Raw genomic sequence first — 41149 nt, 5'->3', positions numbered from 1 at the left:
GGGATGGACGTACCGCTGGTGTACCAGTTGTCTCGCCAGAGGCATCGCTGGGTAGCTATGTACGGAGGGGATAAGCGCTGAAAGCATCTAAGCGCGAAGCCCCCCTCAAGATGAGATTTCCCAGTATGTAAGACCCCTTGTAGACGACGAGGTTGATAGGTTCGAGGTGGAAGTGCGGCAACGTATGCAGCTGACGAATACTAATCGGTCGAGGGCTTAACCAAAATTCCTAAGAATATTACTTTACGTTGAAGTTTCGTATCTAGTTTTCAAGGCGCAAACAAACGCTTTGACTGTTTGGTGATGATGGCGGAGGGGACCCACGCGTTCCCATCTCGAACACGACCGTTAAGCCCTCCAGCGTCGATGGTACTTGAACCGCAGGGTTCTGGGAGAGTAGAACGTTGCCAAACAACTGAAAGAGCCTCACTTGGAGTATTCCAGGTAAGGCTCTTTTTTCGCATTTATCCTACTACTCACCGGACTAAGGGTTAGCCTCTTTAACCATTAACTGCATTAACTACAGTTATTTTCTGTGATTTGTCCCGAAAAATTGATTTTAATGGAAAACCTACATCTAATGTCTGCAGAAGTCTCCATTTGAACCCCATCGGGTAAAGGGCTTCAAGCCAAGTCCCAAGATTTCTAAAAAACTTTGTTATTTTCACAAAAATATATGAAGAATCCTAATAATGGCTTCATTTTATAATACAATAAAGCTTAGTTGACTTCTTAAGTGAAACAACAATGGATTGGGAGTGATACATAGTGGAGAACGCCTATGTTCAGATAGGGACGGCGATGTTTCGGACGGGGATTTTGGGATATGGCGGCGGGCCATCGATCGTGCCATTAATTCGATATGAAGCGGTGACGCGTTTTAAGTGGATGAAGGATGAAGAGTTCATGGAGGTGCTCGCGATCGCAAATACTCTGCCTGGACCGATCGCGACGAAGCTGGCGGGTTATTTGGGGTACCGGCTCAAAGGGAGCCGGGGAGCGCTAATTGGTCTTTTGGCTCATATTTTGCCTACGTGTGTAGCGATGGTGGGGTTGTATTCGTTTATCACGTTTTTTAGTACGTCGCATGTGATCAAGGGGATGATAGCAGCGGTTGTGCCGATTGTCGCGGTCATGTTAGGCGTGATGGCGTATGAGTTCGGCGAAAAGGCAATCAAAGGACTAGGCTGGCCGGCAGGGGTAACTTGTTTCATCATAGCGTTTCTGTTACTACAGCCTTTATCGGTGCATCCTGCTATCGTGATATTCATGTTCCTCCTGTATGGAGCTTTCCATCACAAGCTAAAGGACAAGTGGACGAAGAGCAAGAAAGCGCTTGGTGAAGGTGATGGCGTATGATGGAGTGGTGGCAATTATTTGTTAGTTTTTTTCTTGCCAATGTGTTTGGCTATGGCGGTGGGCCCTCTTCCATTCCGCTGATGTTTCAAGAGATTGTGACGAATCACAGCTGGATGAACAGCAGTGAGTTCTCGAATATGTTAGCGCTGGGGAACGCATTGCCAGGACCGATTGCGACCAAGATCGCCGCTTATGTCGGCTACCAAATCGGCGGCTGGGTCGGTGTCCTTATTGCCGTGGCGGCAACGGTCATTCCGTCCATTATTGCGCTGATCATTTTGCTGAACATATTACAGAAATACAAGCAATCCCCTGTGATTAAAGGCATGACGCTGCTGGTGCAGCCCGTTATTGCGATTATGATGGTGCTGGTCACGTGGAGCAGCTTGGTGGAATCGACGAAAGCGATCGGATATTTGCAGTTTTTTGGGATCGCAGCGGCGGCCTTTTATTTGATTCAAATGCGGAAGATTCACCCTGCTTTTGTGATTCTTGCAGGGTTCGTGTATGGCGGCATTTTCTTATCAACGTAATCTAATCTCACACTTTTTTGGCGCTAAGCACAAAGCTTGCGCCTCTTTTCGTGAGCTGGAGCAATTGATGGTGGGCAAGGAGAGACTGGATAGCCGCGGACCTTTGAAATCGCGCAAGACGGGTAAGCCGATGCTCACGGTTCAGGGTTTCGATGTCTATGCGGACCATGGAGGCAAGGTGCTGGATGGGCTTCATTTTCAGGTTAATGAAGGTGAGATTGTTGGTGTTGCAGGCGTGTATTTTGTGCAACAAGGGGGAGTGAAGAGCGCAATTGAGCCCCACAGATCCCCTCTTTTAGCAAAAATACAAAAAAAGTTAACGATGTTATGAAAGATTACAAACTTCTTTCATATAAATTGACCCATAGGGATGTCGCATTTACAATGGAACAAATCTTGGAAAAGAATGTGTGGAATTTCAGGCTTAAAGCGAGGTGACGAAGCTATGAAGCATTCACGGAAGCAAATCAATGAAATGAATCTAGAAGCGTTTATTCTGGCGTTTGGACCGCTTTTTGAACACTCGCCTTGGGTGGCAGAGCGGGCAGAGGGATCTCGGCCGTTCGCCAAAATTAAAGACATGATTAGTGCCCTTGAGCAAGAGGTGGAACGAGCTAGTCGAGAGGAGCAGCTGGCATTGCTTCGAGCACATCCCGATCTAGGTACACGTGTGCGAATGACCGACCATTCTGTTCAGGAACAGTCGGGCGCCGGTCTGAACCAGCTAACCCCTGAAGAATATGCACAGTTTCTTTCTTTAAATATACAGTACACAGACCGATTCCAATTCCCTTTTATCATGGCGGTGAAGGGACAGACCAAAGACACGATACGTGAGGCGCTACGCCTTCGGATCGAGGGAGAACCGGAAGTGGAGCTGCGTACGGCACTGCAAGAGGTTCGTAAGATTGGGCGTTTTCGCCTGGCAGATATTGTGATGAATGAGACGGAGGAGAAAGCGATGGAACAAGCAAAAGGTGCAGAGAGAATCATGTACTACGGAAAAGGGGATGTTTGGGTCTATCGTTCCTACGCCAAGCCGTTGACGAATATCACGCTGATTCCGGAATCGGGTTTCACAGGGCGAGATAATGTGCTGTTCGGCATGAACATCAAGGTGGCGGTGAGCGGCGAGAAGCTGTTTTCATCGTTTAGCGAGGGAGATAACACGCATGTTGTGGCAACGGACTCCATGAAAAACTTCATCCTACGCAAAGCAGGCGAGTATGAAGGAGCTACGGCAGAAGGGTTTTTGGCTTTTGCGAGCCGGCTCTTCCTAGAGAAGTATCCCTGGATGACGGGGATCAAAATGAGTGCAGATCAGGTGGCATTCGAAACATTGCCGGTACCAGGTTCAAATGGCTTCCAAGCAGGAGATCTCGTGTATCGCTATTCACAAAATGAACACCCAACCGCTTTCGTTGAGCTTGTTCGCATCGAAGATGATATCGTCGTCGCCGACCACTCCGCTGGCATAGCAGATCTCAAACTGATCAAAGTTAAAGGAAGCTCTTTCGCCGGTTTCGTTCGTGATGAATACACGACGCTTCCGGAATCGTCGGATCGGCCGCTCTTTATTTTTCTGGATATTACATGGACGTATGAATCGGGTGAGGATGCCTTCGATGCGGATCTAGGTCACTATGTAGCCGCTGAGCAAATCCGTGACATTGCACATACCGTATTCCATGAGCAGCATTCACCGTCGATTCAAAATCTCATCTATCGCATTGGTCAACGCTCCTTGCTGCGCTTCCCGCAACTGAAAGAAATTCGCTTCGAGTCGAACAACCGGACGTGGGAAACGATTCTTGAGGAAGTTTCTGTTGGGGAGGGCAAGGTATTTACAGAGCCTAGGCCGCCATATGGTTTCCAAGGCTTTTCGATGACAAAGCGTGATCTGGAGGTCCTATGAGCGTAGGGATCACATCGCACGTTCTGGATATTAGCAGCGGACGGCCTGCCGTCGGTGTGAGAATTGACTTGTTTCGGCTGGAAGGTGGCGTGGCAGAACTGCTTCGCACTGACGTTACGAATACAGATGGCAGATTGTCAGGGCCGATGCTGAGTGGGGAAGATTTTAAAGTTGGGATGTATGAGCTCATCTTCCATGTTGGTGATTACTTCAGAGAGAGGGACGTGGAGTTGCCAGAGCCAGCATTTCTAGATCAGGTGCCTATTCGTTTCGGTGTTGCGAGTAACGCTTCCCATTATCACGTTCCATTATTAATTGCGCCATGGGGGTATAACACCTATCGCGGAAGTTAGTTCAAGTAGTTAGTTCGATTAGCTAGCATCAAGATAATAAACAGAGAGCTTCGGGGGAGGGTTTCGTAGGATGAATCGATGGGATCTTATCGTTCGCAAGGGGACTGTAGTCCTGCAAGATGAGTGTCGACAGCTAGACATTGGGATACGGGACGGCAAAATTGCAGCATTAGGCGAAAACCTCGTGTTCTCGGAGCAGACTCCTGTTTACGATGCAGAAGGCTTAACGATTCTTCCTGGTATGATCGATGCGCATGTTCATTTCAATGAACCGGCACTAGGCCATTGGGAAGGGTTCGTTACCGGCTCTGCCTCTCTAGCAGCTGGCGGATGCACAACGTATATCGATATGCCGCTAAATGGGGTCCCGCCTACAGTTCGGCTCAGTGCGTTAGCGATGAAGCTCGGAGCAGCCGAAGGAAACTCCTACGTAGATTATGCGCTGTGGGGCGGACTTGTCCCCGGTAATATCGGGGAGCTAGAGGCGCTTGCGGGGGCTGGTGTCATTGGCTTCAAAGCCTTCATGTCCTGCCCGGGTGGAGAGGGGGATGACATATTCACGGAAGTGGATGATGAGACGCTCTTCAAAGGCATGAAAGAAATTGCTCGCTTAGGTTTGGTGCTGGCGCTTCATGCGGAGAGCGAGGAGATCGTCTCCAAGCTGGCTGCGGAGGCTATGCAAGCAGGTAAACACAGAGCATTGGATTTCATAGCAACACGGCCGATTGCTGCCGAAGTGGAAGCTGTGAACCGCGCACTGGGCTATGCGAAACAGACAGGCTGTAAGGTGCACTTCGTACATATCTCTTCCGCAGAAGCGGTGCAGGTCATTACCGAGGCGAAGGCACATGGACTCGACGTTACCGTGGAAACGTGCCCGCATTATTTGGCGCTAACGGATGTGGAGGTTGAACGGCTCGGGCCTGTTGCCAAATGCGCGCCGCCGATACGCACGGCGGAAGATCAAGCTCGTTTGTGGGAAGAGCTGAAGGCAGGGCGGTTCGATATCATCGCCTCAGATCACTCCCCTTCACCCAAACACATGAAGCAGGGTGATTTTTTCGCAGCATGGGGCGGCATCTCGGGGGCGCAAAGCTCGCTGGAGCTAATGCTGCACGCAGGTCATCTCCGCAGAGAGATTCCTCTAACGGAGCTTGCACGGATGCTAGCACTAGAGCCAGCTAAGCGCTTCGGGTTATATCCCCGCAAAGGGGAAATAGCAATAGGCGCTGACGCGGATCTAGCTTTGGTAGATTTGGCAGCGAGCTACACGCTGCAAGAGAGTGACTTACTATATCGCCATAAGCAAAGTCCCTATGTGGGCAAAATGTTCGACTGCAGTGTGAAGGCTACCTTTCTGCGTGGAGTTAAGGTGTATGAAAAAGGCGTAGGTGTTGGTACGGATGTAGTTGGAGCTTGGTTGCGTCACAGTGCAGCGATCGGAGGCGGGCTAGATGGCTAAAATGCAATGGCACCCACAGGAAGAAATGCTAGCTCAATATGGAGAGCGTATGCTGCTAGCATTGGAGTGGCTGGCGACCTTCGGTGCCGATCCAGAAGGCGGGGTGACTCGGCTATTATATGCGGAGCCCTGGCTCAAAGCGCAACTAGCACTGATCGACAACATGCAGAGCATGGGACTAAAGGCAGATTTTGATGAAATCGGCAATGTGTACGGCAAATTACAAGGGTCGGACTCTTCGTTAAAGCCGATTCTCACAGGTTCACATATTGATACTGTCAAAAACGGAGGGAAATACGATGGGGCCTATGGTGTCATCGCCTCCATGATGGCGCTAGGCTATTTAAAGGCTGTCTACGGGACGCCGAAACGGACATTGGAGATGGTCTCCTTTTGCGAGGAAGAGGGTAGCCGTTTCCCTTTAGCTTATTGGGGCTCTGGTCATGTGACAGGGGAAATATCGTTAGCTGAAGGCGCAGGACTTGCCGATCCGGACGGGGTAACATTGCTTGAGGCGATGGATCAGGCGGGCTTTGAAACTTCACAGAGCCAACTCTACCCAGCGAAACGTGATGATATAGGCGCATATATTGAAATTCATATCGAGCAAGGCGCAGTCCTTGAGTTTAAAGAGAAGCGAATCGGAGTCGTGACGGCTATTGTCGGGCAAATTCGAATGACGGTCGTTGTGACGGGTACACCCAATCATGCAGGAACAACACCGATGACGATGCGCAAAGATGCATTGGCCGCCACAGCCGAAATGGTCGCGTTAACCGAGCAGATGGCACTTGCGGAGGGTGAACCTTTGGTAGCTACCGTAGGACGCTTAGAAGTGAAGCGTGGAACATCGAACGTGGTACCCGGCGAAGTTGAATTTACGTTAGATATTAGACATACTGACGAGCGGAAGATAGAGGCTTTTCGTGCGGAATTGCTGGCGAAGTTCATGGAAATCGCGGTACGAAGAGATCTTCATATAGATACGGTTGAACATTTAAATGCCTTACCAGTGGCCATGGATAGCGGGATATCGGCAGAAATTGAGGCTGCCTGTGACTACTATGGCTACGAGCATATCCGGATGCCAAGCGGAGCTGGACATGACGCTCAGCTATTCGGGTTGATTTGTCCGGCTGCCATGATTTTCGTGCCGAGTCGGGCTGGCATCAGCCATAGTCCCAAAGAGTTCACGAAGCCGGAGGATCTCATTGTCGGCTTCCAGACACTCGTTCATGTGTTATATCAATACGGCTACGGGGGAAAAGCAGATGAAAACCTATAAAGATTTATCACCCTCACTTCGAACGATTATGACCCCAGGACCCGTCGAGGTTGACCCTAGGGTGCTGCGCGCGATGTCCTATCCCATTCTGGGGCAGTTCGATCCAGAGTTCACTGAACTGATGAATGAAACGATGGAGATGCTTCGCGAGGTTTTTCAAACGAGTAATCAATGGGCGTTTCCCATCGACGGGACTTCTCGTTCTGGTATAGAAGCTGTACTGGTAAGCATCATCGAGCCCGGAGATAAAGTACTCGTTCCGATTTACGGACGATTTGGAAATTTACTGGTAGAGATTGCGGAGCGTTGCGGGGCAGAAGTGATCATCATCGAGAAGGAATGGGGCTCTGTGTTTGAACCTGAGGAGATTATTGCAGCTATTGAACGTGAAAAGCCTGCAATTGTAGCTATGGTTCACGGAGAAACGTCAACAGGTTGTATCCAGCCTTTTGATGGTATAGGAGCTGTTTGTCGCCTAGTGGATGCACTTCTGGTGGTGGATGCCGTAGCTACGATTGGTGGAGTTCCTGTGAAAACAGACGAATGGCTGCTGGATGCCGTGATTGGCGGCACGCAAAAGTGTTTATCTGTTCCATCGGGCATGTCACCGATTACGTACAACCATCGTGTCGAAGCAAAGGTGCTGCGCCGCAAAACAATCGAGCGTGGTCTGCGTGAGAAGGGTTCACCTGTATCCACGGTTAAAGCCGTGGCAAGTAATTATTTCGATCTTGGACAGCTGCAGGACTATTGGAGTCCGAAGCGACTGAATCATCATACAGAGGCGACGACAATGATATATGCCCTGCGTGAAGGCTTGCGCATCGTGCTGCAAGAGGGATTGGAAGAGCGATTCGAGCGGCATAAACGTCACGAGGAAGCTTTGGTTGCTGGGCTGCAAGCGATGGGATTGACGCTGTATGGTGATCCCCTGTGTAAGCTGCCGGTAGTAACTTGTATACGCATTCCTAGCTCAGTCGATGGGGAAGCTGTACGCACAATGCTGTTGAACAGCTTCGGTATTGAAATCGCTTCCTCCTTCGGTCCATTGAAAGGACAAATTTGGCGCATCGGTACGATGGGTTTTAGCTGTAATCAGAAGAATGTGCTTCATGTCCTTGGGGCGCTGGAAGCAACACTGCATTGGTATGGTGTGGATATCTCTGTAGGAAAGGCGCTGCAAGCTGGGCTAGCGGTATACGCACATAAACGGGAGGAATCATCATGCTAAACATCATGCCACGAGCAGAGCGAGCCATGGTTGCTACGCCGCATTATTTGGCTAGTTCCGTGGGGAGCGCGATCTTACAGCAGGGCGGTAACGCCTTCGATGCAGCAATTGCCATTAGTGCGACCCTCGGTGTCGTTTACCCGCATATGACGGGGCTCGGCGGAGATGCTTTTTTCCTCATGCATGATGCCGCCACAGGCGCTTATACCGGGTTTAATGGAAGCGGGAAGTCAGCTGCGAAGGCGACGCCTGATTTTTATACAGCGCAAGGGATGGATAAGATTCCGCAACGCGGCATTTTAAGCGTGATCACGGTTCCGGGTGTGGTGGATGCTTGGTGGCAGGTGTGGGAGAAACATGGCAAGCTCCCGTGGGCGAAGCTATTGGATGCAGCCATCGGCTATGCGGATAAGGGGTTTCCGATCTCACGCAATCTGCTGTTTTGGATGCGAAAGGATGAGGCGTACATTCAAGCTTCCGCGCAGCTAAGCGCTTTGTATATGCGGGACGGCGAGCTTAAGAAGGAAGGCGATCGGCTTATTCAGCCCGACATGGCAAGAACGCTGCGACTGATTCAGCAAGAAGGGCGAGATGTTTTCTACACGGGCTCGTTGATGCAGACGATTATTAATAGCGTTAAGCAAGATGGCGGATTGCTGGAGGAGGACGATTTCCGCAGTTTCGCAGGCGAGTGGGTAGAACTGCTTTCAACGACATATCGTGGCTATGAAATTTATCAAATGCCGCCAAACTCACAAGGGTTCACAGCGCTCATGATGATGAATATGTTAGAACATATTGATATGGCAGCTGTGCCTAGAGCATCGGCTAATTTCTATCATCTGATGTCGGAAGTGATCAAAAAGGCGTTCAAAGATCGCGACCGATATTTAACGGACCCGCATTTCAGAGACATACCGCTCGAAAGGCTGTTATCAAAATCGTATGCGCAGGAGCTTTGGCATGAGATTCAGGCGAATCCCCTTCAGGTCAGTGAGCATCTCTCGCCGGCGATTGGCCAGGATACCGCCTATGCAGCCGTTGTGGATGAAGAGGGGAATTCGGTATCTTTTATCCAAAGTCTATATTTCGATTTCGGGGCAGCTTACGTACCTGGTGATACAGGCATTATTATGCAAAATCGCGGCTCGTTCTTCTCGCTTGATCCTGCATGCGCTAACGTACTGGAGCCACGCAAAAGATCGTTCCATACCTTGATGCCCGCGATGGTAAGTAAGGCAGGGAAGCCTTATATGCTGTTCGGCACACAAGGAGGAGAGGGTCAACCCCAGACACAGCTTTCGATACTCACGGGGGTACTGGATTATGGTTTATCGATTCAAGAAGCCATTTCACTTCCGCGTTGGGTATATGGCCGTACTTGGGGGGAAGATGGTGACGCGCTGAAGCTCGAACATCGACTCGAACCTGAGGTATATACACGACTCAAGCAATGGGGACATCGCGTGGAGCCCGTGAAGTCATGGGATGGCATTATGGGGCAGGCGCAGGGTATTGTCATTGATGAGCAAGGCTTTATGAGCGGTGCGGCGGATCCGCGTGGCGATGGGTCGGCGATTGGCTGGTAGCGGGTAGGAGGTTACGAATCGGGGTAAGGCAGTTGTAAAAAGAAGGAGCGATGAGCGATGGAGGCCGTAATGCGAAGAAGTGGATTATAAGACCGGACGGGAAAGAGAAAGTGACAGGTGAACTGCGTTATCTCACCGCATACCAAGATTCACCGGCAAGTATTCAAGCGGCTGCTGAGCGTAAAGTATGGGGCATCGGGAATGATTCCGATATGGGCAGATTCGCACCGGATACGTACATATCGAAAGGAGCTGCTGCCACTAGATTTGCAAACGGAGCTGCATTTGAAGTGTGATCGCTTGAGTATCGCGTATCGTAGACGGCTTCGGGAGCTAGGTGTCACATTCGGGACGGCATAGCGAGAAAAGTCGAATAGGGGAAGAGTAGTGCAAATGACATGCATACGAAATAAAAAAAGGATTGTATAATTAGCTGAAGCTAATATGCAATCCTTTTTTATATTTGGTAAAATAAGACTACTAGATTACCACCAGTAGATAGATTGAGCGTCTGCATCTTTTTGTCTCAAGTCCCCAGGTGTTGTAAAAGTTTTGATTAGCGCAGCTGTTTCTTTTGTTGACAGCGGCTGAGTTACCATGAAGGAGTCAGATTGCTTACGCAATTCTGCACGCTTGGCTGCATGTACGGAGGATTGTAATTCTGGATTTAATTGAATAATAGTCATGGATTCAGCTCCTCTTTTAGGGTATTGGCTTACAAAAAATAGTATAGCAAAATATTGGAATATAGGGGAGAGCTATTTGAAAATAGTGAAGAAATTTTTTGTCGTTTCGTGCGTTATGCTCATCGTAGCTTTGCAGATTTGGTGTACATATATTACCTTTCACTTTCCATATAACGGTATTTATTTGGAATCGACTCGTGAGGGGGAGTGGGTAGTCAGTAGGTTTGAGGAAAACAGCATGAGTATTGGCATTCAGCGTGGTGATAAAGTTATAGCCATCGATGGAAAGCCGACTGAGGAATCATCTACCGTTAAAAGTTGGAATGTTGTAGGGAAGGCGAATACGGTTGTGATTTGGCGAGCTGGCGTGGTGGAAACCATAGATTTGAGAGCTAGTGAATCATCGGTCTTCGATATCATTTCTCTCATAGAAGAAGCTGTGTGTCTATTCATGTGCGTACTCTTGCTAGTGAAGGAAAGTCGATCGCCTTCTGCAAGATTACTAGCTTTCTCTTTCCTCAGTGCCGCCATGATCTTCATGAGCTTGGGTGCTTCTACACGAGGCGACTCGATAGGGAAGGTAATCATTACCAGCTCGATGATGGTGCTGCCGATTGTTTTTCTACATTTTCTTGTGGTGTTCTTCAAAGAAAAAGGGGATATGGCGTTACCCAAACGACACTTTAAATACTTGTACACGATTGCTTTATTGGCTTTTATTTCCAGAATCTTGTATGCCTTTCCGTCGATGGCCTTCGTGTATCGCTTTGATGGCACGTTCACGATCGGATTCTTCATCATCGTTATTTCATTAAATTTAGTCCTCTTATCAACTCTTTTCATTAAAATAAGGAAGTTGCAATCACCGCTTACCAGTATTGTCAAAAGCGTGTTCTACTCTTTGCTCATTTCCTTTCTGCCGATTATTTGTCTATCCTTTCTTCCGCAGTTAATTATCGGGGCGTGGATCTTGGATCCGATTTATACGAGCGGGTTGCTGCTCATTTTTCCGATTTCGTTTTCCTACTTGATCGCTTCAGATCAGTTATACGATATTGGGCTCGTTGTACGCCGTATTGTTTTTTCTTGCCTGTTGGCGATTGTGCCAGTGACTTTGTTTACGGGTGCTTTTCTTGTTGTTTTTCATGGGGAGACCAATCCCAAGCAACTCTTATTTATTTTCGCGGGTTCGCTCTTCTTGGTCTCTACCATGCTGTATGCAGCCGAATATTGGACGACGAGATTAGAGCCCTATTTGTTCCCGAGAAAGTATATATTGAAGTCTGCTTTGAAAAAGATTTCCAAAAATCTGGGTACGATATCCAGCTTTCGTGATTTGAAGGATATCATCCTTGTGGATATTGTAGGGACGCTGCAAGTGACAGGTGGGGCCATTGTTTTTCGGCATAAAAACGATATTGAAATCATCTGCGAAGGTGAAGTTGATACGGCTGAAATTCAGCGTTTGGTTAATTCATCTGCGATGCTGGAACATCCAAACTATACATTTATGGAAATGAACTGCCATGAGGAGTACACGAGCTATCTCATCGTGACACGAAAGAAGACGAATATACGGATCGCGAAGGAGGAGTTGCAGTGGTTGCAGCTGATTACCTCCTATTTGGAAGTAGGGATGGAAAATGTGTATCTGATTCGTAAGCTAACAGGCAGGCTTCAACAAATGGTTTCCCATCTCCCGCAAGAAGAACATCTTTGGTTACGGAAGGTGATGTTCGAGCTTCAGGAGGAGGAACGGATTCGAATTGCAACCGATCTTCATGATACAACGATGCAGGACTTATTTTTCCTCAAACGAAGATTAACGACCCTGGCAGAGAAACCGTCCATGCGGCAAGAGGATCGTGAACAGCTGAACAGCATGAACAACTTTGTAGAAATGATCAATGCCAGCTTGCGCCAAAGCTGTTTTGAGTTGAATCCTCACCTGCTGAAAGAGGTAGGCTTGAAGCAAACCCTGAAGTTGTACGTGGAGAAGGAATCGTATTCGATGCCATTCGAGGTTTCCTTTCGAGCAGAGCAGATTTCCGCGATTGAAGGCAAGGATTTATCGACCAAACGGCATATCTTTCGGATCGTGCAAGAATTACTTAACAACGCTAACAAGCATTCACAGGCTTCTCATGTCAGCTTTCATATGTGGGAAGAAGGCCAATTCTTATACCTAAGCTATCGGGACGATGGCGTAGGCTTTCATGTGAAGGAAGAGGTTGCTGTTGAAATCGCCGCATCGGGTATGGGGCTTGCCTATATGAGAAGCCGTGTGCTGCATGTGGGCGGGAGCTTTGAACTGGAGACCGCAGTGGGTGAAGGGACCCAAATCTTAATCACAATACCAACTGAGGAAGTGATGTCAGCATGAGTGAAATCGTCAAAACATTAGTGGTCGATGACCATCCCTTATTTGCGCGGGCGACGAAGACGTTGCTGGATGAAATAGATCGTATCGAGGTTATTGGCGTTGTTAGTAATGCGAAGGAATGCTTGGAGCACGTGAAGCTGCATCAGCCAGGGCTCGTATTTCTAGATTATCAGCTTCCCGATCAGACAGGAACAGAGGTTGCCGCACAGCTCAAGCAGCTATATCCGCACATCCATATTGTTATATTCACAGGTATCGAGCTGGCAGGCATTTATAATAAATTGATTGAAATGAAAGTAAGCGGCGTACTCTCGAAGGAGTCGAGTGAGCGGACGATTAAGAATATGGTCTATTGCATTTTAGATGGATATACGATGATTCCGCTGTCCTTTTTCAACCAGATGCAATTAAATGAGACGGATGCAGGAGAAGAGTGTGAGCTGCAAGAGGAAGAAGTACTTATGATGAATATGCTTGTTAAAGGGGCCACGCACGAACAAATTGCTGAGCGGATCTTCATGAGCAAACGAACGGTAGATAATTATTTGCGGAAGATTTATGACAAGTGGGGTGCCAAATCAAGGACAGAGGCTTTGGAGAAGTTTATCAAAAGTAAATACTACACCTGAAAGTAGGCGCTTCGCATGCAGGACATTCAGCAGCATATGGCACAGATGATGGATGATTATATGTTCGATGAGGATTTGAAAGAGCTGCTGAGGTCATGTATGTCGGATAAGGAGACGTCTTTACTATCATGGGCGAAAATTACTTTGTGCGTACACGCCATGTTTGGCGGTAATTCACCCGATATAGGGCGTCGTGCCGCAATCACAGAGTTGGTTATTCTCATTTTGGATATCGTCGACGATTTGCAGGATCAAGATAGTGAGAGTAAACCGTGGATGAAGGTAGAGCTAGCGAGTGCATTGAATGCTGTGCTTGCGCTGATTGTCGGGGTGATCGGAGAGCTTGGAAAGCTGAATGCAAGCGGAAGTATGCTCGCCCAAATCAGTAAAATTATCGCGAGATCGATCAATGGTCAGCATAAAGATGTGACGAATGCCGCTGCGACTGTTGATTCGTATCTGTGGATGACGCAAGAGAAATCCGGCTCGTTGTTCCGGTTGGCGTGCTACATGGGATACGCGGGGACGGATTGTTCGGAGGAAACCACTGAACAACTTCACCAAATAGCTGATTGCGTAGGACTGCTTCATCAGATTCAAAATGATATGCGTGATCTCGTTCGCTACGATGAGAAAAGTGATTTGATGGCAAGGAAGCGGACATTGCCGATTTTGTATTTGCTTTCTGTGGAAGACGAAGCCTTTTCACCTGTCAAAGCGTACTATGAGGGACAGATTACCGCTGCGTTGCTGTTGGAGAATCAAGAGAAAGTAAAAGAATTGATTCAGGACTCGGGCTGCTTGGAATATGCACGAATCGTACAAACAGTGTGTGTGCAGAAGGTTGAAGAGATTTACGGTGAGCTGCAGGCGCAGTCGCCGTGGAAGGAAGAGTTTAGAACGCTCACGGTTGGCGATTTCATAAAGCTGGGTGTGGGAGTAGAAGCGGGCAGCTTGGTGATAGAATAAGTAAGTATTAGCTATTACATGAATGAACCTTTTGGCGAAGAAGAGCAAGTAGTAGTCATGTTTACTAAAATACATTAGCAGGGTATAATTGCATTAGCGGAAGCACCGCCAAACGTAGGTTTTCTACGGATTGGTTGGTGCTTTTTTTATTTTCAAAATTATGGAGAAGTGTGGGGTGCAGGCTGTTAATGGCTATTGATCATGATCGATTATTCAAGGAATTGATTCAGACGTATCTCGAGGAGTTTATGTTGCTGTTTTTTCCGCAGTTGCATGAGGCGATAGATTTCGGGTTAATTTCTTTCTTATCGGAGGAGGTGTATACCGATGTTGTAGTGGGGGAGAAGCGAAAGGTCGATCTCCTCATCGAAACGAGGTTGAAGGGGGAAACGGCACTAATTATTGTACATATCGAATCGCAAGCGCAGTGGCAGAGCTTCTTTCCAGAGCGAATGTTTGTTTATTTTAGCCGATTATATGAGAAGCACCGATGTCGCATTATACCGATTGCTATTTTTAGCTACGATGAGGTAAAGGATGAACCGGATTCATTCCGTTTGCAATTTCCATTTAAGGATGTGCTGAATTTTCAGTATTACACGGTTGAACTGCGTAAGAAAGATTGGCGTCAATATATGAAGCAGGACAATCCAATCGCTGCTGCGCTGTTAAGTAAAATGGGGTATACTAAAGAAGAAAGAGTACAAGTAAAGCGAGAGTTTTTGCGGATGCTCGTTCGATTAGAGCTTGATCCGGCGCGGATGCATTTGATTACAGGATTTTTCGATACGTATTTGGTGTTGGATGACATAGAGAAGCAAGAGCTGCAGATAGAAATTCATAGGTTGGAGCCGATGGAGGAGGAGAAGATTATGGAGTTGAAAACACAATGGGAAAAGGATGCGGAATTGAAGGGCAAGATTGAAGGAAAGATCGAAGGCGAAATTGAAGGTGAACGTAAAATTCTTGGTAAGTTCATCAAATCCCAGTTCGGTGAAGCAAGTCGTGGAATGATCGAACAGTTAGCCTGTTTGACCGATCTTGATGTACTGGATCGTTTGACGGATCGGTTGTTCCAAGTCACTCTGTTAGAAGAAGCGCTAAAATTAGTAGACGAGGCTTATAAGGAACAGCAAACGATAAACTGAATTATTTGATAGATGAACCTCCTCCCTAATAAAGGGGTCCAGACCGTAAAGGCAGCTGCAATTGCGCAATGTGTTGATTTGGATATCTATTCAGAATGTAATTCGTAAGAGACTGGCTTTGGGCCTGTCTCTTTTCTTTACCACATTAGAAAGTATAAGTTTTCGGTTTCCGAAAACATCTTTCTAATTGGCGATAAAAACAACCTTTAAAACGCGGTCGCTCATCCTCGAAGGACTTCGAGAGAAGTTTTTCTCATGGCTTCATTTTGTCGAAAAATATAAGGTTCGATCACGTAAGCGCTTTCCGAGTCCGAAAACATGGGATGAACTCATATCGCCATGTTGAGAAACGTATCTTTGTTCTGAAACAGGTAAAAGATAGAAAAATACACCTAAAAAGCGAACTATTTAAAAGAACAAAGTAATAATCGTTCGTTTTTTCAAATTGACATGGCACGTTAGTTGGTAGTAAACTAGGTAAGCGGGAAATGATGCCGCACTAATTGAAAATGTCGAATCAACTCGTATAAAATCAGGAATAAGGCCTGGAAGTATCTACCCAAGAACCATGAATTTTTGGACTACGAGGAAGCGAATGAGGGGAACCATAGGAAATGATGGTCTTTTTGCATTCGGTTCTTTTGCTGTCCAGCGTATAGAATCGTGAATTCTAACTCTGGGCATTTTTATTTATATGAAGATTTTAAAAGTCGGCTTTCAGAAAGAGGTTTGTGATGACGGTACGTGTTGGTGTTATTATGGGAAGCCAGTCGGATTGGGAAACGATGAAGCATGCTTGTGATATGTTGGACGAACTGGGCGTAGCCTATGAGAAAAAGGTCGTTTCCGCGCATAGAACGCCGGATCTGATGTTCGACTATGCAGCATCGGCCATCGAACGAGGCCTACAAGTCATTATTGCCGGAGCAGGCGGTGCGGCGCATTTACCAGGAATGGTAGCAGCCAAAACAGAGCTTCCGGTTATTGGTGTTCCAGTCAAAACGTCTACGTTGAACGGTATGGACTCTTTGCTCTCTATTGTACAAATGCCAGGTGGCATTCCTGTTGCAACAGTGGCAATCGGTCATGCAGGTGCAACGAATGCAGGCTTGCTTGCAGCGCAAATTCTAGGCGCTTTCGATCCTGAGATCCAAGCGAGAGTGAAGGCTCGTCGTGCGCGCATTACGCAAACGGTCTTAGAAAGCAGTGACAATCTATGAGTGAAGCATCCAGCGGTAAAGTGATCCAGCCAGGCGGTACCATCGGTATTCTTGGCGGTGGGCAACTAGGGCGTATGCTCACGCTAGCAGGACGCAACATGGGGTACCGCTTCGTAACGCTTGATCCGACCGAAGACGCGCCATGCGGCCAAGTCGCGGATCAAATTCAAGCGAACTTCGATGATGTGGAGGCAGCCAGAAGGCTTGCCGCACGTTCGGACGTAATCACGTACGAATTCGAAAACGTCGATGCACACGTCACCAACATCTTGATGGAAGAGTCCTATGTTCCACAAGGCAGTCACCTTTTATACACGACACAGCACCGTCTTCGTGAGAAGAGAGCGATTCAAGCGGCGGGCGTACCTGTTGCGCCATACGCGGAAATCACGAGCGAGGCGGACCTAAGAGAAGCCGCTGAACGCTTCGGTACGCCGTGCGTACTCAAAACCGCTACTGGCGGTTATGACGGCAAAGGGCAATGGGTGCTACATTCGCTTGACGAAGTGGCAGAAGCCTATGAAACCCTCAGCCGCGCCAAAACCGAGCTGGTGCTCGAACAATTCATTCATTTTGACAAGGAATTATCCGTTATTGCAGCTAGAAGTCCACGCGGCGAGGTCAAAGCATTTCCTGCTGCTGAAAATATACATGTACATAATATTCTGCACGAATCCATCGTGCCGGCACGCATTCCTGTGCCCGTGCAGAAGGCAGCCGAAGAGCTAGCGATTCGTATTGCTGAGTCTCTCGGTGTGATCGGGCTCATTGCGGTTGAGCTATTCCTGACCAAGGATGGCCAACTGTACGTCAATGAGCTTGCGCCACGCCCGCATAATTCTGGGCATTACACGATGGAAGCTTGCCGGACATCACAGTTCGAGCAGCACGTACGCGCGATTTGCAACTTGCCACTTGGCTCAACGGAATTGCTAACGCCGGTTGTGATGGTCAATTTGTTAGGTGAGCATATCGCTCCTTTGCATGATCGTCTGGCTGAGCCAGGCTTTCTGGAGAATGAAGCTTTAGGCGTCTCTGCTAAGGTTCATCTGTACGGCAAGAAGGAAGCGAAAGAAAAACGTAAAATGGGCCACATCAATCTTTTAACAAGTGATGTTGAGAAAGCTCTGACTTGGATAGAACAGACAGGCATTTGGGAAAGTAAGTAAATGAAACTTATTGGAGGCACGGAATTATGATTGAACGTTATACACGCCCTGAGATGGCACGCATTTGGACGGAAGAAAATAAGTTTAACGCATGGCTTGAAGTTGAAATTCTTTCCTGCGAGGCTTGGTCCGAGCTTGGTGTAATCCCTAAGGAAGATGTAAAGGTATTGCGCGAGAAAGCAAGCTTCAACATCGATCGCATTTATGAAATCGAGCAAGAGACGCGTCACGACGTGATCGCCTTCACAAGAGCGGTATCCGAAACACTCGGACCTGAGCGTAAATGGGTTCACTACGGCCTAACGTCTACAGACGTTGTCGATACAGCACTGGGTTACTTGCTTCGCCAAGCGAACGAGATTTTGGACAAAGACATCCAGAACTTCATCGAAATCCTACGTAATAAAGCGATTGAACATAGAGATACAGCAATGATGGGCAGAACGCATGGTGTTCACGCAGAGCCAACGACGTTTGGTTTGAAGATGGCACTATGGTACGAGGAAATGAAGCGTAACCTGGAGCGTTTCCGTTTTGCCGCTGATGGCGTACAATTCGGTAAAATCTCAGGAGCAGTTGGCACGTACGCGAACATCGATCCTTTCGTTGAAGAATATGTATGTGGCAAGCTTGGTACGAAAGCAGCGCCAATTTCCACACAAACCTTGCAACGTGACCGTCACGCAGAATACATGGCTACACTTGCATTGGTAGCGACATCCCTAGACAAATTTGCAACGGAAATTCGCGCACTTCAGAAGAGTGAGTTCCGCGAAGTTGAAGAGCCATTTGCAAAAGGTCAAAAAGGCTCCTCCGCAATGCCGCACAAACGTAACCCAATCGGTTGCGAGAGCATTTCCGGTCTGTCCCGCGTTATTCGTGGACACATGGTGTCCGCTTACGAGAACGTAACGCTTTGGCATGAGCGCGACATTTCGCACTCCTCCGTTGAGCGTATTATTTTACCAGACGCAACACAGTTGCTGAACTACATGTTGAACCGTCTTGGTAACATCATCAAGAACCTGACGGTGTTCCCTGAGAACATGAAACGCAACATGCGCAGCACGTATGATGTTCCTTTCTCCGGCCGCGTCATGACGAAGCTGATCGACAAAGGCTTTGCGCGTGAGCAAGCGTACGATACGGTACAACCGAGAGCGATGCAAGCATGGGAAGAGCAACGCTCATTCCGTGAAATTGTAGAGAACGCATCCGTGATTACAGAAGTGTTAAGCCCTGAAGAAATCGCAGATTGCTTCGATCCAAGCTGGCATTTGAAGCATGTAAGCACGATATTTGACCGTTTAGGTTTGAAATAGAAGATCTATTTAAGCAGGAAGGGGTGTGTGGTTCGTGGCAAATGCAATCTTGGATACAGCAGAAGAAATGATTAATGCGCCTCTGGTTCACAAAGGGAAAGTGCGTGAGCTGTATGATCTGGGCGATAGCTTTTTGATCGTGGTAACGGATCGGATTTCGGCTTTTGATTATATTCTTAAGCCTGGCGTTCCGGATAAAGGGTATGTCTTGAATGCATTGAGCAAGTACTGGTTCGGGATTACCAGCGGTTATATGAATAATCACATCATCCACACGGACGTAGAGAAGCTTCAAGCCATTATTCCAAGTGCGGAAGATCGCGAACTGTTGAAGGAACGTATTATTGTGGCGAAAAAGGCAGAGCGCATCTCCATCGAGTGCGTGGTTCGCGGCTATATCACAGGGAATGGCTGGAGACAGTACGAGAAAACTGGCGAAATTAACGGCCTTAAATTGCCTGAAGGCTTGCGCAAAAACGAGCGTTTGAGTGATCCGATTTTCACACCTGCAGCGAAAAATGATGTTGGTCACGATGAGGACATCTCCATTGCCCAAATGATCGAGCTTGTCGGCGAAGAGTTGACTTACGCACTGCAAGAGCGCAGCATCATGTTGTACACGCTGGCGCATAGCATCTGTGAGCAAAAAGGCATCATTTTAGCAGATACGAAGTTTGAATTCGGTTTCTATGCGGGTGAACTTATTATCATTGATGAAATTTTTACACCGGATTCTTCCCGTTACTGGTCACAAGATAAATATGCTTTGGATATCGAGATCGATTCCATGGACAAAGAGCCTGTTCGCACGTACTTAGCGGGATCAGGTTGGGATAAAAACAGTGAACCGGATGAGCTTCCAGCAGCAGTTGTGGAAGAGACTTCGAACCGATATAAAGGGATTTTGCACCGTTTGGTTGACTAAAAATGTGGGTTCAAAAAGTCGAGTTTTCAGCACCGAGAAGATTGCGAGAACCTGAAGAAGGAGGAGCGGAGTGTAGGCAAAACCTACATGAGCACCGGACTTCGAAGGTGAACGCAAGATTCGATGTCGAATAGGCTTCTCGGATTGCTTCGTGATCAAAAGACGACTTTTTGAACTACCTCTAAAATAACGCTGAGGAGAGATTTTATATGAAAGCAACAGTCTATGTAACAATTAAACAGAACGTATTGGACGTGCAAGGAACGGCAGTACAAGGAGCACTTCACTCCATGGGTTTCGAAGAAGTGGGCAAAGTGCGCATCGGTAAATATTTGGAGCTTGAGCTAGGTACAACAGACAGAGCAGAAGCGGAAGCACGCGTTAAAGCGATGTGCGAGAAGTTGCTTGCAAACACAGTAATCGAAGACTACCGTTACGAATTGGTGTAATAGACACAAGTTAATCAAAGCGAATGCTTACGAAGCTAGTTTTGCTAAAGCAAAACTTTTAGGAGGAAGAAGTCATGAATTTTGCGGTTCTTGTGTTCCCGGGATCGAATTGCGATATCGACTTGTACAAAGCGATTGAAGACACGATTGGTCAACCTGTTGACTATGTATGGCATACGGACGGCGACTTGTCCAAATACGATTGTATCCTAGTACCAGGAGGATTCTCTTATGGGGATTACCTGCGTTGCGGAGCGATCGCTCAGTTTACGAACGTCATGAAGGCTGTTGTTAAGGCTGCGGAAGAAGGCAAGTACGTTCTAGGTATTTGTAACGGATTCCAAGTGTTGACGGAAGCTCGTTTGCTGCCAGGTGCTTTGCTGCGCAATAACAGCATGAAATTCCGCTGTCACCAAGCAGTTCTGAAGGTTGAGAACAACACAACGGCGTTCACACGTGATTATGCCGAAGGTGAATTGATCAACATTCCGATCGCACACGGTGAAGGCAACTACTATTGTGATGACGCAACACTGAAAGAATTGCAAGAAAACAACCAAATCGTTTTCCGTTATGAAGCGGGTAACAACCCGAACGGATCACTTGATGATATCGCAGGAATCAGCAATAAAGCAGGGAACGTCGTGGGTATGATGCCCCATCCAGAGCGCGCCATTCATGAGATTCTAGGCTCCGCCGACGGTAAGAAAATGTTCACATCAATTCTAAGTGCTTGGAGGGAAAAACATGACGCAGCAGCTATCCGCTAAGGAACCATCTCCGGAACAAATCGCGGAACAGAAGATTTACAAGCAAATGGGTGTAACCGACGAAGAGTTTGCTAAGATTTGTGGCTTCCTTGGACGTACGCCTAACTATGTAGAGATCGGCGTATTCAGCGTAATGTGGTCCGAGCATTGTTCTTACAAAAATTCCAAACCCGTGCTTCGCAAATTCCCAGTAACAGGACCTCGCGTTCTAATGGGACCTGGTGAAGGTGCAGGGATTGTAGATATCGGAGACAACCAAGCGGTTGTTTTCAAAATTGAAAGTCATAACCACCCTTCCGCAATCGAGCCTTACCAAGGCGCGGCGACAGGTGTGGGCGGTATTATTCGTGATATTTTCTCCATGGGCGCACGCCCAGTGGCGTTGCTGAATTCCTTGCGTTTCGGTAAGCTGCAAAACGATCGTGTGAAGTACTTGTTCGAGCACGTTGTCTCCGGTATCGCTGGATACGGTAACTGTATCGGGATCCCGACCGTTGGCGGCGAAGTGATGTTCGACGAGAGCTACGAGGGGAACCCGCTCGTTAACGCAATGTGCGTGGGTCTCATCGACCACGATATGATCCAACGCGGTGTTGCCAAAGGTGTTGGCAACCCAGTCTTCTACGTAGGCCCAGCAACTGGCCGCGACGGTATCCACGGTGCGACATTCGCATCCGAGGAGCTGACAGCTGAATCCGAAGCGAAGCGTCCAGCGGTTCAAGTTGGCGATCCGTTCATGGAAAAGCTAGTTCTAGAAGCTTGCTTAGAGTTAATCGATTCCGGCATCGTGCTCGGAATTCAAGATATGGGCGCAGCGGGGCTTACGTGTTCCAGCGCTGAGATGGCAAGTAAAGCAGGTAACGGCATGGAGCTGTACCTGGATGAAGTTCCACAACGCGAAGAAGGCATGACAGCTTATGAAATGATGCTGTCTGAGTCCCAAGAGCGTATGCTTTTCGTCGTTGAGCCGAAGGATGAGGCGCAAGCTAAGGGCATTTTCGAGCGCTGGGGCTTGCACTGCGCGAAAGTCGGTAAGGTAACCGACGACGGTTTCCTCAAGCTGATTCACCACGGTGAAGTCGTGGCGAACATGCCTGTAGGCGCACTCGTTGACGAGTGCCCAGTTTACAATAAGCCAAGCAAGGTGCCGGCTTATTACGAAGAGAGCGCATCGATCGATACAACACGTTACCCAGAGGTAACGAAGTTGACGGAAGCGCTGAAATCCGTACTCGCGTCCCCAACGGTAGCGAGCAAAGAATGGGTTTACAACCAGTATGACTACATGGTTCGTACGGAAACGGCTGTGCGTCCAGGTTCGGACGCAGCAGTAATCACAATCCGCGGTACGCGCAAAGGTCTTGCGATGACAACGGATTGTAACGGACGCTACGTGTATCTAGACCCAGAAGTGGGCGGGCGTATCGCGGTTTCGGAAGCAGCACGTAACGTAGTTTGTTCCGGTGCTGAGCCGCTTGCAGTTACGGATAACCTGAACTTCGGTTCCCCGGACAAGCCTGAGATCTTCTGGCAGCTGGAGAAATCCACTGACGGTATGGCAGAAGCTTGCCGCTTCTTGGATACGCCGGTTATCGGCGGTAACGTCTCGCTTTACAACGAGAATGCCAAGGGCGCAATCTACCCTACACCAGTTATCGGGATGGTTGGTCTTATCCATGATATCGACCACATCACAACACAAGGCTTCAAAAACGAAGGCGACATCATCATCCTGCTAGGCGAGACGAAAGCTGAGCTCGGCGGCAGTGAATTTCAATATGTGATTCACGGTGTTACGGAAGGCCGTCCTCCTGAGTTGGACTTGGCAACAGAGAAACGCCTGCAAAACGCTGTGCTCAAAGCGATTCAAGAAGGTCTTGTTGCTTCTGCGCATGACTTGTCTGAAGGCGGCTTGGCTGTAGCAATTGCAGAAAGCTGTATCAGTGGAAACGTAGGCGCATCGGTGAATGTAACGTCTGATCTTCGTCCTGATTTTGCACTGTTCAGTGAAACGCAATCCCGTATCGTATTGAGTGCTACGCCTGCGAAGGCTGATGCGCTTAAACATTGGATCGCTTCCCAAGGCGTACCATATCAAGAAATCGGCACAGTAACAGGTTCAGACTTGACTGTCAAAATCAATAACGAACAGCGTCTCCAGTCTCCGGTAAGTGAGCTGGCGAAAGTCTGGAAGGATGCGATTCCATGTCTAATGGCGTGAAACAATCCAAGGCCCTGAAGCTTCCTGCAGCTCCACTTGTACAACTTGATAATGGACAGCATGAGCTTTGGACAGGCGAATATTACAACGAAGGTATCGGCGGCCAAGGCGGATTGTTCGATAAGCTGAATGAGGAGTGCGGGGTGTTCGGGGTGTATGGTCATCCCGACGCGTCCTCGCTGTGCTATTACGGGCTGCATGCCCTTCAGCATCGTGGACAGGAAAGTGCCGGCATCTGTACGGTCGATGAAGGCAAATTTAATTATTATCGTGGCATGGGACTTGCCAAAGAGGTTTTTACAAATGATATCCTAGCACCTCTGACAGGTCCAACTGCGATTGCCCATGTTCGTTATTCGACAGCAGGCGAAAGCAAGCTGGCGAATGCACAGCCGCTCGTGTTCAAATACCGTGAGGGTGATCTAGCGATTGCCACGAACGGTAACCTAGATAATGCCAACATTATCAAGCGTGAGCTGGAGCGTAAGGGTTCCATTTTCCAAACTACAAGTGATACTGAGGTTATGGCGCATCTAATTGCTCGTTCGGAGCATGATGATATCGTTGATGCCGTGAAAGATGCGATGAATCAAGTCATCGGCGGCTTCGCATTCCTCATTATCACCAAGGATAAACTGATTGCAGCGCTCGATCCGAATGGCTTACGTCCGTTCATGATCGGCCGTCTCGGGGATGCTTACTTGTTTGCGTCGGAGACATGTGCTTTCGATGCTGTAGGAGCTACGTATTTCCGTGATGTGCAACCAGGCGAGATTATCGTTCTTGATCGTGATGGATTCCGTTCTGAACGGTTTACAGAGAGCGGCAGGCGCGCCATCTGTGCCATGGAATACATCTACTTCGCTCGTCCTGACAGCGACATCGACACCGTTAATATTCACTCCGCTCGTAAACGGATGGGTAAACGATTAGCGATGGAAGCTTTCGTGGATGCGGATATTGTAACAGGCGTGCCGGATTCAAGTATTTCCGCTGCGATTGGCTTTGCAGAACAAACCGGGATTCCTTATGAGCTGGGTCTGATCAAGAACCGCTACACGGGCCGGACGTTCATCATTCCAAGCCAAGAGCTTCGTGAGCAAGGTGTCAAAATGAAGCTGAGCGCCGTTCGCAAGGTGGTCGAAGGCAAGCGTGTCGTGATGATCGATGACTCCATCGTTCGTGGGACAACGTCCCTACGCATCGTCAACCTGCTTCGTGAAGCAGGGGCAACGGAGGTTCATGTGCGGATTTCTTCGCCGCCTTTTATGAACCCTTGTTATTACGGAATTGATACACCGGACCGCAAAGAGCTGATCGCGGCGATGAACACGATTGAAGAAATTCGCAAGGCGATCAACGCGGATTCGCTTCATTTTCTAACGAAGGATGGGCTGTTAGACTCGATCGGTCAAGGTTCCGCTGGCAAAGAGAGCGGCTACTGTACGGCTTGCTTCGATAATAGCTATCCAACTGAAATTGTTGATGTGACGAAGGTTGGCTGTGCTTGTGATTAATAAGTAGTAGAGAAAGAGGGGGTCTAGCGACCTCCTCATACATAGACAAACTAAGGAGTGTTGGTCAGTGTCGGATGCTTACAAAAAGGCTGGCGTCGATATCGCGGCGGGGAACGAAGCAGTAGAACGGATGAAAAAGCACGTAAAACGGACATTCCGTCCTGAAGTGTTAACAGATCTCGGAGGCTTCGGCGGGCTGTTCAGCTTGAACAAAGACAAGTATGAGGAGCCTGTTCTCGTATCCGGTACGGACGGCGTAGGCACGAAGCTGAAGATCGCTTTTGCCATGGATAAGCATGATACGATTGGGATCGACGCGGTTGCAATGTGTGTGAACGATATTATCGTTCAAGGCGCAGAGCCATTGTTCTTCCTCGACTACCTTGCTTGTGACAAAGTCATTCCAGAAAAAATTGAAGCGATCATTAAAGGGATCGCCGACGGTTGTGCGCAGTCTGGCTGCTCATTGATCGGTGGCGAAACGGCGGAAATGCCGGGCATGTATGCACAAGGGGAGTATGACATTGCCGGCTTTACGGTTGGAATCGTCGACAAGAAAAAGATCATCGACGGAACAACGATCCGTCCTGGAGATGTCGTGCTAGGACTAGCTTCAAGCGGTGTGCACAGTAACGGGTTCTCGCTTGTGCGTAAGCTTTTGCTAGAAGATAACGGATATACGCTTCAAGGGCATGTGGAAGAGCTTGGTGACAAGCTGGGTAACGTGCTTCTGGAGCCAACGAAGCTTTATGTGAAGCCAGTTCTGGCTATGTTGGAAGACGTAGCGATCAAAGGCATGGCGCATATTACAGGCGGCGGCTTCATCGAAAATATTCCGCGCGTTCTGCCTGATGGCGTGAACGTCGATATTCAATATGGATCATGGCCGATCCTTCCGATTTTCTCCTTGATGCAGCGTGTGGGTAACATCACGAACAATGATATGTTCCGCACGTTCAACATGGGAATCGGGATGGTTGTGATCGTGGCAGCTGACGATGCAGAGAAAGCTATTGCTGCAGCCGAAGCGCAAGGTGAGAAAGCTTACCGTTTAGGCGTTGTAACACATGGTAAGAGCGTGGTTACGTTCCAAGGAGCTGACGTATAATGCAGCCTTATCGCATTGCGATTATGGCTTCGGGCAGCGGCTCTAATTTCCAGGCCATTGTGGATCAGGTACAGAAGGGGAAGCTTGATGTCAGCATCGAGCTTCTTGTCTGTGATCGCCCACAGGCATTCGTTGTTGAGCGTGCGAAGGAAGCGAAGGTGCCTGTGTTTGCCTTCAACCCGAAGGAGTACGAAAGCCGTGAGGCGTATGAGACGCTTATCTTAAAAGAGCTGCAGGATCGCCAGGTTGATCTGGTCGTAATGGCAGGCTACATGCGGATTATTACGAATGTGCTGGTTGAGCCGTTCTTCGGGCGGATGATTAACATCCACCCATCGCTCTTGCCTTCGTTCCCCGGCGTACGCGCTGTAGAGCAGGCTGTTGAGTATGGCGTGAAGCAGACAGGCGTCACGGTGCACTTCGTCGATGGCGGGCTGGACTCCGGCCCGATTATTGCTCAGCGTGCCGTGGAGATCCACGAGCACGAGACGGCAGATTCGCTCACGGAGCGAATCCATGCGGCTGAGCACGTGCTGCTGCCGCAGGTTGTGCGGTGGCTGCGCGAGGGCCGCGTGAGCTTGGACGGCCGCAGGGTTAGCGTGCGGAAGTAGGTTTTGAGGTTCGATGCATGACTGCAAGCGTAGCGTGAATCATGCGAAAATACATTATTTTATTTCGGAAGCCCATCCAAACTAGTGGATTGATGCGAAAATGCATCATTTTCTGGCTCAATGTATGAGAAATCAGCTGAATAGGAACAAATTCCTGCATTTTCGCAACATTTTACGGCAATTTGACTGATTTGCGATAAGAAACCTGCACTTTTGCATCTTTTTTTGGCTGGTAGTGAGCCGGATGCGTCTGGCTACATGGTATTTATATAAATCATCATTTCATTTACCCATTCACATACAATTCCATTCCCTAAGGAGGAAGCATAGTGGCAATCAAAAGAGCACTGATCAGCGTTTTCGATAAAACGGGCATCGTTGAATTCGCGAGCGAGCTGTCGAAGCTGGGCGTTGAGATCATTTCCACAGGCGGTACGCTTAGTTTGTTGAAGGATAAAGGGGTACCGGTTATCGGTATTTCCGAGGTTACAGGATTCCCGGAGATCATGGATGGACGCGTGAAGACACTTCACCCGAATGTTCATGGTGGACTTCTGGCTGTTCGTGACAACGAAGAGCACCAAGCAAGCATGAAAGAGCTTGGCTTAGAGTACATTGATCTGGTTGTCGTGAATTTGTATCCTTTTGCAGAGACAATTGCGAAGCCTGATGTGACTTACGAAGATGCGATCGAGAACATCGATATCGGTGGACCGACTATGCTTCGTTCCGCAGCGAAAAACCATGCTTTCGTTTCCGTAATCGTCGACACGACGGATTATGCGAAAGTGTTGGAAGAAGTACAAGAGACTGGTGACACTACGTTGGAAACACGTAAACGTCTGGCGGCAAAAGTGTTCCGTCACACGGGTGCTTACGATGCTTTGATCGGCGACTATTTGACTGGCCTGCAAGGCGAGCCTTACCCAGAGCGTTACACAGTAACGTATGAGAAAATGCAAGAGCTTCGCTACGGCGAGAACCCGCACCAAAGTGCAGCGTTCTACCGCAAGCCGAATGCAGCTGCTGGCAATATCACAACGGCTGAACAATTACACGGTAAGGAATTATCGTACAACAATATCAATGACGCGAACACGGCTCTTCAAATTGTAAAAGAGTTCAGCGAGCCTGCGGTTGTAGCAGTGAAGCACATGAACCCTTGCGGCGTGGGTATCGGTACGAACGTACTTGAAGCCTACACGAAAGCGTACAATGCTGACCCGACGTCCATTTTCGGTGGAATCGTGGCTGCTAACCGTGCGATCGACGAAGCGACAGCACAATTGCTGCATGAGATTTTCTTGGAAATCGTCATCGCGCCAGATTTTACACCAGAAGCGCTTGAGATTCTGGCTAAAAAGAAAAACATCCGCCTACTCAAAGTAGCCGGTTTGGATACGATTGCTGGTCGCCAATCAGAGCCAGTGGTTACATCAGTTGAGGGCGGTATGCTTGTACAAGCTAGCGATGCTTACCAACTGACAGAAGCCGATCTAAAAGTCGTTTCCGAGCGTCAACCGACAGCGGAAGAGATGAAGCAATTGCTTTTCGCATGGAAAGTAGTTAAGCACGTTAAATCTAACGCCATCGTACTCGTGGCTGACGATATGACAGTCGGCGTAGGCGCTGGTCAAATGAACCGTGTCGGCGCAGCGAAAATCGCGATCGAGCAAGCTGGCGACAAGGCGAAAGGTTCCGTTCTTTCATCCGATGCGTTCTTCCCGATGGGCGATACACTTGAAATGGCAGCAAAAGCAGGCATCACTGCGGTGATTCAGCCAGGCGGCTCCATCAAAGACGAAGAATCCATTCGCGTTGCCAACGAAAATGGCATTGCGATGGTCATGACAGGCGTTCGTCACTTTAAACACTAAAACAATTGAGAATGCTCACGATTCGTAAGTGGACCGTGGGCATTCCCCATGAGAGGGGTTCCATCATATGCGTGTATTAGTTATTGGACGTGGCGGACGTGAGCATGCGATTGTATGGGCACTGAGCAAAAGCCCAAAAATCAGCAAACTGTTTTGCGCACCAGGGAACGGCGGAATTGCCGGATTAGCAGAGTGCGTGCCGATCACGGAGCTTCAGTTCGAAGAGATCAGTACGTTTGCTAAGGAGCAAGCGATTGATTTGGTTATGGTCGCGCCTGATGATCCGTTAGCGGCAGGTTTGGTCGATCATTTGGAGTCAAAAGGGATTGCAGCCTTCGGCCCGCGCGCCAACGCTGCGATCATTGAAGGCAGCAAAGTGTTCATGAAGCAGCTGCTTAAAAAATATAGCATCCCTACGGCGGCTTATGAGTCTTTTGATGCGTATGAGCCGGCACTTGCTTACTTGCGCTCGCAGACAGCGCCTATCGTAATCAAAGCAGACGGCTTAGCCGCTGGTAAAGGTGTTACGGTTGCTCAAACGATGGAAGAAGCGGAAGCAGCGCTGAAAGACATCATGGTGGGTCAGGTGTTTGGTAAGTCAGCAGGCGCAAGCGTCGTGATCGAGGAGTTCCTGACAGGCCAAGAAATGTCCTTGTTGGCATTCGTGGATGGTTCGACTGTGCGTTTGATGGTGCCTTCGCAAGATCATAAGCCAGTCTTCGATAATGATAAAGGGCCGAATACAGGCGGAATGGGGACGTACTCCCCACTGCCGCATATTCCTGAGTCCATCGTGCAAGAAGCACTTGTGAACATCGTTCAACCAACGGCGGATGCGATGGTGGCAGAAGGCCGTCCGTTCAAAGGCGTGCTGTATGCGGGTCTGATTTTGACTCCTAACGGTGTAAAAACGATTGAGTTCAACGCGCGATTCGGTGATCCAGAGACGCAGGTGATTTTGCCGCGATTGAAAACGGATTTGCTGGATATTTTCCTAGCGATCAACAACGGCACGTTGGCTGAGCAGCCGATTGAGTGGAGTGAGCAAGCCGCAGTATGCGTGATCGTGGCTTCGCCAGGCTACCCAGGTCCATATCCGAAAGGATTGCCGATTACGGGCCTCGATCAAGTGCAGGATTCCCTTGTGTTCCACGCAGGTACAGCCGTTGAAAACGGGCAAATCGTCACCAATGGTGGACGCGTGCTCGGTATCACTGGCCTTGGCAAAGATATTGTAGAAGCTCGTCAGAAGGCTTATGCGGATGCGGATCGGATCCATTTTGAAGGCAAGCACTACCGAACAGACATCGCGATGAAAGCATTGAAATAGCTTGTAAGAACAACAAAAAAACACAGTCCTCTTAGAAGCGATTACCCGATTGGGGGCGTGCGCAAGGGGGCTGTGTTTTTTACGTGTGACGGGGCGTGCTGGAATGGTGTAGTGGACGGTGCTTTGCCCAGCTACTTTTTATCCCAGCCTCTAATATATTTACTTCTGTTCTTGTAGACGAAAAAACACGCCAGTAAGGCTAGAACGACTAATGAAATGGACAGCCAGTGATCAGTGATGTAATCCCAAAGTGCCTGCATAGCGGGACCTCCCAAATGTGGAGAAGCATGGTAATGTTATTTTCGTGAATGTTGGCTGTTTTTATACAGAACATAGAGAAAAGGGGGGATTGCCGATGTGTTATAAAAGAATGCTGCACCTCGCTGCGGTCATATCGCTTATAGGTTTTTTGGCTGCTTGTGGGGATAACCAGCCGCCGTCATCAGCGGCTTCGCCTACGACAGGGGCGGTGCAGAGTGTGCAGCCTGCTAAGCAGGAAGCGTCAGCTACGGTTAATGTGACGGCTACCGCTTCGACGTCTGGGGTACAGGCTGCACCTACAAATACGCCGTCGCCAATAGTGGCTCCAACACCAGTTGCAACACCAACAACGAAGCCAACACCATCGAAGGCGGCTTCTCCAACCACGGTACCGAACATCCCTAAGAGCAATAAGCTCGTGATGATCGATCCTGGGCATCAACGGCTGGGCAACAATGAGCCTGAACAGGTCGGGCCAGATACACGAGAAACGAAGGCCAAGGTCAGCTCAGGAACCGTTGGTGTACGCACGAAGAAACCGGAGTATGTGCTCAATCTGGAGGTATCCCTGCTGCTTAAAGCTGAACTGGTTCAACGGGGGATCATTGTTACGATGACGCGTGAGACGCATGACGTGGATATCAGCAACAAGCAGCGTGCGGATATGGCGAATGAGGCGGGCGCGGTGTTGGTTGTACGGATTCACGCGGATGGGGACGCAGCGGCGAGTACGAGGGGGTTTTCGGTGCTGTACCCGTCAGCTGCACAAACAGCTGTTAAGCCCATCGCCGCGGAGAGTAAGCTAGCCGCTGGTTATCTGCTCGAAGGCTTGCAAAAAGCAACAGGCTCGAAAGGGCGAGGCCTTTCAGCACGCGACGACCTTAGCGGCTTCAACTGGTCGAAGGTACCCGTCGCACTCGTAGAAATCGGGTTCATGACGAATCCCGAGGAGGACGAGTTGATGTCGGAGGCTGCGTATCAACAGAAGCTGGCTAGCGGTATTGCGGATGGGATTGCGCAGTTTGTGAACGGTAAGTGATGAGGCCGGAAGGACGAAAGCGCTGAAGCACTGACGGAATCACCCCACGCTAGCGCGGCAAGGTTTTATTTTCACAGATTCGAGAATAATGTAGATAATTGGCACTGATTTGTGTTTGTGTGGGAGGGGGATTTGCGATGCTACCGGCATTTTTTATTGCACATGGCTCACCGAGCTTGGCGATTGAGCAGCATGCGTACACGGAGTTTTTGCAAAGACTTGCGATGTCGATTCCAACGCCTAAAGCCATTGTGATTTTCAGTGCGCATTGGGAAAGCGCTGTGCAGAAGATTAGCTCGGCCGTCGAGCCGGAGATGATCTACGATTTCTCAGGTTTCTCGGAAGAACTTTATGACATTAACTATCCGGCCAAAGGGGATCTTACCCTAAGCCTGCATATCCAGCAGCTGTTTCAGCAAGATGGCATACGCTGTGAGCTCAATGACAGGCGAGGCTTGGATCACGGAGTCTGGGTTCCGCTCTCCATTATGTATCCAAATGCACAGATTCCCGTGGTAACGCTGTCCGTCAATCCAAAGCTAACGCCCGAGGAGCATTATCGGATTGGTGCCGCGATAGGATCCTTACGGGATGAGCAGGTACTCATTATTGGCAGCGGCGGGACGGTGCACAACTTACGGAAACTGGATCCTGATAATCCGGTGCCGAAGCTATGGGCTGTGGAGTTTGACGAGTGGTTAGCGGAGCAGCTAGAAACGTGGAATTTGGAGGCGCTGATCCGCTACGACGAAAGAGCGCCGCATGTGCGGGAAGCGGTACCGACGCCGGAGCATTTTGCCCCGTTGCTGATCGCGCTTGGAGCGGGTGATGCTTCACGGAGCGCGAAGCTGCTGCACCATAGCTTTCAGATGGGCAGCCTGAGCTTATGCTGTTGGATGTTCGGCAGTTTAGGTGCGCGTAAGAAGAATGATTAAGTTTATGGCGGTTTGCAGTAAGCGAGAGGAGAGCCTGAGGGTTGTCTCGATGCCGTCCTTATTGCCCACAAAAGGGGGTTGACCGCCGCCATGTGCCGGCGCCACTACGCACCCAGGATCTGATAGCAAAAGTGCATAAGTACAACCATTTATCGGAAAATCATAGCAAAATGAGAAATACGTGCGATTCTGCAGTTATTTTTAGTAATATTGATGAATTCAGAGGATTCACGCCAAAATAGTTGCATATTCGCACGTATTCTTATCTAGACGAGGTTGTGCGCAGCTAAAGTTGCACATTTGCATTTTAGGCAGGGTGGATGCCCGCTTAATCCAAAAACCGACCCTTATGCTCCGGCTTTGGCAGCATGCAGTGCTCGGTCTGGCCGAACCAACGATAGCGGTTGCGCGCGATGATGTTGTATCCGAGGTTTCGGATCGGAGCCGGAATCACGATGGCCGCGTAGGCTAGTGGCCAAGCGCCCCGCAAGCGACGAGCAATACGCAGGGTAGCTGAGCTGCGTGTATAAGCGTGCTTACTTTGGATCAGCACAATGGTGCTTAGTTGATCTTGGGGCAGCTTGTGCTTGGCGAGCAGTCTTTGTCCTGTCTCCGACTGGAGAGTAGCGAAGTGAAACACGCCCTTCGGGTCGTTTCGTAGGATGAACTGCACCGCATTACTGCAAAGCAGGCAAACACCATCGAATAAGATAATAGATACTTGATCAGTAGGAATCGACATGCTATCTCCTTTGGTCCGCACATTTTAGATGAAACCATCTCTATTATACGTTGATGTCCCTGCATAGCAACACTGGTACATGCAATGATTCCATATTGTTTTTATGAGTAACATGGGCAATAATATACCTATACAGGTATAGGGAAGGAAGGCTGTCTATGGAATATGATGATGATGTGAAGAAACGTTTAAGGCGTATGGAAGGCCAGATTCGTGGGATTTTGCGCATGATGGAGGAAGAACAGGATTGTAAAGATGTCGTGAGCCAAATTTCTGCTGTCCGCAGCGCTGCGGATAAAACGATTGCCACCATAGTTGCTGTCAATTTGGAGAGTTGCATTATGGAGGAAAAAGAAGCTGGTAGGGACACAAGCAAGATGGTCAAGCAAGCAATAGAGTTGTTAGTTAAGAGCCGTTAATGTGTGCTTAAGAAAAGAGGCAGGTTATGGATGGTAATATGATTTTCAATCTCGTAGCGTTAGGTTTTATTGTTTGGTTCTTTTATTCCCGCTTTGCAGGGGTCAAAGGGCTGCGCAATCTTTCGTCCGAACAATTTCAGGATGCTATGGCGGCGGACAAGGACAAGTCTGTTCTCATTGATGTGCGTGAGCCTGGCGAAGTGAAGCAAGGGTACATCCCAGGGGCGGTGAATATCCCTTTGTCCTCAATGGGTAAGAGATTGAGCGAAATCCCTAAGGACCGTCAGATCTACCTATACTGTCGGAGTGGTATGAGGAGCAAACAAGCCGCGAGAATGCTGCGGAGAAATGGCTTTAGCGAGCTGTCTCATCTGAAGGGCGGCATCATGTCCTGGAGGGGCAAGCAAACACAATAAGGAAAAAGTCATTAGCCTATAAGTAGGTTAATGACTTTTTTGTCTTTATTCATGAAAGCTAGTCCGCCCGATTCGGCCTCTGTCCTTTTGAAAATAAACATGCAGGAAGAACTCCATAACACCATAAGCAACAGCTACGATCGCCATATCTGTAAAAGTTAGGGACCAGTCGTAGAAATGCCTTTCCACCAGCCAGAAGAAGGCGAAAGTTAATAACATATCCGCTAGTACAGCGGCAATGTTATTCGTAAGTCTTAAAAACAGTTGATCAACAACGACGTAGGTAACGAGGGTAAACGTATACGTAGCACTAAGTGCTCCCATAAATGTAGCATCCGTAAGGTACATCAAGATGGGAACAATGATGATGCCATTTATCAAGAACTTTAAGAGTAACTTTCCTAACATGGCCAACATGGTCTCGCCTTCTTTCACTAGGAATACATGTCTGTACTTAATATGGCTTCCGAGTGCTTAGGCTATGCTTGTTCTACCGATTCAAAGTAAACAAATAATTATATTTGCTTGCATGTTTGAGCTCATCGAGGATAATACCATAGACCGTATCCTTATAGATGCCATAAGGGAGCCCGAACCAGATTTTACGATATTTCTCTACCGCTGATAATTCGCCTTGAAGGGCTTTTTGAATGCCTTCTGAATACGTACGTATAGGTTGGTACTGCTCATCGCTTACCCCATAGACATCATGACCGGTCATCTCGCGATACATGCCGCGAAACATGGCGTTATGACTGCGTTCATCATTACGTATGGTTGTTATGATTGCGGCCTGTGCAGGCGTAGGAGCGAGTTTGATCAATTCATCATAAAACAATTCATCGTTCCGTTCGTCTTGCACCGAAGATTTAATTAATTCTAAAGCTTGCTGATATCCTACATTCCACACGGGCTGAAAGTTGTTGCGGTAATCATACGGATATATCCAATACATTGGTGATCCTCCATTGATTTAGTTTTAGATCAGTATATGTAGGAAAGCCTAGTGGGGTTCGAGATGTCATTATTTGATAGAGAATAGGGGTTGACGAAAAGTAAAAGTTTTATTATAGTATACACATACCCAAACGGGTATAAGTATCGCAAATCAACATTAATAATCATGAAATGATGGTTTAATAAGTTGGAGTAATGCCCTTTTTTTTGCTCAAAAATATACCCCATAGGGTATATTGGTTGTAATTCTGAATTTCAATCTAATTCACTCTAGGGAGGAAATAACATGTTAAAGCAAGTTCAATTGCAAGCAATGAGTGCGGCAGAATTATCGAAAAAAGTTCTAAACAACGAGTCGATTTTTATTTTGGATGTGCGTAACGAAAGCGACTTTCAAGATTGGAAAATCGAAGGCAAACATGTACAGGCAATGAATACACCTTATTTTGATTTGATTGATGGGGTAGAAGCCATTCTAGATCAAGTTCCCGATGATAAGGAAATCTTGGTCGTCTGTGCGAAGGAAGGTTCTTCGAAATTTGTTGGGGAACAATTGATCGAACAAGGGAAACAAAAAGTTTCTTACTTGGTAGGCGGCATGAAATCCTGGAGTGAGCATCTGGAGCCCGTTAAAGTCGGTGATTTGAAAGATGGTGGAGAAATTTATCAATTTATCCGCGTGGGTAAAGGCTGCTTGTCCTATATGGTCATCTCGAACGGTGAAGCGGCGGTCATTGACGGCGTCCGAATGACAGAAGTTTTTGAAAATTTTGCTAAAGATAAAAATGTAACCATTAAACATACGTTGGATACGCATCTTCACGCTGATCACATCTCAGGTGGGCGGCAATTAGCTGAAAAAACAGGAGGCACATATTGGCTACCGCCTAAGGATGCAGATGAAGTGGTGTTTCATTATGAGAAGCTGGAGGAAGGAAACCGCATTGTAGTAGGCGATACCGAAATTCACATTCAACCCATTTATTCGCCTGGGCATACGATCGGAAGCACTTCATTAATCGTTGACAATCAATTCTTGCTTTCGGGAGACATTTTATTCGTAAAATCAATTGGTCGTCCTGATCTCGCGGGCAAAGCAGAGGACTGGGTAACAGACCTTAGAACAACATTGTATGAACGCTATAAGCAGTTATCCGAAGATTTAATCGTGCTTCCCGCCCATTTCGGCCAAGTGACAGAGTTAGGAGAAGGAGGTCAGGTTTCTGCCCGTCTTGGCGATCTCTATAAGGTAAATCAAGGTCTGAATATACACGATGAATCAACCTTCCGTCGTACCGTAACTGAGAATTTGCCTCCTCAGCCTAATGCATACCAAGACATTCGCCTGACGAATATGGGGAAGATTACGCCAACTGACGAGGAACAAAGAGATATGGAGATTGGGCCTAATCGTTGCGCGGTTCATGATGCTTAAACCAAAGGAGGCGTACAGCTATGTATAAAGAACAAATGCCGGAAGAAGTGCTAAGTCGGATCAATGGGAAAGAAAATATAGTCATTCTGGATGTGCGGGAATCTGATGAGTGGGAGTCTGGTCATATTCCAGGTGCTAAGCATATTCCGCTAGGGCAAATCGCAAGAGCGCTCAACGAATTGGATCAAAAACTAGAAACAATCGTCGTCTGTCGCAGCGGTAACCGAAGCGGACAGGCATGTGAATTCCTATCTTCGATGGGTTATAACGTACTTAACATGCCAGGAGGCATGTCCCGATGGACCGGGGAAATGGCTTACGGTAAATAAGTATTTTAAATAAATGGAGGTTATGTTCATGACTACACTGCAAGTGAATCGTCTGATCGAATGTGAAGGACTTGCCTGTCCGCTGCCAGTCGTTCGAACCAAGAAAGCGATGGATGAAATGAACCCAGGCGAAGTATTGGAAGTGCGCGCAACAGATAAAGGCTCAATAGCTGACCTGAAGAGTTGGGCCAGTCGTACGGGACACCAGTACCTTGGGTTAAAAGAAGAAAACGGCGTGTTTCACCATTTTATCCGCAAAGCCGAACCCGCGGATACGAAGGCAGAAAAAAAATATCCACATACCGCTTCAAATGACGAAGTTCAAACAAAAATTTCGTCAGGCGAAGAGATGTATATCCTAGATGTTCGTGAACCTGCTGAATATGCATTTGGACGTATTCCAGGAGCCATTTCGATCCCTCTAGGTCAATTTGAAGAGAAATTAACCGAGCTTGATCCAGGTAAAGCCTATTATGTTGTATGCCGGACTGGAAATAGAAGCGATATGGCCTGCCAAATCTTATCGGACAAAGGGTTTCTTCATGTTCGTAATGTAACACCTGGTATGACTGAATGGATTTATGATCAAGAACAAGATTAACAACCAAAAAGGAGACGAAAACACATGACGAATAAAAAAGTAGCGCTTATAGCATCAACGGGTGGTTTGGAGACAGCATACAAAGTTTTGAACATCGCAACAGCGGCAGCGGCGTTGGATGCAGAGGTGGCCATCTTCTTTACTTTCGAAGGATTGTCCATCATTCATAAGGAATCGGAACAAATGCTGAAGCTTAAACCGGGAAATGAAGGTCTAGTGGAAGGCTTTAAGAAAGCAAATGTTCCATCAGTGAAAGACCTCATAGATATCGCCAAAGAATCGGGAGTCCGCCTTATCGGTTGTCAGATGACAATCGATGTCATGGGATTGGAGAAGGAGCATTTTATTGACGGTATTGAACTTGGGGGCGCCGCGACATTCTTAGACTTTGCTTTTGATGCCCAAGTAAGCTTGAATTTCTAAGGGGAAATCATCCCTATTATTGCGGTTAACATTTCAAACAAATAAGGAGAGATCATCATAATGGCAAATTTAGTTGTAGATGCAAAAGGACTTGCTTGTCCAATGCCGATTGTTAAAGCGAAGAAAGGGATAGATTCCTTAGAACCAGGACAAATCATGGAGTTGCAAACAACCGATAAAGGTTCCATGAAGGATTTCCAAGCATGGGTTAACCAAACGAAGCATGAATTGATTGATTCCAAAGAAGACAATGGCGTATTTACCTTTATTGTTAAAAAGGGCTAATGAAAATTGAAAAGCTACCACACCAGAAAGTAAGATTGTTTCAGAATATCCGTACGAGAAAGTCCCTTTAAAATGGTTGTTAAACGAAGCTCTACTGCGAATTTGTTTGTACATTTTTAGCTTTTTTCGCCAAATTTAATACATATACCGCGGTATATGTATATGTGTGTGTAAACAAAGAGAGGATGATTTTCATGATAGAAAATAAAGAAAAATCAACGATTGTACTTTTTAGCGGAGAATTGGATAAGGCTATTGCAGCTTTTATTATTGCCAATGGTGCAGCTGCTTATGACCATGAAGTAACGATGTTCTTCACCTTTTGGGGACTAAATGCGCTGCGTAAGGATGAATCTGTTCTGATCAAAAAAGGATGGCTGGAGTCCATGTTCGGCAAAATGATGCCGCGCGGAGCGAACAAGCTGGGGTTATCCAAAATGAATTTCGGAGGGATAGGTCCCAAGATGATCAAGCATGTGATGAAAAAGCATAATGCATTGACATTGCCGCAACTCATTGAATTAGCTCAAGAGCAAGGGGTTAAGATGGTGGCTTGTACGATGACGATGGACCTGCTTGGGTTGCATAAGGAAGAACTGCTCGATGGTATCGAGTATGCAGGGGTCGCTGCTTATTTAGGTGACGCAGCAGATGCCAAAGTGAATTTATTTATTTAAATGGAAAAGGGTAAACACCAGGAAATGAGGTCTTGAATATGTCTTATAACGCCATTTTTAATATCGCGATAGTGCTTCTTCTCGTCTGGTTTGTGTATGCCCGATTCGTCGGCATCAAAGGTCTTAAGAATTTAACGCCCGAACAATTTCAAGGTGAGTTAAAGCTAAACCTTAATCGCATATTGATTGATGTTCGTGAACCCGGTGAAGTAAAACAAGGTTATATTGCAGGAGCGAAAAACATTCCCTTATCTCAACTTAAACAACGACTTGGGGAGATCCCCATAGATAAAAATGTTTATCTGTATTGTCGCAGCGGAATGAGAAGCAAACAAGCAGCACGAATTCTCCACAAGAATGGTTTCCGAAATCTTGCCCACTTGCAAGGTGGAATAATGTCTTGGGATGGGAAAATAACCAAATAGGCATAGCTAATTTGAGTCATGAAGACGCAAGGAGGTCTTGCAGATGGCATTAATTCAAGTCTCGGATCGTGATTTTGAAGAAAAAGTAATGAAATCTAAAGTTCCTGTACTCGTCGATTTTTACGCAGATTGGTGTGGGCCCTGTCGGCTGGTTGCACCTATGCTGCAGGAATTGAGCGAAGAATTACATGATCGTGCGGTTATTGTAACAGTTAATGTCGATGATAATCCAATGACGGCAAGAGAGCAGCATATCATGAGTATTCCCACAATGAAGCTTTTTAAAGATGGCAAGATGGCAGCTATGATGATTGGACTACAGCCCAAAAATGAACTTACAAAAATGATCAAGGATCTCATGTAGAACGGAGATCGTTTCAGATAGGAGGAGAACGTGATGGATTATGGATGGATCATTTTATTATTCGGTATTGGATTTATTGGATCACTAATCTCCGGTATGGTTGGCATTGGAGGATCTATCATTAAGTATCCGATGCTACTATATATCCCGCCAGCCTTGGGGTTTATGGCATTTACGGCTCATGAAGTATCAGCAATTAGTGCGGTTCAAGTCTTTTTCGCGACACTTTCTGGTATGATGGCCTTTCGAAAAGGGGGGTATATCAATAAATCCCTTGTATTCATTATGGGGGGAACCATTGTTATCGGTAGCTTTATTGGGGGGTATGGTTCCAAATTTCTATCCGACTCGTTCATTAACACTACCTATGCAGTTCTAGCGCTAATCGCAGCGGTTATGATGTTTCTTCCGAAAAAAGGACAGGAAGATATGGACTTTGCCAAGGTGAAGTTCAATAAACCGGTTGCGGCGATCTTCGCGGCCATCATAGGAGTCGTTTCGGGTATCGTTGGTGCGGCGGGCGCGTTTATTACCGTACCTGTCATGCTGGTCATTCTGAAAATTCCGACACGTGTAGCTATTGCTTCTTCCCTAGCTATTACCTTTATCTCCTCCATCGGCTCAACCGCCGGAAAAGTAGCGGGAGGACATATGCTTCTTGTCCCGTCGATTGTAATGGTTATTGCAAGTACCATCGCAGCTCCAATTGGAGCGAAAATCAGTAAGAAATTGAACGCTAAGCTGCTTCAGTGGATTTTGGCTGCGCTCATTGTAGCAACAACGGTTAAAATATGGATGGATATTTTGAGTAAATAGCGGAAAAACCTCCAATGATTCTATTAGTCATGTCTCTAGCATATACTTAAAGCATGTACACTAGAATCAGAGATAACGAGGTGTCGCTTTGAAACAATTGCAGATGATATTTCCTACAAAAACGCTAAGCATTACGCTTGTCCTTGGCTGGGTTGCTTTAATGATGACGGCTTGCAGCAATGAGCCTGCAGCCTCGCCTGCGGAAAACCCGCAAGCCATCACCGTGACGGCTTCGGCAACCCCATCGCCTGCGTCGCAGCCTACGACCACAACTGTGGAAGCTCAGCAGCTCCCTTTCAAATTCCCGTTAACTGGTTTGCCAACCGATCACGAAGTGAAGACTCGTCCCTATATGGTCATGGTCGAAAATGCCCCACAAGCCCGGCCCCAATCCGGCCTCGATCAAGCAGACATCGTCTATGAGATCCTTGCCGAGGGCGAGATTACTAGATTCGTCTCTGTATTCCAGAGCCAAGCTGCTGGAGCGATCGGTCCTGTGCGCAGCATTCGACCTTATTTTGTGGAGATCGGTGACGCGCTGGATGCGATTATCGTGCATGCTGGCTGGAGTCAGGATGCGATGGATATGATGGCTGGCCGCAAGCTGTCCCATCTCGACGAAGTCTATGGCGATGGCGCCTACTATTGGCGCTCCACCGATCGTAAGGCACCGCACAACCTGTATACCTCTGTGGATAAAATGAAAAAAGGTGCCGAGGCGCGCAAGTTCCGCACCGAATGGAACGGGCCTTTGCTCACGTTCGCCAAGGCAGGACAAAGTAAACTCACGGGCGCAGCCGTTCATTATATTCAAATCCCCTATCTCATGGGGTATTTCGCTTCCTATGACTACGATACTGCAGGCGGTGTGTACAAGCGCTCGATGGAAGGCAAACCGCATCTCGACAAGGAGACTGGGAAGCAGCTGCAGACGAAGAACTTGCTTGTCCTAGAGAGCAAGCAT

45 protein-coding genes, 2 rRNA genes, 1 pseudogene and 1 riboswitch (1 of these 49 running past the window's edge) are annotated in these 41149 nt (G+C 47.8%); of the genes and pseudogenes, 43 read left to right on the top strand and 5 right to left on the bottom strand.

The genetic code is table 11. The features are described from left to right. The 13 genes and pseudogenes from AC1DVJ_RS13835 to AC1DVJ_RS13775 form a co-directional block, all read left to right on the top strand. A 23S ribosomal RNA gene (locus tag AC1DVJ_RS13835) occupies nucleotides 1–224 on the top strand; the annotation flags it as partial. Between the two features lie 72 nt (nucleotides 225–296). Next, nucleotides 297–413 (top strand): 5S ribosomal RNA (gene rrf / locus AC1DVJ_RS13830). A gap of 355 nt (nucleotides 414–768) precedes the next feature. Further along, entirely contained in the window at nucleotides 769–1359 is a 591-nt protein-coding gene (locus AC1DVJ_RS13825; RefSeq protein WP_477591555.1) for a chromate transporter, read from the top strand. Then, nucleotides 1356–1892: a chromate transporter gene (locus tag AC1DVJ_RS13820; protein ID WP_477591553.1), complete on the top strand. Its 537-nt coding sequence runs from the start codon at nucleotides 1356–1358 to the stop codon at nucleotides 1890–1892. The genes AC1DVJ_RS13825 and AC1DVJ_RS13820 overlap by 4 nt, the downstream gene beginning before the upstream one ends. Beyond that, on the top strand, nucleotides 1867–2223 hold the full coding sequence (locus AC1DVJ_RS13815) for a hypothetical protein (protein WP_477591551.1): 357 nt from the start codon (nucleotides 1867–1869) through the stop codon (nucleotides 2221–2223). The genes AC1DVJ_RS13820 and AC1DVJ_RS13815 overlap by 26 nt, the downstream gene beginning before the upstream one ends. Nucleotides 2224–2337: 114 nt before the next feature. Next, nucleotides 2338–3807: a factor-independent urate hydroxylase gene (gene pucL / locus AC1DVJ_RS13810; RefSeq protein ID WP_477591550.1), complete on the top strand. Its 1470-nt coding sequence runs from the start codon at nucleotides 2338–2340 to the stop codon at nucleotides 3805–3807. Beyond that, nucleotides 3804–4160: a hydroxyisourate hydrolase gene (gene uraH / locus AC1DVJ_RS13805; RefSeq protein WP_477591548.1), complete on the top strand. Its 357-nt coding sequence runs from the start codon at nucleotides 3804–3806 to the stop codon at nucleotides 4158–4160. The genes pucL and uraH overlap by 4 nt, the downstream gene beginning before the upstream one ends. A 70-nt stretch (nucleotides 4161–4230) precedes the next feature. Then, nucleotides 4231–5622 (top strand): allantoinase AllB, encoded by a 1392-nt coding sequence (allB, locus tag AC1DVJ_RS13800; protein WP_477591547.1) that lies wholly within the window; start codon nucleotides 4231–4233, stop codon nucleotides 5620–5622. Next, nucleotides 5615–6907, top strand: coding sequence for a hydantoinase/carbamoylase family amidase (locus tag AC1DVJ_RS13795; protein WP_477591545.1), 1293 nt, complete (start codon nucleotides 5615–5617; stop codon nucleotides 6905–6907). Before allB ends, AC1DVJ_RS13795 begins: the two co-directional genes overlap by 8 nt. After that, on the top strand, nucleotides 6894–8138 hold the full coding sequence (locus tag AC1DVJ_RS13790) for a pyridoxal-phosphate-dependent aminotransferase family protein (protein WP_477591543.1): 1245 nt from the start codon (nucleotides 6894–6896) through the stop codon (nucleotides 8136–8138). The genes AC1DVJ_RS13795 and AC1DVJ_RS13790 overlap by 14 nt, the downstream gene beginning before the upstream one ends. Further along, nucleotides 8132–9727 carry a gamma-glutamyltransferase gene (gene ggt, locus AC1DVJ_RS13785; protein WP_477591541.1) on the top strand — a complete coding sequence of 532 codons (1596 nt, stop codon included), beginning with the start codon at nucleotides 8132–8134 and terminating at the stop codon, nucleotides 9725–9727. The genes AC1DVJ_RS13790 and ggt overlap by 7 nt, the downstream gene beginning before the upstream one ends. A 50-nt stretch (nucleotides 9728–9777) precedes the next feature. Then, complete coding sequence (locus AC1DVJ_RS13780) at nucleotides 9778–10023, top strand: hypothetical protein (protein ID WP_477591565.1); 246 nt, start codon at nucleotides 9778–9780, stop codon at nucleotides 10021–10023. Continuing rightward, nucleotides 9977–10087, top strand: a pseudogene (locus AC1DVJ_RS13775) (aromatic ring-hydroxylating dioxygenase subunit alpha); the annotation flags it as partial. The gene AC1DVJ_RS13780 and the pseudogene AC1DVJ_RS13775, both read left to right, overlap by 47 nt. Before the next feature lie 125 nt (nucleotides 10088–10212). Here AC1DVJ_RS13775 and AC1DVJ_RS13770 read toward each other — a convergent pair. Continuing rightward, entirely contained in the window at nucleotides 10213–10413 is a 201-nt protein-coding gene (locus tag AC1DVJ_RS13770; RefSeq protein ID WP_477591540.1) for a hypothetical protein, read from the bottom strand. 238 nt (nucleotides 10414–10651) lie between these two features. On the opposite strand from AC1DVJ_RS13770, the gene AC1DVJ_RS13765 reads away from it, so the two are divergent. The 16 genes from AC1DVJ_RS13765 to purD all read left to right on the top strand — a co-directional run bounded on the left by AC1DVJ_RS13765 (nucleotide 10652) and on the right by purD (nucleotide 30061). Continuing rightward, on the top strand, nucleotides 10652–12796 hold the full coding sequence (locus AC1DVJ_RS13765; RefSeq protein ID WP_477591538.1) for an ATP-binding protein: 2145 nt from the start codon (nucleotides 10652–10654) through the stop codon (nucleotides 12794–12796). Next, nucleotides 12793–13425, top strand: a complete 633-nt coding sequence (locus tag AC1DVJ_RS13760) for a response regulator (protein WP_477591536.1) — start codon at nucleotides 12793–12795, stop codon at nucleotides 13423–13425. The genes AC1DVJ_RS13765 and AC1DVJ_RS13760 overlap by 4 nt, the downstream gene beginning before the upstream one ends. Before the next feature lie 15 nt (nucleotides 13426–13440). Then, on the top strand, nucleotides 13441–14394 hold the full coding sequence (locus tag AC1DVJ_RS13755) for a polyprenyl synthetase family protein (protein ID WP_477591534.1): 954 nt from the start codon (nucleotides 13441–13443) through the stop codon (nucleotides 14392–14394). Nucleotides 14395–14582: 188 nt separating this feature from the next. Beyond that, nucleotides 14583–15542, top strand: a complete 960-nt coding sequence (locus AC1DVJ_RS13750; RefSeq protein WP_477591532.1) for an Rpn family recombination-promoting nuclease/putative transposase — start codon at nucleotides 14583–14585, stop codon at nucleotides 15540–15542. Between the two features lie 502 nt (nucleotides 15543–16044). Further along, nucleotides 16045–16146, top strand: a riboswitch (purine riboswitch). A gap of 130 nt (nucleotides 16147–16276) precedes the next feature. Continuing rightward, complete coding sequence (gene purE, locus AC1DVJ_RS13745; RefSeq protein ID WP_436245544.1) at nucleotides 16277–16762, top strand: 5-(carboxyamino)imidazole ribonucleotide mutase; 486 nt, start codon at nucleotides 16277–16279, stop codon at nucleotides 16760–16762. Beyond that, a complete protein-coding gene (purK, locus tag AC1DVJ_RS13740) occupies nucleotides 16759–17931 on the top strand; it encodes a 5-(carboxyamino)imidazole ribonucleotide synthase (protein ID WP_477591530.1) in 1173 nt (390 codons plus the stop codon). The genes purE and purK overlap by 4 nt, the downstream gene beginning before the upstream one ends. Before the next feature lie 26 nt (nucleotides 17932–17957). Further along, the gene (gene purB / locus AC1DVJ_RS13735) at nucleotides 17958–19253 is read left to right on the top strand and encodes an adenylosuccinate lyase (protein ID WP_171637556.1); all 1296 of its coding nucleotides are present in this window, start codon (nucleotides 17958–17960) and stop codon (nucleotides 19251–19253) included. Between the two features lie 67 nt (nucleotides 19254–19320). Further along, nucleotides 19321–20178 carry a phosphoribosylaminoimidazolesuccinocarboxamide synthase gene (locus AC1DVJ_RS13730; protein WP_477591563.1) on the top strand — a complete coding sequence of 286 codons (858 nt, stop codon included), beginning with the start codon at nucleotides 19321–19323 and terminating at the stop codon, nucleotides 20176–20178. Nucleotides 20179–20387: 209 nt separating this feature from the next. Next, the gene (gene purS / locus AC1DVJ_RS13725; protein WP_028556672.1) at nucleotides 20388–20627 is read left to right on the top strand and encodes a phosphoribosylformylglycinamidine synthase subunit PurS; all 240 of its coding nucleotides are present in this window, start codon (nucleotides 20388–20390) and stop codon (nucleotides 20625–20627) included. Between the two features lie 74 nt (nucleotides 20628–20701). After that, nucleotides 20702–21397, top strand: coding sequence for a phosphoribosylformylglycinamidine synthase subunit PurQ (gene purQ, locus AC1DVJ_RS13720; protein WP_477591527.1), 696 nt, complete (start codon nucleotides 20702–20704; stop codon nucleotides 21395–21397). Beyond that, on the top strand, nucleotides 21375–23618 hold the full coding sequence (gene purL, locus AC1DVJ_RS13715) for a phosphoribosylformylglycinamidine synthase subunit PurL (protein WP_477591525.1): 2244 nt from the start codon (nucleotides 21375–21377) through the stop codon (nucleotides 23616–23618). The genes purQ and purL overlap by 23 nt, the downstream gene beginning before the upstream one ends. Beyond that, nucleotides 23603–25135 (top strand): amidophosphoribosyltransferase, encoded by a 1533-nt coding sequence (purF, locus tag AC1DVJ_RS13710; RefSeq protein WP_477591524.1) that lies wholly within the window; start codon nucleotides 23603–23605, stop codon nucleotides 25133–25135. Before purL ends, purF begins: the two co-directional genes overlap by 16 nt. Before the next feature lie 67 nt (nucleotides 25136–25202). Continuing rightward, nucleotides 25203–26243 (top strand): phosphoribosylformylglycinamidine cyclo-ligase, encoded by a 1041-nt coding sequence (purM, locus tag AC1DVJ_RS13705; protein WP_477591523.1) that lies wholly within the window; start codon nucleotides 25203–25205, stop codon nucleotides 26241–26243. Further along, entirely contained in the window at nucleotides 26243–26854 is a 612-nt protein-coding gene (gene purN, locus AC1DVJ_RS13700) for a phosphoribosylglycinamide formyltransferase (RefSeq protein WP_477591521.1), read from the top strand. The genes purM and purN overlap by 1 nt, the downstream gene beginning before the upstream one ends. A 329-nt stretch (nucleotides 26855–27183) precedes the next feature. After that, complete coding sequence (gene purH, locus AC1DVJ_RS13695) at nucleotides 27184–28731, top strand: bifunctional phosphoribosylaminoimidazolecarboxamide formyltransferase/IMP cyclohydrolase (protein ID WP_477591519.1); 1548 nt, start codon at nucleotides 27184–27186, stop codon at nucleotides 28729–28731. A 67-nt stretch (nucleotides 28732–28798) separates the two neighbouring features. Beyond that, nucleotides 28799–30061, top strand: a complete 1263-nt coding sequence (purD, locus tag AC1DVJ_RS13690) for a phosphoribosylamine--glycine ligase (RefSeq protein ID WP_477591517.1) — start codon at nucleotides 28799–28801, stop codon at nucleotides 30059–30061. Between the two features lie 131 nt (nucleotides 30062–30192). Here the strand turns inward: purD and AC1DVJ_RS13685 are convergent, their stop codons facing one another. Beyond that, nucleotides 30193–30321 (bottom strand): hypothetical protein, encoded by a 129-nt coding sequence (locus AC1DVJ_RS13685; RefSeq protein WP_477591515.1) that lies wholly within the window; start codon nucleotides 30319–30321, stop codon nucleotides 30193–30195. Nucleotides 30322–30416: 95 nt separating this feature from the next. On the opposite strand from AC1DVJ_RS13685, the gene AC1DVJ_RS13680 reads away from it, so the two are divergent. Both AC1DVJ_RS13680 and AC1DVJ_RS13675 read left to right on the top strand, forming a co-directional pair. Next, complete coding sequence (locus AC1DVJ_RS13680; protein WP_477591514.1) at nucleotides 30417–31361, top strand: N-acetylmuramoyl-L-alanine amidase family protein; 945 nt, start codon at nucleotides 30417–30419, stop codon at nucleotides 31359–31361. A 137-nt stretch (nucleotides 31362–31498) separates the two neighbouring features. Then, nucleotides 31499–32296 carry a DODA-type extradiol aromatic ring-opening family dioxygenase gene (locus AC1DVJ_RS13675; RefSeq protein ID WP_477591512.1) on the top strand — a complete coding sequence of 266 codons (798 nt, stop codon included), beginning with the start codon at nucleotides 31499–31501 and terminating at the stop codon, nucleotides 32294–32296. Nucleotides 32297–32624: 328 nt separating this feature from the next. On the opposite strand, the gene AC1DVJ_RS13670 is transcribed toward AC1DVJ_RS13675, so the two are convergent. After that, a complete protein-coding gene (locus AC1DVJ_RS13670) occupies nucleotides 32625–33038 on the bottom strand; it encodes a thiol-disulfide oxidoreductase DCC family protein (protein WP_477591511.1) in 414 nt (137 codons plus the stop codon). A gap of 158 nt (nucleotides 33039–33196) precedes the next feature. Between AC1DVJ_RS13670 and AC1DVJ_RS13665 the strand changes: the two genes are divergently transcribed. Together AC1DVJ_RS13665 and AC1DVJ_RS13660 are read left to right on the top strand one after the other, a co-directional pair. Then, on the top strand, nucleotides 33197–33457 hold the full coding sequence (locus AC1DVJ_RS13665) for a metal-sensitive transcriptional regulator (RefSeq protein ID WP_477591510.1): 261 nt from the start codon (nucleotides 33197–33199) through the stop codon (nucleotides 33455–33457). A 26-nt stretch (nucleotides 33458–33483) separates the two neighbouring features. Beyond that, entirely contained in the window at nucleotides 33484–33873 is a 390-nt protein-coding gene (locus tag AC1DVJ_RS13660; protein ID WP_477591508.1) for a rhodanese-like domain-containing protein, read from the top strand. Nucleotides 33874–33918: 45 nt separating this feature from the next. On the opposite strand, the gene AC1DVJ_RS13655 is transcribed toward AC1DVJ_RS13660, so the two are convergent. Then, nucleotides 33919–34290, bottom strand: coding sequence for a DUF2512 family protein (locus AC1DVJ_RS13655; protein WP_477591506.1), 372 nt, complete (start codon nucleotides 34288–34290; stop codon nucleotides 33919–33921). Nucleotides 34291–34363: 73 nt separating this feature from the next. Next, a complete protein-coding gene (locus AC1DVJ_RS13650) occupies nucleotides 34364–34828 on the bottom strand; it encodes a ferritin-like domain-containing protein (RefSeq protein ID WP_477591505.1) in 465 nt (154 codons plus the stop codon). Nucleotides 34829–35116: 288 nt separating this feature from the next. On the opposite strand from AC1DVJ_RS13650, the gene AC1DVJ_RS13645 reads away from it, so the two are divergent. From AC1DVJ_RS13645 to AC1DVJ_RS13600, 10 genes are all read left to right on the top strand, one after another. Continuing rightward, entirely contained in the window at nucleotides 35117–36265 is a 1149-nt protein-coding gene (locus AC1DVJ_RS13645; RefSeq protein ID WP_477591503.1) for an MBL fold metallo-hydrolase, read from the top strand. Nucleotides 36266–36285: 20 nt separating this feature from the next. Then, nucleotides 36286–36594, top strand: a complete 309-nt coding sequence (locus tag AC1DVJ_RS13640) for a rhodanese-like domain-containing protein (RefSeq protein WP_477591501.1) — start codon at nucleotides 36286–36288, stop codon at nucleotides 36592–36594. A 28-nt stretch (nucleotides 36595–36622) separates the two neighbouring features. Beyond that, nucleotides 36623–37195, top strand: coding sequence for a sulfurtransferase TusA family protein (locus AC1DVJ_RS13635; protein ID WP_477591499.1), 573 nt, complete (start codon nucleotides 36623–36625; stop codon nucleotides 37193–37195). A gap of 24 nt (nucleotides 37196–37219) precedes the next feature. Continuing rightward, nucleotides 37220–37618, top strand: a complete 399-nt coding sequence (locus AC1DVJ_RS13630; RefSeq protein ID WP_477591497.1) for a DsrE/DsrF/DrsH-like family protein — start codon at nucleotides 37220–37222, stop codon at nucleotides 37616–37618. A gap of 60 nt (nucleotides 37619–37678) precedes the next feature. Then, entirely contained in the window at nucleotides 37679–37903 is a 225-nt protein-coding gene (locus AC1DVJ_RS13625; protein ID WP_477591496.1) for a sulfurtransferase TusA family protein, read from the top strand. A gap of 194 nt (nucleotides 37904–38097) precedes the next feature. Then, on the top strand, nucleotides 38098–38580 hold the full coding sequence (locus tag AC1DVJ_RS13620) for a DsrE/DsrF/DrsH-like family protein (protein WP_477591495.1): 483 nt from the start codon (nucleotides 38098–38100) through the stop codon (nucleotides 38578–38580). 38 nt (nucleotides 38581–38618) lie between these two features. Beyond that, nucleotides 38619–39005 (top strand): rhodanese-like domain-containing protein, encoded by a 387-nt coding sequence (locus tag AC1DVJ_RS13615; protein ID WP_477591493.1) that lies wholly within the window; start codon nucleotides 38619–38621, stop codon nucleotides 39003–39005. Nucleotides 39006–39048: 43 nt separating this feature from the next. After that, nucleotides 39049–39369, top strand: coding sequence for a thioredoxin (gene trxA, locus AC1DVJ_RS13610; RefSeq protein ID WP_477591492.1), 321 nt, complete (start codon nucleotides 39049–39051; stop codon nucleotides 39367–39369). Nucleotides 39370–39402: 33 nt separating this feature from the next. Beyond that, nucleotides 39403–40185: a sulfite exporter TauE/SafE family protein gene (locus AC1DVJ_RS13605; RefSeq protein ID WP_477591490.1), complete on the top strand. Its 783-nt coding sequence runs from the start codon at nucleotides 39403–39405 to the stop codon at nucleotides 40183–40185. 88 nt (nucleotides 40186–40273) lie between these two features. Continuing rightward, nucleotides 40274–41149, top strand: the 5' portion of a protein-coding gene (locus tag AC1DVJ_RS13600) for a DUF3048 domain-containing protein (protein WP_477591488.1). Its footprint extends 213 nt past the window's final position; the window shows 876 of its 1089 coding nt (coding positions 1–876); its start codon is at nucleotides 40274–40276; the stop codon falls past the right edge of the window.

Source organism: Paenibacillus sp. P4_A9 (assembly GCF_056402415.1).
The sequence above is the reverse complement of the archived record's forward strand: the minus strand, read 5'-3'. Positions and strand labels throughout refer to the sequence as shown.

Bases quoted from the DNA above. Each gene is read 5' to 3' on its own strand.
- allB (WP_477591547.1), top strand. From the start codon at position 4,231: ATGAATCGATGGGATCTTATCGTTCGCAAGGGGACTGTAGTCCTGCAA.
- AC1DVJ_RS13615 (WP_477591493.1), top strand. From the start codon at position 38,619: ATGTCTTATAACGCCATTTTTAATATCGCGATAGTGCTTCTTCTCGTC.
- pucL (WP_477591550.1), top strand. From the start codon at position 2,338: ATGAAGCATTCACGGAAGCAAATCAATGAAATGAATCTAGAAGCGTTT.
- AC1DVJ_RS13660 (WP_477591508.1), top strand. From the start codon at position 33,484: ATGGATGGTAATATGATTTTCAATCTCGTAGCGTTAGGTTTTATTGTT.
- AC1DVJ_RS13730 (WP_477591563.1), top strand. From the start codon at position 19,321: ATGATTAATGCGCCTCTGGTTCACAAAGGGAAAGTGCGTGAGCTGTAT.
- purK (WP_477591530.1), top strand. From the start codon at position 16,759: ATGAGTGAAGCATCCAGCGGTAAAGTGATCCAGCCAGGCGGTACCATC.
- ggt (WP_477591541.1), top strand. From the start codon at position 8,132: ATGCTAAACATCATGCCACGAGCAGAGCGAGCCATGGTTGCTACGCCG.
- AC1DVJ_RS13640 (WP_477591501.1), top strand. From the start codon at position 36,286: ATGTATAAAGAACAAATGCCGGAAGAAGTGCTAAGTCGGATCAATGGG.
- AC1DVJ_RS13820 (WP_477591553.1), top strand. From the start codon at position 1,356: ATGATGGAGTGGTGGCAATTATTTGTTAGTTTTTTTCTTGCCAATGTG.
- AC1DVJ_RS13655 (WP_477591506.1), bottom strand. From the start codon at position 34,290: ATGTTGGCCATGTTAGGAAAGTTACTCTTAAAGTTCTTGATAAATGGC.
- AC1DVJ_RS13620 (WP_477591495.1), top strand. From the start codon at position 38,098: ATGATAGAAAATAAAGAAAAATCAACGATTGTACTTTTTAGCGGAGAA.
- purF (WP_477591524.1), top strand. From the start codon at position 23,603: ATGTCTAATGGCGTGAAACAATCCAAGGCCCTGAAGCTTCCTGCAGCT.
- AC1DVJ_RS13790 (WP_477591543.1), top strand. From the start codon at position 6,894: ATGAAAACCTATAAAGATTTATCACCCTCACTTCGAACGATTATGACC.
- AC1DVJ_RS13635 (WP_477591499.1), top strand. From the start codon at position 36,623: ATGACTACACTGCAAGTGAATCGTCTGATCGAATGTGAAGGACTTGCC.
- AC1DVJ_RS13770 (WP_477591540.1), bottom strand. From the start codon at position 10,413: ATGACTATTATTCAATTAAATCCAGAATTACAATCCTCCGTACATGCA.
- AC1DVJ_RS13630 (WP_477591497.1), top strand. From the start codon at position 37,220: ATGACGAATAAAAAAGTAGCGCTTATAGCATCAACGGGTGGTTTGGAG.
- purS (WP_028556672.1), top strand. From the start codon at position 20,388: ATGAAAGCAACAGTCTATGTAACAATTAAACAGAACGTATTGGACGTG.
- AC1DVJ_RS13765 (WP_477591538.1), top strand. From the start codon at position 10,652: ATGAGTATTGGCATTCAGCGTGGTGATAAAGTTATAGCCATCGATGGA.
- AC1DVJ_RS13670 (WP_477591511.1), bottom strand. From the start codon at position 33,038: ATGTCGATTCCTACTGATCAAGTATCTATTATCTTATTCGATGGTGTT.
- purD (WP_477591517.1), top strand. From the start codon at position 28,799: ATGCGTGTATTAGTTATTGGACGTGGCGGACGTGAGCATGCGATTGTA.
- AC1DVJ_RS13750 (WP_477591532.1), top strand. From the start codon at position 14,583: ATGGCTATTGATCATGATCGATTATTCAAGGAATTGATTCAGACGTAT.
- AC1DVJ_RS13795 (WP_477591545.1), top strand. From the start codon at position 5,615: ATGGCTAAAATGCAATGGCACCCACAGGAAGAAATGCTAGCTCAATAT.
- AC1DVJ_RS13780 (WP_477591565.1), top strand. From the start codon at position 9,778: ATGAGCGATGGAGGCCGTAATGCGAAGAAGTGGATTATAAGACCGGAC.
- trxA (WP_477591492.1), top strand. From the start codon at position 39,049: ATGGCATTAATTCAAGTCTCGGATCGTGATTTTGAAGAAAAAGTAATG.
- AC1DVJ_RS13605 (WP_477591490.1), top strand. From the start codon at position 39,403: ATGGATTATGGATGGATCATTTTATTATTCGGTATTGGATTTATTGGA.
- AC1DVJ_RS13665 (WP_477591510.1), top strand. From the start codon at position 33,197: ATGGAATATGATGATGATGTGAAGAAACGTTTAAGGCGTATGGAAGGC.
- AC1DVJ_RS13650 (WP_477591505.1), bottom strand. From the start codon at position 34,828: ATGTATTGGATATATCCGTATGATTACCGCAACAACTTTCAGCCCGTG.
- purE (WP_436245544.1), top strand. From the start codon at position 16,277: ATGACGGTACGTGTTGGTGTTATTATGGGAAGCCAGTCGGATTGGGAA.
- AC1DVJ_RS13760 (WP_477591536.1), top strand. From the start codon at position 12,793: ATGAGTGAAATCGTCAAAACATTAGTGGTCGATGACCATCCCTTATTT.
- purL (WP_477591525.1), top strand. From the start codon at position 21,375: ATGACGCAGCAGCTATCCGCTAAGGAACCATCTCCGGAACAAATCGCG.
- AC1DVJ_RS13680 (WP_477591514.1), top strand. From the start codon at position 30,417: ATGTGTTATAAAAGAATGCTGCACCTCGCTGCGGTCATATCGCTTATA.
- AC1DVJ_RS13815 (WP_477591551.1), top strand. From the start codon at position 1,867: ATGGCGGCATTTTCTTATCAACGTAATCTAATCTCACACTTTTTTGGC.
- AC1DVJ_RS13755 (WP_477591534.1), top strand. From the start codon at position 13,441: ATGCAGGACATTCAGCAGCATATGGCACAGATGATGGATGATTATATG.
- purQ (WP_477591527.1), top strand. From the start codon at position 20,702: ATGAATTTTGCGGTTCTTGTGTTCCCGGGATCGAATTGCGATATCGAC.
- purN (WP_477591521.1), top strand. From the start codon at position 26,243: ATGCAGCCTTATCGCATTGCGATTATGGCTTCGGGCAGCGGCTCTAAT.
- AC1DVJ_RS13675 (WP_477591512.1), top strand. From the start codon at position 31,499: ATGCTACCGGCATTTTTTATTGCACATGGCTCACCGAGCTTGGCGATT.
- AC1DVJ_RS13625 (WP_477591496.1), top strand. From the start codon at position 37,679: ATGGCAAATTTAGTTGTAGATGCAAAAGGACTTGCTTGTCCAATGCCG.
- AC1DVJ_RS13645 (WP_477591503.1), top strand. From the start codon at position 35,117: ATGTTAAAGCAAGTTCAATTGCAAGCAATGAGTGCGGCAGAATTATCG.
- uraH (WP_477591548.1), top strand. From the start codon at position 3,804: ATGAGCGTAGGGATCACATCGCACGTTCTGGATATTAGCAGCGGACGG.
- purB (WP_171637556.1), top strand. From the start codon at position 17,958: ATGATTGAACGTTATACACGCCCTGAGATGGCACGCATTTGGACGGAA.
- AC1DVJ_RS13685 (WP_477591515.1), bottom strand. From the start codon at position 30,321: ATGCAGGCACTTTGGGATTACATCACTGATCACTGGCTGTCCATTTCA.